The organism is Pseudomonas sp. AAC, assembly GCF_000725445.1.
Classification (GTDB): domain Bacteria; phylum Pseudomonadota; class Gammaproteobacteria; order Pseudomonadales; family Pseudomonadaceae; genus Pseudomonas; species Pseudomonas citronellolis.
In genome coordinates this window covers 55,574-110,867 of sequence record NZ_KL647095.1, presented here as the reverse complement: position 1 = coordinate 110,867, position 55,294 = coordinate 55,574, and the positions used below count along the sequence as shown (strand labels likewise).

Below are 55,294 nucleotides of genomic sequence, written 5' to 3'. Positions count from 1 at the left end.
CTGCGGGCTGTATTGCGTGGTCGAAGGCAGGATGCGCGTCGGCGCGGTGGGCGCCAGCGGCAAGGAGGCGCTGCTGGCCCTGGTGGAGGCGCCCAACTGGTTCGGCGAGATCTGCCTGTTCGACGGCCAGCCGCGCACCCACGACGCCTACGCCGAAGGCCCCACCACCCTGCTGCAGGTGCCGCTGCCGGCGCTGCATGCGCTGCTCGCCGAAAAGCCGCAGTACTGGCGCGACTTCGCCCTGCTGATGAGCCACAAGCTGCGCCTGGCCTTCACCGTGCTGGAGGAACAGGCCCTGCTGCCGGCCGCCCAGCGCCTGGCGCGGCGCCTGCTGATGCTGGCCGCCAGCTACGGCGAGGCGCAGGCCAGCCAGCGCGAGCTGCACCTGCCCCAAGAACAGCTGGCGGCCATGCTCGGGCTGTCGCGGCAGACCACCAACCACCTGCTCAAGGAGCTGGAAGCCCGCGGCGTGCTGCGCCTGAGCTATGCCGGCATCGAGATCCTCGACGCCCACGGCCTGCGTCTGGCCGCGGGCGAGGAAGCATGATGGCGTCGGCGAATCACTCTTTCGATCGGTTGCAACGGCCGGCGCAGGCGCTAGCCTTTGCTGGCCCGGAGCATCGGGCGGGGCGCCAGGGGGAGCGCGCCCCGGTACGGTGACCCCTCGCAGGTAACCGGCCGGCCAGGCAAGGCCGGCGCCGTTCGCGAAACCACCCACGCCCGCCAAGGCGTGGCCAGGCGGCCAACAAGAACAACAGGGAAACTCCCGCCATGAACCGCAAATACCTCCTGCAGTACCTGTTCGTCTGTATTCTCACCCTCCTCGCCCTGCCCGCCCGGGCCAACCTGCCCAGCGACGAGCAACAGCTGCAGGCCATGCAGGTCGACGCCTGCCGGGCCCTGGGCAGCCTGATGCTGTTGCGCGGCGAAGGCTTCCAGGAGAACCACGCCAACCAGCTGAAGGCCGACCTGGCCGCCCTGGACGCGGCGGTGAAAAGCTACGCCAAGGCCGACGAAGGCCTGCGCAAGGCCCACCAGGCGCTGCTCGCGCAGATCCAGGCCGGCACCACCTACGGCCCCAAGGAGGAGGACCTGCCCTGGACCTACCTGCCGGACCTGAGCCGCGCCCTGCGCGACTTCCTCGGCCAGGTCGAGCGCTTCGTGCCGCCGTCCGCGGCCGACGAGCTGCCGCTGTGGCAGGTGCCGGTGCGCATCGAATACCTTTCCGTGCAGTACCTGGCGCGTTCCTACCTGGGCGTGCTGGAGATCGCCCGCGAGGCGCCGCAGAGCTACCTCGGCCAGGACGAGAAGACGCTGCTGCCGCTGATCAGCCGCAGCCTCTCGCGCCTGCCGCCGGGCGCGGCGAGCGGCAAGCTGCAGATGCGCTGGAACTACCTGGAAACCGCCCTGGGCGACATGAACAGCAAGAGCAACGCCCTGGTCAGCGCCTCCGGCCGGCCCTGGGCGCCGATCATCGTCGAACGCCACGCCCGCGAGCTGGCCGGCCAGCTCATGCAGCTCAGCCAGGCGCAGTGAGGCGGGCCCGGCGGCCCTTCAGGCCGCCGGTGCGCTCTCGCTGGCCTCGACCTGGCGCGGCAGCGGCGGCGTGGCATGCGGGCGCGCCAGCTCGTCGCGGTCCAGCTGGTCCGCCCGCCCCACCAGCAGCGGGTCGGGGGCGTGGGCGATGGCCAGGTCCTTGCCGGGGTAGTCCAGCGTGTGCAGGAAGTGGCGCAGGCAGTTCAGCCGCGCGCGCTTCTTGTCGTCGGACTTGACCACCACCCAGGGCGCGTCGGCGGTGTCGGTGTGGAAGAACATCGCCTCCTTGGCCTGGGTGTAGTCGTCCCAGCGGTCCAGCGACTGGATGTCGATGGGCGACAGCTTCCAGTGCTTGAGCGGGTCGTCGCGGCGCGACACGAAGCGCCGCAGCTGCTCCTCGCGGCTGACCGAGAACCAGTACTTGAACAGCTGGATGCCGTTGCGCACCAGCATGCGCTCCAGTTCCGGGGTCTGCTGCATGAACTCCAGGTACTGGCGCGGCGTGCAGAAGCCCATCACCCGTTCGACGCCGGCGCGGTTGTACCAGGAGCGGTCGAAGAAGACCATTTCGCCCGCGGTGGGCAGGTGCTGGACGTAGCGCTGGAAGTACCACTGGCCGCTTTCCGCGTCGCTGGGCTTTTCCAGGGCGACCACCCGCGCGCCACGCGGGTTCAGGTGCTCCATGAAGCGCTTGATGGTGCCGCCCTTGCCGGCGGCGTCGCGGCCCTCGAAGAGCACCACGATGCGCTGCCCGGTCTCCTTCACCCAGCTCTGCACCTTCAGCAGCTCCACCTGCAGCTGCGCCTTGAGCGCCTCGTATTCCTTGCGCTGCAGGCGTTTGCGGTAGGGGTAGGACGAAGGCAGGCCGGCGGAGCCGGAATCCTCGTTGCTGCCGCGCGGCGCCATGGCCACGGTCAGGGCGACCGGGCCGTGGCTCTGGGCACGGATTTCCTCGCCGCCGCGGGTCGGCGTCGGGGCCTCCAGGGCAGCGAGGACGGGCGGGTTCTTGGCATCGGGCTGCGGCATGGTCTCCTCCTGTGAGACATGGGGGCTCGGGCGAGCGATTCCCCCACTCTGCTAGCCGCCGGGTGCGGCGATCTTGATCGATATCAAGGCCGCACGCCCCGGCGGCGCTACAGCCAGCCGCGGAACTTGAACCAGAGGTAGGGGATGATCGCCGAGACCACCATGGCCACCAGCGCCAGCGGGTAGCCGCTGGCCCAGGCCAGCTCCGGCATGTGCTGGAAGTTCATGCCGTACACGGTGCCCACCAGGGTCGGCGGCAGGAACAGCACGGCGGCGATGGAGAACACCTTGATGATGCTGTTCTGCTCGATGTTGATCAGGCCCAGGGTGGCGTCGAGCAGGAAGGTGATCTCCGCGGACATCTTCGACTGGTACTCGCCCAGCGAACGCACGTCGCGCTCCACCGACTTCATGCCCAGGCGCGCTTCCTCGCTGATCCAGGCGTTGCCGTTGCCGCTCTGGCGGAAATAGGCCAGCGGCCGGCTGACGCTGAGCAGGCTCTCGTTGAGCTTGGACAGCAGCGAGTTGGTGCGCCCCAGCTGCTTGACGATCTGCTGCAGGTCGGTCTTGGGCACGCGGGAACGGGGCAGCTCGCCGTGGTCGGTGAAGATGTCCCGCGACAGCGTGTCCAACTGGCCCTGCACCGACTCCAGCACGTCGGCGATGCGGTCCACCACCGCGTCCATCAGGTTGACGAACAGCAGGTCGCTGGCGCCCTTGCAGCCGCTGCGCTGCACCCGCGTCTCGAAGGTGCGGAACGACAGCACGTCGGCGTAGCGCACCGTCACCAGCCACTGCGGGGTGAGCACGCAGGTGACCTCGGCGGTGTTCGGCCGGTGCTCGCGGATGCCGCTGACCACCGAGGTGGTCATGTACAGCGCGCCCTTGCTCTCGTAGAAGCGCGAGGAATCCTCGATCTCGGCCATTTCCTCGCGGGTCGGCACGTCCACTTCGATGAAGGACTCCAGCAGGCGCTCCTCCTCTTCCGTGGGGTGCAGCAGGTCGATCCACAGCGTGCCCGCCGGCATGGCCGCGCCGACTTCGCCGGTGTGGCGCTGCAAGCGGTCGCCGTCGAGGGTGTAATAGGTGATCATGTCGCATCCGCGTCCTTCTGCGGCCATCCAGGTCTGCGCAGGTTGGACAACTTCCCCCGGCTGCACAAGCCCGCACGGAGCCACCCGGCATGAGCGACATCGACGACGGCGAAGAATCCTTCGCGGCAGAAACCCTGATCCAGGCCATCGAGAACCAGATCGAAAGCGGCGAGCCGGCGGCGGCCCGTGCGGTGCTCAACAAGCTGACCCTGGTCGGCTACGAGCGCGAGGAAGCCCTGGAAATGATGGCCATGGTGCTGGCCCACGAGATCCAGGCGATGCTCGCCGAGGACCGCGCCTTCGATGGCGCCTGGTACGAGCAGGCCCTGCGCGATCTGCCGCAGCTGCCCGGCGAGGAATGAGCTTGCCGAGCGCGGGGTGGCTGTGGCTAAACTGGGGCCACATCGCCACCGAGGAGTCGCCATGGCCTTCACCCAAGAGCTGGTAGCGGAACTGGAATTGCTTGCCCTGTTCGATCTCGAGAACACCCAGGCAGGCCTGAAGATCCACCATGACGCGGCCCCGACGGCCGTCGCAGCGGCCGGGCGGTTGCACGCCAAGGGCCTGATCGACCAGCCCGACGGCGGCTACCTGACCAGCCTGGGGCTGGACGCCGCCGAACACGCCCAGGTGCTGCTGAACATCCTCAAGCCCTGAACCCCGCGGCCGCCATCCATCGGCGGCCCGCCCCATTTCCTTAAGGACAGCCCCGCCGCGGTCGATATACAGTGCAGTCCATGCGGTAATGGCACTCAGCCATAACCGCCCGATAGCTGACCGCGGCAGGCCATGACCTTCACCCACGAGATTCGTCCGGACATCGACGACGGCATCGACCGCAAGGTCCTGGCGCGCCTGCGCAAGCGCTTCCTGGCGATCAACCAGGGGCGCCTGGAGCGCGCCACGGCCGCGCTGTCGAGCCGCCAGCAACTGGTGCTGCGCCTGCTGCCGCTGCTGCTGGACGTCAACCACCCGCTGCTGCCCGGCTACGTCTCCGGCGCCACCCCGGCGGGGCTGTGCGGCTTCGTCCCCGACGACGAGCTGCTGGCCGAAGCCCAGCGCCTGACCCGCTCGTTCAGCTACAAGCCGCGCCGCGGCGAGGCCGACCTGCCGATCCACGGGCTGTTCCTGATGGGCAGCCTGGGCACGGTGGCCCAGGAGGAGCGGAGCGACCTCGACCTGTGGGTCTGCCACGCCCCGGGGCTCGCGCCCGGCGCGGTGGCCGAGCTGCAGCGCAAGTGCGAGCTGCTGGAGCGCTGGGCCGCGGGCCAGGGCGCCGAGGTGCACTGCTTCCTCATCGACCCGCGCGGCTTCGTCAGCGGCGCGCGCAACGCCCGGCTGACCTCCGACGACTGCGGCACCAGCCAGCACTACCTGCTGCTCGACGAGTTCTACCGCACCGCCATCTGGCTCGGCGGGCGCACGCCGCTGTGGTGGCTGGTGCCGGAATACGAGGAAGGGCGCTATCGCGACTACGTCGAGCAACTGCTGAGCAAGCGCTTCATCCGCCACGAGGAAGTCCTCGACCTCGGCCACCTGGCGCACATCCCGCCCGGCGAGTTCGTCGGCTCGGGCATGTGGCAGTTGTTCAAGGGCATCACCTCGCCCTACAAGGCGGTGCTCAAGCTGCTGCTCAGCGAGGTCTACGCCAGCGAGCACCCGCAGGTCGCCTGCCTGGCCCTGCGCTTCAAGGCCGAGGTCTACGCCGGGCGCCTGGAACTGGACGAGCTGGACCCGTACATCCTGCTTTACCGGCGCCTGGAGGAATACCTGATCGCGCGCGGCGAGCAGGAGCGCCTGGAGCTGGTGCGCCGCTGCCTGTACCTGAAGGTCGGCAAGAAGCTCAGCCGCCGCCCGCAGCAGGGCCGCAAGAGCTGGCAACGCCTGCTGATGGAGCGCCTGACCGCGGCCTGGGGCTGGGACGGGCGCGTGCTCGGCCTGCTCGACGCGCGCAGCCAGTGGAAGGTGCGCCAGGTCACCCTGGAGCGCCGCGCCCTGGTCAACGAACTGACCTACAGCTACCGCTTCCTCTCGCGCTTCGCCCGCCAGCAGCAGGCCGCCAGCGACATCGACCCGCGCGACCTGGGCGTGCTCGGCCGGCGCCTGTACGCCGCCTTCGAACGCAAGGCCGGCAAGGTCGAGCACATCAACCCGGGCATCGCCCCGGACCTGGGCGAAGACCTCCTCACCCTCGCCCGCCTGCCCGCCGGCAACGCCGCCGAGGGCGGTTCCTGGGCGCTGTTCCCGGGCAACCTGACCGGCGCCGAGCTGGCCGACTACGCGCCGCTCAAGCGCGCCCGCGAGCTGATCGAGCTGCTGGCCTGGAGCCACCGCAACGGCGTGATCGATGGCGGCACCCGCCTGTCGCTGCAGCCCTGCGACAGCGACCTGAGCGAACACGAGCTGGGCAACCTGCTGCTCGGCCTGCAGCAAGCCATGCCCATGCCCCTGGAAGAAGTGGCCGAAAGCGCCCTGCTGCGCCCCAGCGCCCCGGCCAGCGTGCTGATCCTGGTGAACGTCGGCCTCGACCCGCTGCGCCAGCACAGCCAGGCCAACCTGCACATGACCAGCGGGCGCACCGACTCGCTGGGCTACTCCGGCATGCGCGACAACCTGGTGCTGAGCCTCGACCAGGTCACCCTGAACAGCTGGAACGAACTGCTGGTCAGCCGCTACGCCGGCCCCGGCGCGCTGCTCGACTGCCTGCGCGACTATCTCAACGCCCTGCCCGCCGACGCCGCGCCGCCGCGCCTGCTGGTGCGCTGCTTCTGCCGCAACCGCGCGGCGGCCATTGCCCAGCGCGTCGAGGAACTGTTCCAGGACGCCTACGCCCAGCTGGCCAGCGGCAACGGCGGGCGCTACCTGCTGCAGATCCGCCAGCAGTACCACCTGCTGCGCCTGCAGCCGGGCCAGGTCAGCCACCAGAGCCTGGCCGACCTGCCGGCCCTGCTCGAACACCTGGGCGAACGCCAGGGCGCCTACAGCCCGCTGCACCTGGACCGCCACGCCCTGGAAGGCGAGGACCTGGCGCTGCTGCTGCCGCTCGGCCGCCCCGGCTGCCTGCAGGTGTTCTACCGCCTGGACGAAGGCCAGGCCACGCTCTACCTGCTGGACGAACGCAACTCCCTGTGGCACGGCCGCCAGGCCTGCGACGACGAGCAGACGCTGCTGGTGCCGCTGCAGCGCTTCCTCCAGGCCATGCTCTACCGGCGCAGCGCGCAGCTGCCGCTGGGCGAGGCGCAGCCGGTGCAGGAAATCATTTATTACGAATTGCTACCGGCCGGCCGCGGACGGGCTCGCCGGGTGGAACGCCGCCAGGCGCCGCCCAGCGCACAGGAGCGGCCCTACTACAACGTCCAGGCGATCGTCGAGCCGGGGGCGGGGCAGCGTTCGCGCATCACCCTGTACTGCAACCACCGCGAGTTTTCCGAACTGGAGTACGGCGCCGGGCTGTTCCAGGCCGTGGCCCGGCACATCCTCGCCCAGCGCCGCGGGCAGGAGCGCTACCCCTGCTACATCACCGACCTGGACCTGTCGGCGGTGGCCGCCGAGTCGGCGCTGCAGAGCATCCATTACCTGCGCTACAAGCAGCGCCTGGAAAGCGCGCTGAACCAGGCCCTGGCCGAGGCCTAAGGCCCGGCCCGGGCGGTGCGCAGCAGATCGTGACGGACGCTCAGCGGTTGTAGTCGCCGGCGGCCTCTGGTTGATAGGTGATGTCCAGCAGGCTCAGCTTGAGGGTCTTGCCGCCCGGGGCCGGCCAGTCGATGCTCTGGCCGACGGTCAGGCCCAGCAGCGCGGTGCCCACCGGCGCGAGGATGGACACCTTGCCTTCGCCGCCGGCGTCCTCCGGGTAGACCAGGGTCAGCAGGTACTCCTTGCCGCTGCTTTCCTCGCGGCAGCGCACGGTGGAGTTCATGGTCACCACGCCCGGCGGCACCTCGTCGTGGCCGACCACGTTGGCGCGGGACAGCTCGGCTTCCAGCGCTTCGGCGGCGGGGCCGTACTCTTCCAGGCTGTCGAGCAGGCGCTCCAGACGTTGCAGGTCGAGACGGGTAACGGTGATGGACGGTGCGGTGGTCATGATGGCCGGCAGACTCCTTGGCAGTGGATCGAAAAAAGAAAAACCCCGCCCAAGGCGGGGTTTTCAGCGGACACTAACACAGTACCGCGAATAAGCAAGACCACCCGGTCAGGGGCCCGGCCACAGCGGTTTGCGGCGTGCCAGGGCGGCCTCGACTATCTGCCGCCGGCGCATGCCGTCGGCCTCGTTCCATTCGAGAATCTCCGCCAGGCTGCGCCCGCAGCCCAGGCAGACGTCGCCCTCGTCCAGGCAGCAGCGCCGGCAGCAGGGCGAGGGGATCGGCGCCTCAGAGGCCGGGGAACTCGACATCCGCGCCCGCCTGCTCCAGGGCCGCCCGGTTGAGCAGCGCGCCCAGCGGCTCGCGGGTGCTGTCGCTCAGCCACAGGCTGCCGGACTCGTCGTAGTCGAAGTGGAAACCGCCGGAGCGCGCCGCCACCCACAACTGGCGCAGCGCCGGCTGGCGGCTGAGGATCAGTTGGCTGCCGTTCTCGAAGCGCACGGTCAGCACGCCGCCGGAATTCTCCAGGTCCACGTCCAGGTCACTGTCATCGAAGGCGTCTTCCACCGTGGCCTGCACCTCGTCGACGAGGTCGTGGAAACGGGCTTCGCTCATGCTGCTCATGCATTGTCCTCAGGAATCTGCCAAAGGCTGCAGTGTACGCCGGTATTGCCCGAGACTCTGCCCCGTCCAGCGGCGGAAGGCCCGCGCCAGCGAGCCGGTCTCGCTGAAGCCGACCAGGCTGGCGACGTCGGCCAGCTCCAGCGCCGGGTCGCGCAGGTGGTGCAGCACCAGTTGCTGGCGCGTCTCGTCCACCAGGCGGCTGAACGACAGGCCGCTGTCGCGCAGGCGGCGCTGCAGGGTGCGCGGGCTCAGGGCCAGCTCGCGGGCCAGGGCCTCCAGGTCCACGGCCTGCTCCGGCAGGCGCTCGGCCAGGCACTGGCGTGCCCGTTCGAGCACGCCCTCGCCGCGGCGGATGCTCTCCAGCAGGCGCCCGGCGTAGGCGTCGAGGGTGCGCTGGATCTGGCTGTCGGCCTGGCCCAGGGGCAGCGCCAGCAGGCGCCGGGGGAAGACCAGGGCGTTGTCCGCCTGGCCGAACAGCACCGGGCAGCGGAAGATGCGCCGGTGCTCGGTGGTATCGGCCGGCGCCGGGTGGCGGAAGCGCACTTCCACCGGCGCCTGTTCCAAACCGCTGATCCAGTGGCCGAAGCGTAGCCAGCAGGCCAGGGTCTCTTCCGCCAGTTGGCGCTGCTGGCGTGGCAGCAAAGGCTCCCAGCTATGCCGCACCAGCGGCTCGTGGCCGGCGCGCGGCGGCTCGTCGGCCAGCTCGACGCGGCCCAGGCTGCCCACCAGCTCGGCGTAGCGCGCCTGGCGGTGCAGGGCGTCGCCGAGGGTCGCGCAGCTCATCAGCAGGTAGCCGAGCACGCCGAAGTGGCCGGGGCGCACGGCCTCGCCCAGGTGCAGGCCGAGGTCGGCGTCGCCGCTCAGCGCCAGGCCCAGCTCCAGCAGATCGACATAGACGCTGGCGGCGATGCGCGCCTCGCGCTGGTCGAGGATCGACGGCTCGAGCTGGACGCCGGCCAGCAGCCGTTGCGGCGCGACGCCGCGACGCTCGAGGTGGTCCACCAGGCCCTGCACGTAGGAGATGGAAATGGAACCGGCGAGTGGGACGGGGGCTTGCATGGATCCTCCGTTTTTTCTGTCAGATCCTAGGGGCTGGCGGGGGCTGATCGCAAACCGCGTTGCTGCGAGCGGCCCCCGCCAGCCCCTTTGGAAGCCCCGCCGGGCGGGAGTCCGCTTGCATAGGCAAGGCGCCGGGGGGCCGGTATACTCCGGTCCAATTACGCTTTGATCACAAGGATTCCGCCATGAAGCGACTGCTTCTTCCCTTCGTCGCGCTCGCCGTGCTCAGCGCCGCGCTCGCCGGCTGCGGCCAGAAAGGCCCGCTGTACCTGCCGGACGACCAGCAAGCCCAAAGCAAGCACAGCAAGGACCGCTACGGTCTGTAAGGGAGCAGCACATGGAGGCATTCAACGTCCGTGACGGGCAACTGTTCGCGGAAGGCGTGGCGTTGTCGGCGCTGGCCGAGCGCTTCGGCACGCCCACCTACGTCTACTCGCGCGCTCACATCGAGCAGCAGTTCCGTTCCTACACCGACGCCCTGCAGGGCCTGCCGCACCTGGTCTGCTTCGCGGTCAAGGCCAACTCCAACCTGGCCGTGCTGAATGTCCTGGCGCGCCTGGGCTCGGGCTTCGACATCGTCTCGCGCGGCGAGCTGGAACGCGTGCTGGCCGCCGGCGGCGACCCGGCCAAGGTGGTGTTCTCCGGCGTCGGCAAGAGCCGCGACGACATGCGCCGCGCCCTGCAAGTGGGCGTGCACTGCTTCAACGTCGAATCCGCCGTGGAGCTGGAACGCCTGCAGGAAGTGGCCGCGGAACTGGGCGTGAAGGCGCCGGTGTCGCTGCGGGTGAACCCGGACGTGGACGCCCAGACCCACCCCTACATCTCCACCGGGCTGAAAGAGAACAAGTTCGGCATCGACATCGACGAGGCCGAGGCCATCTACGCCCGCGCCGCCGAGCTGCCGAACCTGGAAGTGAAAGGCGTGGACTGCCACATCGGCTCGCAGCTGACCCAGCTGGAGCCCTTCCTCGACGCCCTCGACCGCCTGCTGGCGCTGGTCGATCGCCTGGCCGCGCGCGGCATCCTGATCCGCCACCTGGACCTGGGCGGCGGCCTCGGCGTGCGCTACCGCGACGAAACCCCGCCGCCGGCCAGCGACTACATCCGCGCCATCCGCGAGCGCCTGGGCAGCCGCCAGCTGACCCTGGTGTTCGAGCCGGGCCGCTACATCGTGGCCAACGCCGGCCTGCTGCTGACCCGCGTGGAGTACCTCAAGCACACCGCGCACAAGGACTTCGCCATCATCGACGCGGCGATGAACGACCTGATCCGCCCGGCGCTGTACCAGGCCTGGATGGAGGTCACCCCGGTCGTCGCGCGCGCGGGCCAGAAACGTACCTACGACCTGGTCGGCCCCATCTGCGAGACCGGCGACTTCCTCGCCAAGGGCCGCGAGCTGGCCCTGGAAGAAGGCGACCTGCTGGCGATCCGCTCGGCCGGCGCCTATGGTTTCGTCATGAGTTCCAACTACAACACCCGCGGCCGCGCCGCCGAGGTGCTGGTGGATGGCGAGCGGGCCTTCGAGGTGCGCCGCCGCGAGACCGTCCAGGAGCTTTACGCCGGCGAAAGCCTGCTGCCGGAGTGAGGCCGAAACCATGCTACTGCGCTTCACCAAGATGCACGGGCTGGGCAATGACTTCATGGTCCTCGACCTGGTCAGCCAGCACGCCCACGTGCTGCCCCGCCACGTCAAGAGCTGGGGCGACCGCAACACCGGCGTCGGCTTCGACCAGCTGCTGATCGTCGAGCCGCCGGGCAGCCCCGAGGTCGACTTCCGCTACCGCATCTTCAACGCCGACGGCAGCGAAGTGGAACAGTGCGGCAACGGCGCGCGCTGCTTCGCCCGCTTCGTGCTGGACAAGCGCCTGACCATGAAGAAGACCATCCGCGTCGAGACCAAGGGCGGCATCATCGAGCTCAGCGTCGCCAACGACGGCCAGGTCACCGTGGACATGGGCGCGCCGCGCCTGGCGCCGGAACAGGTGCCCTTCGTCGCCGACTCCGAAGCCACCAGCTACGCCGTGGAAGTCGACGGGCAGAGCGTCGAACTCGCCGCCGTCTCCATGGGCAACCCCCATGGCGTGTTGCGGGTGGACGACGTCGACAGCGCCCCGGTGCGCACCCTCGGCCCGAAACTGGAAGTGCACCCGCGCTTCCCGGCCAAGGCCAACATCGGCTTCCTCCAGGTGCTCGACGCCAACCATGCGCGCCTGCGCGTGTGGGAGCGCGGCGTCGGCGAGACCCTGGCCTGCGGCACCGGCGCCTGCGCCGCCGCGGTGGCCGGCATCCGCCAGGGCTGGCTGCGCTCGCCGGTGCAGATCGACCTGCCGGGCGGCCGCCTGAACATCGAGTGGGCAGGCCCCGGCCAGCCGGTTATGATGACCGGGCCCGCCGTGCGGGTGTACGAAGGCCAGGTCCGCCTGTAACCCGAGACGCCAAGCCGAGACGCCCATGACCGAGAACAGCCCGGAACACCGCCCGCCGCTGGATGCCGAACAGGTCGCCGAGTACCTGCGCGAGCATCCCGAATTCTTCGTCGAGCACGACGAGCTGATCCCGGAGATGCGCATCCCCCACGAGAGCGGCAACGCCGTCTCGCTGGTGGAACGCCAGGTGCGCCTGCTGCGCGAGCGCAACATCGAGATGCGCCACCGCCTGGCGCAGCTGATGGACGTGGCCCGCGACAACGACCGGCTGTTCGACAAGACCCGCCGCCTGGTGCTCGACCTGCTCGACGCCACCAGCCTGGAGGACGTGGTCAGCACCGTGGAAGACAGCCTGCGCCACGAGTTCCAGGTGCCCTACGTCAGCCTGATCCTGTTCAGCGACAACAACCTGCCGGTGGGCCGCTCGGTGAGCAGCGCCGAGGCGCACCAGGCCATCGGCGGGCTGCTTTCCGGCGGCAAGACCGTGTGCGGCGTGCTGCGCCCCCATGAGCTGGCCTTCCTGTTCGGCGAAACCGAACGCGACGGCGTCGGCTCGGCGGCAGTGGTCTCGCTGACCTTCCAGGGCCTGCACGGCGTGCTCGCCATCGGCAGCCCGGACCCGCAGCACTACAAGAGCTCCCTCGGCACCCTGTTCCTCGGCTACGTGGCCGAGGTCCTGGCCCGCGTCCTGCCGCGCTTCTCCACGCCGCTGCGGTCGGTACGCTAGCCAGGCAGCGGCAAGCCTCGAGTTTCAAGCCGCAAGCAAGGCAACGCGGTGGAAGCCGGGCTTTTCACTTGGAGCTTGAAGCTTGAAGCTTGTAGCCGACCTCGATGCCTTCCTCGAACACCTGCGCAGCGAGCGCCAGGTGTCCGCGCATACCCTCGCCGGCTACCGGCGCGACCTGCTCAAGGTCGTTGCGCTGTGCGAGAAGAACGGCATCGCCGACTGGGCCGACCTGCAGGTGCGCGAGCTGCGCGCGCAGGTCGCCCGCCTGCACGCCCAGGGCCTGGCCAGCCGCAGCCTGGCGCGGCTGCTCTCGGCGGTGCGCGGGCTCTACCAGTACCTGATCCGCGAGGGCCGCTGCCGGCACAACCCCGCCGACGGCCTGGCCGCGCCCAAGGCCGCGCGCAAGCTGCCGCGCACCCTCGACGCCGACCGCGCCGGGCAACTGCTCGACGGCGCCCTGGAGGACGACTTCATCGCCCGCCGCGACCAGGCCATGCTGGAGCTGTTCTATTCCTCCGGCCTGCGCCTGTCCGAGCTGGTCGGCCTGGACCTCGACGGCCTGGACCTGTCCGCCGGCCTGGTGCGGGTGCTCGGCAAGGGCAACAAGGTCCGCGAACTGCCGGTGGGGCGCGCCGCGCGCAAGGCCATCGAGGACTGGCTGCCGCTGCGCGAGATGGTCCGCCCGGCCGACCGCGCGCTGTTCGTCGGCCACAGCGGCAAGCGCCTGACGCCGCGCGCCGTGCAGCTGCGGGTGCGTCAGGCCGGCGTGCGCGAACTCGGCCAGCACCTGCACCCGCACATGCTGCGGCATTCCTTCGCCAGCCATATCCTGGAATCCTCCCAGGACCTGCGCGCGGTGCAGGAACTGCTCGGCCACGCCGACATCGCCACCACGCAGATCTACACCCACCTGGACTTCCAGCACCTGGCCAAGGTCTACGACAACGCCCACCCGCGGGCCAGGCGCGTCAAACGCGATACCGATACAGGAGCCGAGGAATGAACATCCGGCTGGTCACCTTCGACCTCGACGACACCCTCTGGGACGTCGCCCCGGTGATGAACAGCGCCGAGGCCACCCTGCGCGAATGGCTGGCGGCGAACGCCGCGCAACTGGGCCCGGTGCCCATCGAGCACCTGTGGGCGATCCGCGCGCGGCTGATGCAGCAGGACCCAATGCTCAGACACCGCCTGAGCGAGCTGCGCCGGCGCATCCTCCTGCACGCCCTGCTCGACGCCGGTTATCCACAGGCGGAAGCGGCGGACCTGGCCGAAGCCGGCTTCCAGGTCTTCCTGCATGCGCGCCATCAGGTCAGCCTGTTCCCCGAGGTGCACCCGACCCTGGAGGCCCTGGCCAACCGCTTCATCCTCGGCGTGCTCACCAATGGCAACGCCGACGTGCGCCGCCTGGGGCTGGCCGACTACTTCCAGTTCGCCCTGTGCGCCGAGGAGCTGGGCATCGGCAAGCCCGACCCGAAGCCCTTCCAGGAAGCGCTCAAGCGCGCCGGCGTTGAGCCGCAGCAGGCGGTGCACATCGGCGACCACCCCAGCGACGACATAGCCGGCGCCCGCCGCGCCGGCCTGCAGGCCATCTGGTTCAACCCGGCGCGCAAGGCCTGGGAGGGCGAGGAAGCGCCCAGCGCGATCATCCACAGCCTCGCGGAACTGCCCGGGGTGCTGGCGCGGCTGTAATCGAAACGCTCCTCGAGGGAGCGCCGATGGTTCATCGTAGGGCGCGCTCCTACAGGGGAGCGGCGCGGCTGGGGCAGCGTAGCGGATCTCATCCGCGATCCGCGCCGATACCTCCGGCTATCGCGGACAAGGTCCGCTCCTACGCCCTCCGGCAAACACAAGACCCGTAGGATGGCGTTGAGCGAAGCGATACCCATCACCCCGACCGCATGGGTTTCGCAAGGCTCAACCCATCCTACGAAGAGCACTGCGCCCACGGGCCACCACAAAGAAAAAGCCCGCCGCTCCCCTTCCGGGGAGGGCGGGCCTTTTCACGACGTCGCCCTTAGATGGGGCGGCTGCCGTATTTGCTGTCCGGCTTCTTCGGCGGATCGGCGACCACGTTGGGCTCGATCTCCTGGACCTTGCCGCCACGGGAGAGGAACTCTTCCATGGCCCTGGCCAGGGCGTCGCGCTCCTTCTGCTTGGCCTCCACCGAGGGCAGTTCCTCTTCCTCTACGGCTGCCTTGGCTTTCTTGCCGCCACCAGAGGAAGCCGGGGCCTCGTCGGCTTCGCCATCGGCGTCGCCATCGTCAGCCGCGGCCAGCTCTTCGCCGTCGTCCTCGTCGGCACCTTCCAGCTCGTCTTGTTCAAGTTCTTCGTCGCTCATCGCTCAACCTCGTGGTGCTGCAAAGCAGGTTAGTTATAGCCCAGCCGCGCGCTTTGACGAACGCTGCCGGAAAAAATTCACAGAGCCTCGCCCTGCAGAGTCGCCAGCACCTTGCGCGGCCCGCCGTGATCGCGGTGTTCGCCCAGGTAGATGCCCTGCCAGGTGCCCAGCGCCAGGCGCCCGGCACTGACCGGCAGGGTCAGCTGGCAGCCCAGCAGGCTGGCCTTGAAGTGCGCGGGCAAGTCGTCCGGCCCTTCGTAATCGTGCTCGTAGCCACCCTCGTCCTGCGGCACCAGGCGATTGAAGAATCGCTCGAAGTCCCGCCGTACCGAGGGGTCGGCATTCTCGTTCAGCGTCAGCGACGCCGAGGTGTGCTGCAACAGCAGGTGCAGCAGGCCGACCCGGCAGCGCGCCAGGTCCGGCAATGCCGCCAGCACCTCGTCGGTGACCAGGTGGAAACCGCGCGACCGCGGGCGCAGGGTGATCAGGGTCTGCTGCCACATGGCGAGGCCTCCGATTGGCTACCGATGCGGGCGCATTCTAGCGAAGCGCAGAAAAAAACAAAGGGCGCCCGTAGGCGCCCTTCGTCGAACTCGCGCGAACCTTACAGGTTGTAGCCGCGCTCGTTGTGCAGGGCCAGGTCCAGGCCCACGGTTTCTTCTTCTTCGGTGACGCGCAGGCCGATGACCAGATCCAGCACCTTGAGGATCACGAAGCTGACGATCCCGGTGTAGACGATGGTGAAGGCCACGCCCTTGAACTGGATGAACAGCTGGGCGCCGATATCGGTGACGGTGCCGAAGCCACCCAGGGCCGGCGCTGCGAACACGCCGGTCAGCAGGGCGCCGACGATGCCGCCGACGGCATGCACGCCGAAGGCGTCCAGGGAGTCGTCGTAGCCGATGGCGCGCTTGAGGGTGGTGGCGGCGAAGAAGCAGATCACGCCGGCGGCCAGGCCGAGGATGATGGCGCCCATCGGGCCGCAGGTGCCGGCGGCCGGGGTGACGGCCACGAGGCCGGCGACCACGCCCGAAGCGATGCCCAGGGCGCTCGGCTTGCCGTGGGTGATCCACTCGGCGAACATCCAGCCCAGGGCGGCGGCGGCGGTGGCGATCTGGGTCACCAGCATGGCCATGCCGGCGGTGCCGTTGGCGGCGGCGGCGGAACCGGCGTTAAAGCCGAACCAGCCGATCCACAGCAGGGCCGCGCCGACCAGGGTGTAGCCCAGGTTGTGCGGGGCCATGGCGGCGGTCGGGTAGCCCTTGCGCTTGCCCATCACCAGGCAGGCCACCAGGCCGGCCACACCGGCGTTGATGTGCACCACGGTGCCGCCGGCGAAGTCCAGCACGCCCCAGTCCCACAGCAGGCCGCCGTCGCCGCTCCAGACCATGTGCGCGATGGGGGCGTAGACCAGGGTGAACCACAGGCCGGTGAAGATCAGCAGCGCGGAGAACTTCATGCGCTCGGCGAAGGCGCCGACGATCAGCGCCGGGGTGATGATCGCGAAGGTCATCTGGAACATCACGAAGACGCTTTCCGGGAACAGCGCCGCGGCGGAGGTCAGGCCGGTGCTGGTCAGGCCGCTGAGGAAGGCCTTGTCGAAGCCGCCGACGAAGGAGGCGAAGTTGATCACGCCCTTCTCCATGCCGACGGTGTCGAAGGCCAGGCTGTAGCCGTAGACGACCCACAGGATGCTGATCAGCGCGGTGATGGCGAAGCACTGCATCATGATCGACAGGACGTTCTTGGCACGCACCATGCCGCCGTAGAACAGGGCCAGGCCGGGGATGGTCATCATCAGCACCAGGGCGCTGGAAATCAGCATCCAGGCGGTGTCGCCACTGTTCAGGACCGGGGCCGCCGCTTCGTCCGCCATGGCCAGGCCAGGCATTGCGAGGGACAAAAGGGCTCCTAGCCCTGCGAACTTGCGCAGAGTCATTGTTGTTTCTCCTGGGGCGGTGGGGTTCGGTTGGCTTAGATGGCGTCGGTACCGGTCTCGCCGGTACGGATGCGGATCGCCTGTTCCAGATTCACGACGAAAATCTTGCCGTCGCCGATCTTGCCGGTGTTGGCGGCCTTGGTGATGGCTTCGATGACGCGGTCCAGCTGGTCGTCGGCGATGGCCACGTCGATCTTCACCTTGGGCAGGAAGTCGACGACGTACTCCGCACCACGGTACAGCTCGGTGTGCCCCTTCTGCCGGCCGAAGCCCTTGACTTCGGTCACAGTGATGCCCTGCACGCCGATCTCGGACAGCGACTCGCGCACGTCGTCGAGCTTGAACGGCTTGATGATGGCTGTGACTAGCTTCATGAAACTCTCTCCCGTGTTTTGGTGGACTCGCCCCAGGAAAACGAACCCGGGGACAAGTCTAAGCGCAGTGTCTGGCTTTGTAACGCGCCGGCCGCCCTACCTCAGCACTCCGACTCCTCCAGCCGCTTCCCGCGAAGCGCTCGTCAGCTCCGCCAGCCGCACCGGACCTGCATCGGTGCACGCTATGCCAGCCCCAAAGCAGGAAGCTTGCCAGCTCGGCGAAAAGCCCGGCGATTCAGCCGCTTAGCGAAAAACACCGGGCGCCGGGCGATGGCCGGGTGCCATGTCGCGCACCAGAAGCGGGCAGTCCTGCCGCCATGCCTGCGCAAAAATTGTGCAGCGCCCTGCTTTTTCCGGCCAACGCGGGGGCCGACCAGGGTCATCCGGGCGGCGCCATAGGGAAGAGGCTCGACCAGCACTGGACCAGGGCCATCTATCCGAAGGGATTTTCCGAAAGCCTGAAGGCAAGTTCCTCAGTATCCGAGCGGGCGTCGCCGCAGGAGTCGAAAGACCTATCTTTCGCCGATTTGCGGAAAACCAGCGATGAGCCTTCTTCCCAGCCGCCGCGCCTGGCCCGGCCAGGCGACCCCCACGCCCGCCAACCACTTCAGGCAGGACATCAACGGCCTGCGCGCCCTGGCGGTGGTCGCGGTCATCCTCTATCACTTCGACGTCGGCGGACTGGCCGGCGGATTCGCCGGCGTGGACGTGTTCTTCGTGCTCTCCGGCTACCTCATGGCGGGAATCATCGGCACCGGCCTGCAGCGTGGCGACTTCTCCATCCTGGCGTTCTACTGGGCCCGGGCCAGGCGTATCCTTCCGGCGTTGCTGGTGGTCTGCGCGGTCGTGCTGGCCATCGGCTGGCTGCTGCTGGCGCCGAACGACTACAAGACCCTCGGCCGGCACGCCCGACAGTCCCTGGCCTTCCTGTCCAATCACCTGTATCTGAAGGAAGCCGGCTACTTCGACAGCGCCAGCCAGGCGAAATGGCTGCTGCACACCTGGTCGCTGTCCGTCGAATGGCAGTTCTACCTGGCGTTGCCACTCATCCTCGCCCTCGCCTGGAAGCTGTTGCCCCGGCGCGGCACGCTCGTGGGCGTGCACCTGGCGCTGTTCTCCTGCTCGCTGGCGCTGTGCATCGCGCTGACCGCCAGCCATCCGCAAAAGGCTTTCTACCTCCTGCCCGCCCGCGCCTGGGAAATGCTCCTGGGCGGGTTGTGCTTCCTGCTCTGCTCGAACCTCGGGCTTCCGGCGACGGCGCGGCGCCTGCTGGAAGCCGGCGGCCTGGCGCTGATAGGCGCGTCGGTGTTCCTGCTCGACGAATCCGCCGCCTGGCCCGGCGCACTGGCGCTGCTGCCGACCCTGGGAACCGCCATGGTGCTGGCGGCCCGGCGGGAAACCTCGCCGTGGTGCACCCATGGCGCCGTCCAGTGGCTGGGCACGCGCTCCTACTCCCTGTACCTGTGGCACTGGCCGCTGGTGGCCTGGCTGTTCCATGCCGGCCACCGGCAAGCGCCCCTGTGGATCGCCGCAGCCCTGTTGCTGACGCTGATACTGGGCGAGCTTTCCTACCGACTGGTGGAACAGCCGACGCGGCGCCGGCTGGGCACGGGCAGGCGGGCGTTCGCCGTGGCCGGACTGGCCGGCCTGATGATCCTCGCCGGCTACCTGGCGCAGGTGGTGGTCAGGGCGAAAGGCTTTCCGCAACGGATGCCCGCGGACATCCTGGCGATGCGCGAACAGGCCCTGCAGGGCACGCCGCGCAACGAGGAGTGCCTGAGCAAGGGCGCGGGCTGCGTGTATGGTGGGCCGGACATCCAGGCCATGCTCATCGGCGACAGCCATGCCGCCTCCGTGGTCACCGCCGCGCAACTCGCGCTGCCCGACGCCGGCCAGGGCATCTACCTGCGGGCCGCGCCAGCCTGCCTGCCGGTTCCCGGGCTGCACATCCGCGAACACCCGCGCGACAACCCGGAGGACACCTGCAACCGCCTGCGCCGGCAGTTGCCGGCCGAACTCGGCGACGCGCCCGGCCGGGTGCCGCTGATCATCGTCACCCGCACTTCCGTCTACCCGCTGGGCTACAACGGCATCGACCAGAACCGCAAGAACCGGCCGCAGGCCTACATCAGCTCGCCCGTGGACGAGCCCAGCAGCGAATGGCTCGAGGCGTTCGCCCGGCTCTACATCGACCACGCCTGCGCCCTGGCGCGGCAGCGCCCGGTCTACCTGGTGCGGCCGATACCGGAAATGCGCGTCGACGTACCGGATGTGATGAGCCGGAAGATGCTCCAGGGGAAGGCGCCGCAAGTCACCCTCAGCCGGGCCGACTACGAGGCGCGCAACGGCTTCGTCTGGAGCGTGCAGGACCGCGCCCGGGAAGCCTGCGGCGTGCAAATTCTCGATCCGCTTCCCTACCTGTGCGACGAAGGGCAATGCTACGGCGGCCGGGAAGGGCAGGCCTACTACGCCGACGACAACCACCTGAACGCGGCGGGCAGCCGGCTCCTGGCGCCCATGTTCGCCGAGGTCTTCGCGGACCTGTCCACGGCCCAGGCCGATCCCCCGCGCTAGCGCGGGGCACTCGCGGCGGCTGCCCGGTCCGCGCCAGCAGCACCGGGCAGCGTGATAGACTCCCCACCCAGTCCCAACCGGAAACCCTCGCCATGCTGCCGCCCAAAGCCTTCCTCGACGCCCTCGGCCAACAGGCCAGCCGCCTCTTCGGCGGTGAATCGCCGCTGCCCCGCGCCGAGCTGGAGGCGCAGTTCAAGGTCCTGCTGCAGAGCGCCTTCGGCAAGCTCGACCTGGTCAGCCGCGACGAGTTCGACAGCCAGATGGTGGTGCTCGCCCGTACCCGCGCCCGCCTGGAGGCGCTGGAGGCCAAGGTCGCCGAACTGGAAGCCAGGCTCACGCCGCCCGCCGGGACCGAATAAGCCGCAGGGGTTGGGAAAGGAGAAAGCGATTCCTCTCCCGCCTTTTTCCCGTTCGTGTTCACCAACCCGGGCCAACAAGAAACTTCCCACAGGACATCGGCAGCATTACAGCGGCCTCCAGCATGGTCCCGGCTTCCCTGACCTCCTAGACTGGCGGTTTGTGAGGGAAGAGGCTGCCCCATCCATGTCCCTGGCCATCGTCCACAGCCGCGCCCAGGTCGGCGTCGAGGCTCCCGGCGTCACCGTCGAGGCGCACCTGGCTAACGGCCTGCCGTCGCTGACCCTGGTCGGCCTGCCGGAAACCGCGGTCAAGGAAAGCAAGGACCGCGTGCGCAGCGCCATCCTCAATTCCGGCTTCGAATTCCCCGCCCGACGCATCACCCTCAACCTCGCCCCGGCCGACCTGCCCAAGGACGGCGGACGCTTCGACCTGGCCATCGCCTTGGGCCTGCTCGCCGCCAACGGCCAGTTGGCCGGCGCCAGCCTGGACGGCCTCGAATGCCTCGGTGAACTGGCCCTGTCCGGCGCCCTGCGCCCGGTGCAGGGCGTGCTACCGGCCGCCCTGGCGGCACGCGCCGCCGGCCGCGCCCTGGTGGTGCCGAAGGAGAATGCCGAGGAAGCAAGCCTGGCCAGCGGCCTGACCGTCTACGCCGTCGGCCACCTGCTGGAACTGGCCGCGCACCTGACCGGCCAGACGCCCCTGGCGCCCTACCAGGCCCGCGGCCTGCTGCGGGAAACCCCGCCCTACCCCGACCTCGCCGAGGTCCAGGGCCAGGCCGCGGCCAAGCGCGCCCTGCTGGTGGCCGCGGCCGGGTCGCACAACCTGCTGCTGAGCGGTCCGCCGGGCACCGGCAAGACGCTGCTGGCCAGCCGCCTGCCGGGGCTGCTGCCGCCGCTGAGCGAAGACGAGGCGCTGCAGGTGGCGGCCATCCACTCCGTGTCCGGGCGCGGGCCGCTGACGCACTGGCCGCAGCGCCCGTTCCGCCAGCCGCACCACAGCGCCTCGGCTGCCGCGCTGGTGGGCGGCGGCAGCCGGCCGCAACCCGGGGAGATCACCCTGGCCCACGAAGGCGTGCTGTTCCTCGACGAGCTGCCGGAGTTCGATCGCAAGGTCCTGGAAGTGCTTCGCGAGCCCCTGGAAGGGGGAGAAATCGTGATCGCCCGGGCCAACGGCCGGGTGCGCTTCCCGGCGCGCTTCCAACTGGTGGCGGCGATGAACCCCTGCCCCTGCGGCTACCTGGGCGACCCCAGCGGCCGCTGCCGTTGCACCCCGGAGCAGATCCAGCGCTACCGCGCCAAGCTCTCCGGCCCGCTGCTGGACCGCATCGACCTGCACCTGACCGTTGGCCGCGAGACCACGCGCCTCGTCCCTCAGAGTGGCAGCCTGGGCAGCGCCGAGGTCGCCGCGCAGGTGGCCAGCGCCCGCGAGCGGCAACTGGCGCGGCAGGGTTGCGCGAACGCCGTTCTCGACCTCAAGTCGATGCACCAAAACTGCGCACTGGACGATCAGGACCAGGCCTGGCTGGAAACCGCCGGCGAGCGCCTGGACCTGTCCCTGCGCGCCCTGCACCGCATCCTCAAGGTCGCCCGCACCCTGGCCGACCTGGAAGGCGCCGAACGCATCGCCCGCTCGCACCTGGCCGAGGCCCTGCAATACCGCGCCGGTCACTGAGCCTCAGCAGCGCCAGAACGGCCGCAGCGCCTCGATGCGCGCCTGCTCGCGGGAAATGCCGATGTCACGCAGCTGCTCGTCGCCGAGCTCCAATAGTTGCCTGCGCGTGCGCACCCGCCGCCAGAACTGGCGCCAGCGGCTTTCCGCCGGGCCGCGCGGAGCCAGGCTGCCGTCGTCGATGCCGAGCAGTTCGCGCTGATACAAGGTCAAGCGCACGTCTGTCATGCCGTTCATGTCGTCACTCCTCCTCCGAGCCTGTGGATAGAGTGACGAAAGGACAGACTGCATTACAGATTCAAAGAAATGGAATTTTTTCCATACAGACAGCGGAAAAAACCAACTGAATGGCGTACTTTTGCCCGATCTGTACTGGTCTTTGCCGCCACGATGCGGCACGGGGCATCTGTCATGAAACGCTACGCACAACTGGCCGCCACCCTCGGCGAGCGCATCGAGCAGGGGCTGTACCGCCCCGGCGACCGCCTGCCCTCGGTGCGCTCACTGAGCGAGGAGCACGGCGTCAGCATCAGCACCGTGCAGCAGGCCTACCGGGTGCTGGAGGATGCCGGGCTGGTCGAGCCGAGGCCCAAGTCCGGCTTCTTCGTCCCCGAACGGCGCCCGCAGCCGGCCATGCCGGCGATGACCCGGCCGGCGCAACGGCCGGTGGACGTATCGCAGTGGGACCAGGTGCTGGAGCAGGTGCGCCACGCCCCCGGCGGCGACTTCGTCCAGCTCGGCCGCGGCACCCCGGACATCGCCAGTCCCTCGCTCAAGCCGCTGCAGCGCGCCATGGCCAACGCCGCGCGGCGCACCGACCTGCAGGCCCTGGGCTACGAAGGCCTGCAGGGCTCGCTGGCGCTGCGCGAACAGATTTCCCGGCTGATGCTGGACTCCGGCTGCCAGGTGCCGCCCAGCGAAACGATCATCACCACCGGCTGCCAGGAGGCCCTGGCCATCACCCTGCGCGCCATCTGCCAGCCGGGCGACATCGTCGCCATCGATTCGCCGAGCTTCCATGGCGCCATGCAGACGCTCAAGGCCCAAGGCCTGAAGGCCCTGGAAATCCCCACCGACCCGACCAACGGGGTGAGCCTGGAGGCCCTGGAACTGGCCATGGAGCAATGGCCGGTGAAGCTGATCCTGCTCACCCCCAACTGCAACAACCCGCTGGGCTACATCATGCCCGACGCGCGCAAGCGCGCCCTGCTCAGCCTGGCCCAGCGCTACGACGTGCCCATCCTGGAAGACGACGTCTACGGCGAGCTGGCCTATGCCTACCCACGGCCGCGCAGCATCAAGTCCTTCGACAGCGACGACCGCGTACTGCTGGCCAGCTCCTTCTCCAAGACCGTAGCGCCGGGCCTGCGCACCGGCTGGGTGGTGCCGGGGCGCTACCTGGACCGCATCCTCCACCTCAAGTACATCGCCAGCGGCACCTGCGCGCCGCAGCCGCAGATGGCCCTGGCCGAATTCGTCGGCGGCGGCCACTACGAACCGCACATCCGCCGCATGCGCGCCCAGTACCAGCGCCACCGCGACCTGATGACCGACTGGATCGCCCGCTACTTCCCCGAAGGCACCCGCGCCACCCGGCCGCAGGGCGGCTTCATGCTCTGGGTGGAGCTGCACCCGCAGTTCGACAGCGTGCGGCTGAACCGCGAACTGCAGGCCGAGCGCGTGCAGGTGGCGGCCGGCAGCATCTTCTCGGCCGCCGGCAAGTACCGCAATTGCCTGCGCATGAACTACTCCAACCGCGACCTGCCACGTATCGAAGAAGCCGTGCGCAAGGTCGGCGCCTGCGCCACACGGCTGGTGGAGGAACTGCACGCCGAGGCCGGGGAGGATGTCGTCCTGGCGTGAAGGGGCATAGCGCCTGGGCGACGGTGTTGGGGAGGCACGGTCGTAGGAGTGGCTGTCTTGCCGGCTGCACCAAGGTGCGTCTCAACGGATGGATTGAGCCTGCGAAACCCATGCTGCCGCGGTGATGGGTATCGCTTCGCTCAACACCATCCTACGGGGTGGTTTGCCGGCGGGGGTAGCGGGCCCTGCCCGCGATTCGCGCGCAGGGCGCGCTCCTACAGGGAAATACCGTGCCGGGCGACAAGGCACAATCGAAACATTTATCCACAGCACTGCTCCCGCCCACCGGCACGGGGCTGCGATACTCGCGGCCTGCCTTCCGGAGACCGTCATGACCAGCCTGATCCTCGGCCCGCTCGCCATTCCCATGCCCCAGGCCCTGCTCTACCTGGGCTTCCTCGCCGCGCTGCTGGGCGGCTGGCTGGCCGGACGCAGGCGCGGCAGCAACCCCGAGGGCGCGCTGTTCGCCATGCTCCTGGCCGGCCTGCTGGTGGCGCGCCTGGCCTTCGTCGCGCGCTACGCCGGGCAATACGCAGCGGCCCCCTGGAGCATGCTGGACATCCGCGACGGCGGTTTCCTCGCCTGGCCAGGCGCCCTCGCCGCGGCCCTGCTCGGCGCCTGGCTGGCCTGGCGCCGCAACAGCCTGCGCCGGCCGCTGGCCATCGCCCTGGCGGCTGGTATCTGCGTCTGGGGTGGCGGCAAGGCGGTGGTCTCCGCCCTGGACCGCGGCCAGCAACTGCCGGCCCTGGCGCTAAGCGACCTGCAGGGCCGCCCGGTGAGCCTCGGCCAACTGGACGGCCGCCCGCTGGTGGTCAACCTCTGGGCCACCTGGTGCCCGCCCTGCCGCCGCGAGATGCCGGTGCTGGAAGCCGCCCAGCAGGCGCGCCCGGACGTGCGCTTCGTACTGGTCAACCAGGGCGAACCGGCCGAAGCCATCGCCAGCTTCCTCGCCAGCCAGAACCTGAAGCCCAGGGAAGTCCTGCTCGACCTCGGCAACCAGCTCGGCCAGGCCACCGGCGCCTACGGCATGCCGACCACCTTCTTCTACGCCGCCGACGGCCGCCTGCGCCACAGCCACATGGGCGAGCTGTCCGCCGCCAGCCTGGAGCACGGCCTGCACCAGTTGGCCGAGCCCCGGCGCTGAGCCGGGGCCGGCCGAGCCCGCGCTACTGGATCTGCTCCGGCGTCACTATCACCCAGTTCTTGTCCGCGGTGACCGGCTGCCCCAGCTTGGCTTGGGCCTCGGCGTTCTTTTTGATCATGCCGTCGAGCTGGTCCATGTACTTGGCCTTGCGGTTTATCCACAGGTGGACGCCGTTCTCGGCGGTGCCGTTGAACAGCATGTAGCCGTCGCTGCTGGGGGTGTCGCCGCCGACCAGGATGGGCCGCTTCCACTGGTCGATGTAGGTGAGGATGGCGGCCTGCTTGCCGGCCATCCAGGTCGCCGGGGTCCACAGATAGGGGGTGATCTCCAGGTCCATATTGGCCTTGGGATCGTATTTGCCCTCGCCGATCTGCTTGCGCGCGGTGGTCAGCGCGCCGGTCTTGCGGTCCTTGAGCAGGGTGGTGACGCCGATGACGTTCTGCGGCTTCACGTTGTAGCCGTACTTCGGATCGCTGGCGACCATGCGCACCAGTTCCTCGTGGGCGGCGGTCATCACGTAGACCTCGATGCCGTTCTCCATCAGCTTGTTGTACAGCTCCTGCTGGCCGGTGAAGACCTTCGGCGGGTTGATCTCGATGGTCTTGACCGCGTCACCCTCGTAGTAGGTGCTGGGGATCGGCTTGCCATAGGCCATCAGCTCGTCGACGTAGCCCTTGAGTTCCTTGAGGGTGAATCCGGAGAACACCTGGGCGACCCAGGGGTAGCAGACCAGGTCGTCGACCTCGCAGAGGCGGTAGTAGTAGCTGTTCAGGCTTTCCTTGCGGCCGCCCACGTCCTTGAAGGGGATCAGCTTCAGCGAAGGGTCCAGCTTCTCGCGGGTCAGCACGCCTTTCATTTCCAGGAAGGGCAGCAGCGACTCTTCCAGGTCGTAGCGGTAGCTGGTGTTGTCCATGTCGAAGACGGCGAAGGCGCCCTTGTTGGCGTTGGCCGCGATCAGGGCGTCCAGCTGCTTGGCGGCCGGTTCCGGCCAGTGCTTGAGTTCGGTGGCGGCGAAGACGCTGCTGGCCAGGCCGCCGAGCAGCAGCGCGGCGAGCAGGGTGCGCATGGGTTTCATCTGGTTTCCCCCGAGGTGATCTTGTGGGTGGAAGGACCCGGCGCGGGCCGCTCCCTGGACTAGTCCAGCATTCACCCTAGCAAAGCCGTGTTGCAGTCCTGCGATGAACGCGACCTCGGGCGTTGCCTGCGCGCCAGGACTTGGCCAGGAGCGACAGGGCATGCCTGGAAGCGGCGGGCAGCGCAGGGGGCGCCGCCCGCCGCCGGCTCAGAGAATCTCCTCGGGCGTGACCACCAGCCAGTTCTTGTCGGCGCGCACCGGCTGCCCCAGCTTGGCCTGGGCCTCGGCGTTCTTCTTGATCATGCCTTCGAGCTGGTCCATGTACTTGGCCTTGCGGTTCACCCACAGGCGCATGCCGTCGTCCGCCGTGCTGTGGAACAGCATGTGGCCGTCATTGCTGGGCGAGTCGCCGCCGACCAGGATGGGCTTCTTCCACGGGTCGATGTAGGTCTGGATGGCCGCCGTCTTGCCGGCCATCCAGGTGCCCGGGGTCCACAGGTAGGGGGTGAATTCGAGGTCCAGGTTGGCCTCGGGATCGTACTTGCCTTCGCTGATCTGCCGGCGCGCGGTGGTCACTGCGCCGGTCTTGCGGTCCTTGAGCAGGGTGCTGACGCCGATGACGTTCTCCGGCTTGACGTTGTAGCCGTACTTCGGGTCGCTGGCGACCATGCGCACCAGTTCCTCGTGGGAGGCGGTGAGGATGTACACCTCGATGCCGTTCTCCATCATCCGCTTGAACAGTTCCTGCTGGCCGGTGAACAGCTGCGGCGGCTGCACCTCGACGGTGCGCAGGGTGTCGCCGTCGTAGTAGTCGCTCTTGACCGGCTTGCCGCTCGCCATCATGGCGTCGAGGTGGCCCTTGAGTTCGCGCAGGGTCAGGCCGGAAAGCGCCTGTGCGGCCCAGGGGTAGCAGACGCGGTGGTCGAATTCGCAGAGCCGCGTGTAGTAGCTGTTGAGGCTCTCCTTCTTGCCCTTGAGGTCCTTGAAGGGGATCAGCTTCAGCGAAGGGTCGAGCTTGTCGCGGGTCAGCACGCCCTTGTTCTCCAGGTACGGCAGCAACGCCTCGGCGACGTCGTAGCGGTAGCTGGTGTTGTCCATGTCGAAGACGGCGTAGGCGCCCTTGTTGGCGTTGGCCGCGATCAGCGCGTCGAGCTGCTTCGCCGCGGACTCCGGCCAGTGCTTGAGCTCGGTGGCGGCCACGGCGTCGTTGGCCAGGCCGCCGAGCAGCAGGATGCCGAACAGTAGTCCATAGGTTTTCATCGAATGTTCCCCCCGGTTGCGAATGGCGGGGAAGGCGCGGCGACACGGGCTTTGGCCCATCGTTGATGGCCGGGCGTTTCCCCTCCGCCACGACCGTAGCAAGGGGGCAAAGGGCCAGACAGACGGTCGGGCGTCGCATGCGCGCTCCAGTCGCAGGGGCCGCGGAAACGCCCTACAACCTACTCCAGAATTTCAACCTGCGGCAGTCGCATTGCGCTGACTTCGGCCAGAAGAAAATCCCTCAGACGACGCAGGCGCTCCTGCTGCCGCCGCGCCTTGGGCCAGACCAGGTAGTAGCTCTCGCCGCTGGCCACCGCACAGGGCCAGGGCAGGGCCAGGCGGCCGGCGGCGGCGTCCTCGGCGACCATCACCAGGTCGCCGATGGACAGGCCGTAGCCGCGGGTGGCCGCGACTATGCCCAGCTCCAGGGTGTCGAACACCTGGCCGCCCTTGAGCGACACCTGCTCCTCCAGGCCCACGCGCTGCAGCCAGCGGCGCCAGTCGCGGCGGTCCGGCGTGGGGTGCAGCAGCTCCGCGGCGGCCAGCCGCTCGACGTCCCAGGGGCCATCGTCGAGCAATTGCGGGGCGCCGACCGGGATCAGCCACTCGGGGAACAGCAGGCAGCTCTCCCATTCCGCCGGGAAGCGCCCGGCGCCGAGCAGCACCGCGCAGTCGAAGGGCTCGCGGGCGAAGTCCACCTCGTCGACGTCCATCCAGGCGCTGGTCAGCTGCACCTCGATATCGCTGTTGGCCATGCGGAAGATGCTCAGGCGCGGCAGCAGCCAGCGCATGGTCAGGGTCGAGGGCGCCTTCAGGCGCAGCACGTCCTCGTCGCTGTGCAGGCTTGCGCAGGCGCGCTCCAGGGCGTCGAAGCCATCGCGCAAGCCCGGCAACAGCAGGCGCGCCGGCTCGGTCAGGCGCAGCTGGCGGCCCTGGCGCTGGAACAACTGGCAGTCGAAGTGCTCCTCCAGGGTGCGCACGTGGCGGCTCACCGCGCTCTGGGTGATGGCCAGTTCCTCGGCGGCGCGGGTGAAGGAGGCGTGCCGGGCGGCCGCCTCGAAGGCGCGCAGGGCATAGAGCGGGGGCAGGCGACGGGGCATGGCGGGCCTTCAGGCATGAGTCTGACTCATGCATTGCATCGCTTTTTTCCTTTTGTGGGAAGGCCGGGCGGCCCACCAGAATGGGCGAATCGATGAACCCGGGAGACGCCAGGCGCCGCCCAAACCAGACTCATGCCATGCCCACCCCCTACCGCACCGAACTGCAGGCCATCCTGCGCCTGGCCGGGCCGCTGATCGCCGCCCAACTGGCCTATGTCGCCATGGTCTTCACCGACACCCTGATGATGGGCAAGCTCGGCCCCGACGCCCTGGCCGCCGGGGGCCTGGGCGCCTCCACCTACGCCTTCGTCTCCACCGTGTGCAGCGGCGTGGTGGCGGCCACCGGCAACCTGGTGGCGATCCGCCATGGCGCGCGCGACCGCGCCGGCACAGCCGCCGTCACCCAGGCGGGGCTGTGGGTCGGCCTGGGCCTGGCGCTGCTCGCCGGCGCCCTGCTGTGGAACCTGGAGCCACTGCTGCTGATCCTCGGCCAGGCGCCGGCGACGGTGCACGGCACCATGAGTTTTCTGCACAGCATTCTCTTCGCCCTGCCCGGCTACCTGGCCTTCATGGTGCTGCGCGGTTTCACCAGCGCCATCGAGCGCCCCGGCCCGGTGATGGCCATCAGCGCGCTCGGCGCGCTGGCCAACCTGGGCCTGAACTATGCCTTCCTCGACGGCTGGTTCGGCCTGCCGCGCCTGGGCCTGGCCGGCATCGGCCTGGTCACCGCCATCGTCATGAACCTGCTGCCGCTGATCCTCGCGCTGTACCTGCGCTGGCACCCGGCCTACGCCGGCTACCCACTGCTGCGCGGCCTGGGCCGGCCACAGCGCCGGGAGATCGCCGAGACGCTGCGCCTGGGCCTGCCGATCGGCGGCACCTACGCGGTGGAGTCGGGCATGTTCGCCGTGGCCACCCTGTGCATGGGCGCCATCGGCACCACGGCGCTGGCCGCGCACCAGATCGCCATCCAGTCGGTGTACCTGGCCTTCATGGTGCCGGTGGGGATTTCCTACGCGGTGACCTTCCGCATCGGCCAGCACTACGGCGCCGGCCGCTTGCACGAGGCGCGCCGCGCCGGGCGGGTGGGCATCGGCTTCGGCGCGCTGTGCATGTTCGCCTTCGCCCTGCTGTTCTGGCTGGCGCCGCGCCAGGTCATCGGCCTGTTCCTGGACCTCGAGCAACCGGCCAACCAGGCGGTGGTGCAACTGGCCGTGAGCCTGCTGGCGATCGCCGCCTGGTTCGAGCTGTTCGACGGCCTGCAGAGCATCGCCATGGGCGCCATCCGCGGCCTCAAGGATGCCCGCACCACCTTCCTGGTGGGCCTGGCCGGCTACTGGCTGGCGGGCGTGCCGCTGGCCTGGCTGCTGGCCTTCCCCTTCGGCTGGGGCCCGCACGGTGTCTGGTGGGGGTTGGCGGCGGGGCTGGCGTGCACCGCGCTGGGCCTGTGCCTGGCCTTCGAGGCGCGCACCGCGCGGCTGCTGCAGCCGATGGCGGAACCGGGCTTCAGTTGCCGACCGGGTCCTGCTGCCTGAGCGCGCGTCCGGCGCCGAACACCAGGAAGCGCGCCAGCTCGGGCAACGGCAGCGGGCGGCTGATCCAGTAGCCCTGCACCTGGTCGCAGCCGAACTGGCGCAGCAGCTGGCGCTGGTCGGCGCTTTCCACGCCCTCGGCGACCACCTCCAGGTTGAGGTTGTGCGCCAGGTTGATCATGGCCCGCACCAATTGGCGGTTCTCGGCGCGCTCGGACATGCCGCCGACGAAGCTCTTGTCGATCTTCAGCAGGGTGATCGGCAGGCTGTTGAGGTGGACGAAGGAGGAGAAGCCGGTGCCGAAGTCGTCCAGGGAGAAGCGCACGCCCAGTTGCCCCAGCGTCTGCATGGTCTGCAGGACCTGCTCGCTGCGGCGCATCACGGCGGTTTCGGTGAGTTCGAATTCCAGCCAGCGCGCATCCACACCGCGCTCGGCGATCAGCCGTTGCAGCGTGGGCAGCAGCTGGCTGTCCTGGAACTGGCGGAACGACAGGTTGATGGCCATGTGCAGCGGCGGCAGGCCGCGCCCGAGCAGCCACTGCATGTCGCGCAGGGCGCGGGCGATCACCCAGTAGCCCAGCGGCACGATCAGCCCGCTCTCCTCGGCCAGGGGCACGAAATCCCCCGGGGTGAGCAGCCCGCGGCTGGGGTGGCGCCAGCGCACCAGGGCCTCGAGGCCGACGATGGTGTCGCTCTCCAGGTCCAGGCGCGGCTGGTAGTGCAGTTCCAGTTCGTCGCGGCGCAGGGCCCGGCGCAGTTCGCTTTCCAGTTCGGCCAGGCTGCGCGCGCCTCGGTTGATGCGCTCGTCGAAGAGATGGAAGGTGCAGCCCTGGCGCATCTTGGCCTGCTGCATGGCGATGTGCGCGTGCCACATCAGGGCGTCGGCGCTGTCGCCGGAACGGGCATGGGCCAGGCCCAGGCTGCAGCCCAGCAGCAGGCTCTCGCCTTCCACCCAGTAGGGCTCGCCCAGCACTTCGACGATGCGCTCGGCCAGGCGCTCGGCGCGCCGTGGGTCGCGGCGGGTGTCCAGCAGCAGGGCGAACTCGTCGCTGCCCAGGCGCGCCAGGCGGTCGCCGTGCTCCAGGTGCGAGCGCAGGCGCGCCACCACCTGCAGGATCAGGCGGTCGCCGGCCTGGTGGCCGAGGGCGTCGTTGACGTGGCGGAAGTTGTCCAGGTCGAGGTGGCCGAGGGCCAGGCCGCGGCCCTGGAACTCGTCCAGCTGCGCGGCCAGCAAGGTCTGGAAGCCCTGGCGGTTGGCGATGCCGGTCAGCGGGTCCTGCTCGGCCAGGCGCTGCAAAGTGGCCTCCAGGCCGCTGCGCTCGCGGGCGTAGCGCAGGGAACGGCGCAGCACCTCGCTGCTCAGTTGCGGCGTCAGCCAGTCGGCCACGCCGGCGGGCGTCTGCGCGGGCTCGCGCTCCAGCAGCAGGATGATCGGCAGCCGGCAGTTGTCCCGCGAGGGCAGCTTGCCGGGGGTGGCCAGCACCAGGCCGACCTCGTCCTCGTCGAACAGGCTGCGGGCGGACTCCCAGGAAGGCGCGGTGATCAGCGAATAAGCGTTGCCCAGCGCGGCGAGATGCTCGCGCAGCAGCTGGGCCCACTGCGGCGTTTCAGCCAGCAGGAGCAGGCGCGTGGACTCGACCGACGCAGCCAAGCGACCCCCATGAAAAGAAAAGGAATGCCCCGGGCGCCATCCCATGCCCCGGCCATCCGGATTGGCGTTCCAGCGCCCGGACGATGCCGTCTGTCGGCGCAGAACCAAGAAACTCTTCAGAGTTTTCTTCAACTAATGCAGCCACAAGCCTAATACAAGTATGAATTTATCCAAAACGGCGAAGCGCGACGGCGTCACAGATCGCCGTTTTTCCGCAGCCCCGGGCGGGGCTGGTAGAATGGCCGCCCGCTTCGCCATCGATACCCTTCCCGAACCATGTCCCGACTCAACCCCCGGCAGCAAGAGGCCGTGAACTACGTCGGCGGCCCCCTGCTGGTGCTGGCCGGCGCCGGCTCCGGCAAGACCAGCGTGATCACCCGCAAGATCGCCTACCTGGTCCAGCAGTGCGGCATCCGCGCCCAGTACATCGTCGCCGTCACCTTCACCAACAAGGCCGCGCGCGAGATGAAGGAACGCGTCAGCACCCTGCTGCGCCCCGGCGAAGGCAAGGGCCTGACCGTCTCCACCTTCCACAACCTGGGCCTGAACATCATCCGCAAGGAATACGCCGCCCTGGGCTACAAGCCCGGCTTCTCGATCTTCGACGAGAGCGACGTGAAGGCACTGATGACGGACATCATGCAGAAGGAGTATTCCGGCGACGACGGCCTGGACGAGATCAAGAACCTGATCGGCGGCTGGAAGAACGACCTGGTCCTGCCCGAGGAGGCCCTGGCCAAGGCGCGCAACCCCAAGGAACAGACCGCCGCGATGGTCTACCTGCACTACCAGCGCACCCTGCGCGCGTACAACGCGGTGGATTTCGACGACCTGATCCTGCAGCCGGTGAAGCTGTTCCAGGACAACCCGGACATCCTCGAGAAGTGGCGCAACCGCGTGCGCTACATGCTGGTGGACGAGTACCAGGACACCAACGCCAGCCAGTACCTGCTGGTGAAGCTGCTGGTGCAGCAGCGCGCGCACTTCACCGTGGTCGGCGACGACGACCAGTCGATCTACGCCTGGCGCGGCGCGCGCCCGGAAAACCTGATGCAGCTCAAGGACGACTTCCCCTCGCTGAAGGTGGTGATGCTGGAGCAGAACTACCGCTCCACCAGCCGCATCCTCAAGTGCGCCAACGTGCTCATCGCCAACAACCCCCACGTGTTCGAAAAGCAGCTGTGGAGCGAGATGGGCGAAGGCGACCCGATCCGGGTGATCCGCTGCCGCAACGAGGAGGCCGAGGCCGAGCGGGTGGCCATGGAAATCCTCACCATCCACCTGAAGACCCAGCGGCCCTACAGCGAATTCGCCATCCTCTACCGCGGCAACTACCAGGCCAAGCTGATCGAGCTGAAGCTGCAGCACCACCAGATTCCCTATCGCCTGTCCGGCGGCACCAGCTTCTTCGCCCGCCAGGAAGTGAAGGACCTGATGTCCTACTTCCGCCTGCTGGTGAACCCGGACGACGACAACGCCTTCCTGCGGGTGATCAACGTGCCACGCCGCGAGATCGGCTCGGCGACCCTGGAGAAGCTCGGCAACTACGCCACCGAGCGCGGCTGCTCGATGTTCGCCGCCAGCGGCGAGCTGGGCCTGGCCGAGCACCTGGACGCACGCTTCGTCGAGCGCCTGCAGCGCTTCAAGCGCTTCATCGACAAGGTCCGCGAGCAGTGCGCGGGCTCAGACCCGATCGGCGCGCTGCGCAGCATGGTGATGGACATCGACTACGAGAACTGGCTGCGGCAGAACGCCTCCAGCGACAAGGTCGCCGACTTCCGCATGGGCAACGTCTGGTTCCTCATTGAGGCGCTGAAGAACACCCTGGAGCGCGACGAGGACGGCGACATGACCATCGAGCAGGCCATCGCCAAGCTGGTGCTGCGCGACATGCTCGAACGCCAGCAGGAGGAAGAGGAAGGCGCCGACGGCGTGCAGATGATGACCCTGCACGCCTCCAAGGGCCTGGAATTCCCCTACGTGTTCATTCTCGGCGTGGAGGAGGAAATCCTCCCCCACCGCTCCAGCATCGAGGCCGACAGCATCGAGGAAGAGCGGCGCCTGGCCTACGTCGGCATCACCCGGGCGAAGAAGAACCTGGCCATGACCTTCGCCGCCAAGCGCAAGCAGTACGGCGAGATCATCGACTGCTCGCCGAGCCGCTTCCTCGACGAGCTGCCGCCGGAAGACCTGGTCTGGGAAGGCCAGGAAGACGCCCCGGTGGAGGTCAAGGCGGCCAAGGGCAACGCGGCCCTGGCGGACATCCGCGCGCTGCTCAAGCGCTGAGCCTGCGCGCCGACGCGCTCTTCGTAGGATGGGTTGAGCTTGCGAAACCCATGCGGTCGTGGCGATGGGTATCGCTTCGCTCAACCTATCCTACGATGCTGGCACGGACGGGAAATGCACCGCCAACCTGTAGGAGCGGGCCCTGCCCGCGATTCGCGCGCAGGGCGCGCTCCTACAATGGAATGCCACGGCGACGGCCAGCGGAAGCTGTCCATCCGATCAGCTTCTTCTTTTGTCGGAAGGTCGCGCAGGCCGGCGCTTACGAGGTAGAATTGCGCGCTTCATCAGCGGCCCCAGCTCCGCCAGGAAGCCCTCAATTGAACACCCTCAAAGACAAAATCCGCAGCGAAGGCGTCGTCCTCTCCGACCAGGTCCTCAAGGTAGACGCCTTCCTCAACCACCAGATCGACCCGCTGCTGATGAAGCAGATCGGCCACGAGTTCGCCGAACGCTTCAAGGGCCAGGGCATCACCAAGATCGTCACCATCGAGGCCTCGGGCATCGCCCCGGCGGTCATGGCCGGCCTGGAGCTGGGCATCCCGGTGATCTTCGCCCGCAAGTTCCAGTCGCTGACGCTGAAGAACGACCTGCTGATCTCCAAGGTGTTCTCCTTCACCAAGCAGACCGAGAGCACCATCGCCATCTCCGCGCGGCACCTGACCGCCGCCGACCACGTGCTGGTGATCGACGACTTCCTCGCCAACGGCCACGCCGCCAAGGCGCTGATCGACCTGATCCAGCAGGCCGGGGCGAGCATCGCCGGCCTGGGCATCGTCATCGAGAAGTCCTTCCAGGACGGCCGCAAGCTGCTGGAAAACGAAGGCTACCGCGTCGAATCCCTGGCCCGGGTGAAGTCCCTGGCCGGCGGCGAGGTCGAGTTCCTCGACTGATCTAGGCTGCGCTGCGAAAAAGGCGGGCGCCTGGCAAGGGTTCCCGCCTTTTTTCGTGCCCTTCGTTCGCGCCTACATAAAGCCGTCCCGGGTGGCGTGCAGGCCGGCCAGGATCAGCCGCTGGTAAAGCTCTTCGCGCAGCCCTTCGGGACGCTCCAGGCCCATGCGTTGCAGGTGCGCCGGGAAGGCCTCCGGTTCCGGCGCGTCCAGGGTGGCCTTGCCCAGTTCGAGGATCTCGCTGAGCCGGAGCTTGCTTTTCAGCCAGGTCAGCGCCCGCAGCAGGTCGCGCTCTTCCGGGGTGAAATCGCAACCCAGCGGGTATTCCGGCAAGGCCTCGCGGTGTTGTGCGCACAGCGTCTGCAAGCGTTCGGGAAGGTTGTCGCGGTGGCGCCGGTCCAGCTCGAAATCCGCCGGCAGCTTGCCCGCCGCCTTGGCCTCGGCGATGAGGCCGTCCTGGAAGCGTGAATCGGCGATGGCCAGCAGCGCTTCGATCACCTCGGCATCGTTCTTCCCGCGCAGGTCGGCGATGCCGTACTCGGTCACCACCATGTCGCGCAGGTGCCGCGGGATGGTGGTGTGGCCATAGCTCCAGACGATGTTCGAGCTGACCTCGCCGCCGCTCTCGCGCCAGCTGCGCAGCAGCAGGATGGAGCGCCCGCCGTGCAGCTCGTGGGCCTGGGCGACGAAGTTGTACTGGCCGCCGACGCCGCTGACCACGCGGCCGTCCTCCAGTTGGTCGGCCACCCCGGCGCCAAGCAGGGTGACGGTGAAGGCGCTATTGATGAAGCGCGCGTCGCGGCGCTGCAGGCGCTTGAGTTCCTCGTCGCGGTAGAGGTTGTTGACGAAGCCGATGCCGGTCATGGCGATGCCGGCCAGGCGCTCGGCCGGCAGTTCGCGCAGGCGCTGGTAGAAGGCCTGCGGGCCGAGGAAGAAGCCAGCGTGCAGCCAGACGCCGTCGGCGTCCGCGCGGTGCTGCTGCGCCTGTGGATAAACCTGCCGCTTGAGCACGCCGGCCTCGGCCAGGTCCAGCAGGCCCGGCACGAACATCTCGCTGCAACCGTAGAGGCCCTGAGTGAAGGCGCCCAAGCCGCCTTCGCGGTCGATCAGCCCGGCATGGCGCTCGGCGATCTCCAGTTCGGCGAGCAGCGCGCGGTATGCGGTGTTGTCACGCTGGCGCAGCAGCAGCGCCGAGGTCACCGCATCGCCCATGGCGCCGATGCCGACCTGCAGGGTGCCGCCGTCGCGCACCAAAGCGCTGGCGTGCAGGCCGATGCAGTGGTCCTGCCAGCCCACCGGCATGTAGGGCATGGAGAACAGCGTGCTGGTGTCCGCCGGCTGTTCCACCAGCAGGTCGAAGATATCTTCGTCGACCTCGGCGTCGCCCGGCATGTACGGCAGGTCGCGGTGCACCACGCCGATGCAGAGGATGCGCTCGCCGGCCGTGCGGCGGCGGCGCAGCATGGGCAGCAGGTCGAGGGTGATGTCCGGGTTGCACGCCAGGCTCAGCCTGCCGGGCCGCGCCGGATCGCGGGCGACCAGCTGGGCCACGGCGTTGATGCCCTTGGCGTCGAGGTCGCGGGCGACGTGGCTGTAGTTGCAGCTGATGTAGTTCTGCTGCGCCGGCGCGCTGTCCAGCAGGCTGCCCGGCTGCAGGTAGAACTCCTCGACGCGCACGTTCGGCGGCAGGCTACCCTGGCGCAGGTCGCGCAGGTAGTCGAGCTCCGGGTAGTCGCCGTACAGGCGTTCGACGAAGGGTTCGAGAAAGCGCCGCTGCAACTCGCTGCCGGCCTGAGGCCGGCCCAGCGACAGCGCCGTGTAGAGCGTCAACTGGCGCGCCGGCTGCTCGCCCAGGCGCCGGTAGAGAAGGTTGACCAGGTGATTGGGCTTGCCCAGGCCCAACGGCAGGCCCAGGCGGATCGGGCCATCGAGTCCGGCCAGCAGGTGGTCGACGGCTTCGTCGAGGGTGCAGTGGTGCGCCAAGGTGCGATCCTCCGTGGTTGCCTGTCCAAGTTTGGACCGGAAACCGGCGGGGAGGCTCCGGCGCCTTTTCATTCAAGTGGCGCGGCGGTTCAGCGGAGGGGGCCGTTCGCGCCACCGGGGCGTCCGGCGTGGCCGGTAAATCCAATCGCGGACAAAGTCCGCTCCGCCCGCGCTTCCTGTAACCGTAGGAGCAACTGCCTGCGTCGAGGTGCTTTTCGTAGGATGGGTTGAGCTTGCGAAACCCATGCGGTTGCGCTGATGGGTATCGCTTCGCTCAACGCCATCCTACGAAAAGCCGTGCTTCCTGGCACCGTAGCGCGCCCTGCCCGCGATTCGCGCGCAGGGCGCGCTCCTACAGGGGAATGGCGTGGGTGGGGTGGCGTAGGAGCGAGCTTGCTCGCGAATGAGCCCCGCAGCGGAGTCTGTTCGCGAGCATGAGGGGGTGGGGATCGACGCGCGGAGCCAAGGCCCCACTCTGCAAGCCAAGCCCCAGCCCCACCCCCTATGAAAAATGCCGTTTCCCCAACCAGAGAAACGGCATTCTTTCTTGAGCGGACAGCATCGGCCCGTAATCGGCTTTTCCTGCCAGCCCGTGGCTCAGAGGCCGGACATGTGCTTGATGGCAGCCTTCAGCTCGTCGTCCGAGCAGTCGGCGCAGGTGCCTTTCGGCGGCATGGCATTGATGCCGGAAATGGCCTTGGCCAGCAGGCCATCGAGGCCGCCCTGCTCTTTGGCGCGCTTGCCCCACTCGCCCTTGTCGCCGACCTTGGGCGCACCCAGCAGGCCGGTGCCGTGGCAGGTGGTGCAGACCTTGCCGACGATCTCTTCGCCCGAACGCGGCGCACCGCCACCTCCGGCGGAAGCGACAGCGCCGACGCCTTCGCACTCCTTGCCCTGGACGCAGACCTTGCCCACCGGTTCCAGGCGCTTGGCGATGTCGTCATTGGTCGTGGCTTGGGCGCCAGCGGCCATCAGGGCCAATACGGCGGCCTGGGCCACCAGGATTTTCTTTATCAGGTTCACCCTTTTACCCTCATCGTGGCTTGTACGCCCGGGCACGGTTTCCATCGCAGTCTAGGTAGCGCGGGCGGCCGCAAGTATAACGGAAGAGCGCGCGTCTGAAACAATTGCAGGGCCCGCGAGGGCCTTGCGTCATACGGTCGCAGGCGGCTCCGCCGCCTCTAAAAATTTGCCGGAGTGGTCGCGCTTATGAGCCTCGCCGGCGCATCGAAGGGGTTGCGGAAGCGATGCGGGCGGGTGCTGTCGAAATAGTAGCTGTCGCCGCTTTCGAGGACGTACACCTCGTCGCCGACGGTCAGCTCCAGGCGGCCTTCGACCAGCACGCCGGTCTCCTCGCCTTCGTGGGAGTACATGTCGTCGCCGGTGTCGGCGCCTGGCGGGTAGGTCTCGTCGAGCAGCGTGATGGCGCGGCTGGGATAGGCCTTGCCGATCAGCTTCATGATGATGTCGCCGTCGCACAGGTCGCTGAGTTCGTCTGCCTTGTAGACCACCTGGGTGTTGCTGTCCTGCTCGATGTCCAGGGAGAAGAACTCCACCAGGGACATGGGGATGCCGCCCAGCACCTTCTTCAGGGAGCTGATCGACGGACTCACGCTGTTCTTCTCGATCATCGAGATGGTGCTGTTGGTGACGCCCGCGCGCTTGGCGAGTTCACGCTGGGACAGCCCTTTGAGTTTACGGATGGCTTGCAGGCGAGCGCCAACGTCCAAGGGTGGGGTCCTCCTTATCTTATTTCTTGTTCTGCCAGGCTCTAACGGGCGGAACCCGCCTGCGCCTTGCGGCGAGCGGGTTCCGAAGTGCCCGTATCATGGCAACACCGTTCAGTATTTACAACAGATCGGCCTCGGATACTGCGCAAACTTTACGCAGTTCGTCGCTCAGTCGCCGCTGTAGACCCGCGGTACGCGCTTGAGGTTGCAGAACAATTGATAGGGGATGCTGCCGCACAGGCTGGCGAGCTGGCTGGCCGGGACGTTCGGCCCCCACAGCTCGACGCGGCTGCCCAGGCCGGCGCCGGGCAGGTCGGTGAGGTCGACGGTGAGCATGTCCATGGACACCCGGCCGATGATGCGGCTGGCCTGGCCGTCGATGAACACCGGAGTGCCGTCCGGCGCATGGCGCGGGTAGCCATCGGCGTAACCCATGGCGACCACGCCGACGCGCACCGGGCGCTCGGCGACGTAGCGCGCGCCGTAGCCCACCGGCTCCCCGGCCGGCAGTTCGCGCACGCCGATGATCTTCGACTCCAGGGTCATCACCGGGCGCAGCTGGTCGGCCAGCGGCTGGGCCTGTTCGAAGGGGGTGGCGCCGTAGAGCATGATGCCCGGGCGCACCCAGTCGCTGGGCACGCTCGGCCAGCCGAGGATGCCGGGGGAGTTGCGCAGGCTGACCTCGTAGGGCTGGCCCAGGCCGGCGCGCACGGCCTCGAAGGCGGCGACCTGCTCTTCGGTGCGTGCGCAGTCCAGCTCGTCGGCGCGGGCGAAGTGGCTCATCAGCACCACCTTGGCCACGTGCGGCAGGGCCTGCAGGCGCGCCAGGGCGGCGGCGTAGTCCTGCGGGAAGAAGCCGACGCGGTGCATGCCCGAGTCCATCTTCAGCCACAGCGTCAGCGGCTTGGCCAGGCGGGCGCGCTCGATGGCCTCCAGTTGCCAGGCCGAGTGCACCACGCACCAGAAGTCATGGCGCTCGATCAGCTCCAGTTCGCTGGCCTCGAAGAAGCCCTCCAGCAGCAGGATGGGCGCGCGGATGCCGGCTTCGCGCAGCTCCAGGGCCTCTTCGATGCAGGCCACGGCGAAGCCGTCGGCTTCCGCCTCCAGGGCCTTGGCGCAGCGCACCGCGCCGTGGCCGTAGGCATCGGCCTTGACCACCGCCAGCGCACGCGCGCCGCTGACTTCGCGGGCCAGGCGGTAGTTGTGGCGCAGGGCCTGGAGGTCGATCAGGGCACGGGCTGGACGCATGGCGGGAACTCTCTGTTATTCGGGTACGGCACAGCCGCGGGCGAACCCGCACCGACGAAGGCCGTGAAGCAAAAAAAGGCCTGGCAATCCGACCAGGCCCCACGCAAAGGGTTTACGGCAGGGCCGCGACCACCGACATCTCCACCAGGATCTCCGGCTCGCAGAGCCTGGCCTCCACGGTGGCCCGGGCCGGGGCGGTGCCTTGCGGCAGCCACTGGTCCCAGACGGCGTTCATGCCGGCGAAGTGCGCGTCGATGTCCTTCAGGTAGATGGTCACCGAGAGGATGCGCGTCTTGTCGGTGCCGGCCTCTTCGAGCAGGCGCTCGATGCTGGCCAGGACTTCGCGGGTCTGCTGCTCGACGCCGGCGGCCATGTCGTCGCCCACCTGGCCCGCCAGGTAGACGGTGCCGTTGTGGACGACGATCTGGCTCATGCGGCCATTAGTGTGCAGGCGCTGGATGGCCATTCTGAGCCTCCGAGGCGTTGCTGTAGCGGGAAATGTCCAGGCCGTCGGTGCTGATCTGCGGGCGCTTCTTCGCCATCAGGTCGGCCAGGTAGCGGCCCGAGCCGCAAGCCATGGTCCAGCCCAGGGTGCCGTGGCCGGTGTTCAGGTACAGGTTGCGGTATCGGGTGCCGCCGACGATCGGGGTGCCGTCCGGGGTGGCCGGGCGCAGGCCGGTCCAGAAGGTCGCCTGGCTGACGTCGCCGCCCTCGGGGTAGAGGTCGGTGGTGATCATTTCCAGGGTCTCGCGGCGGCGCGGGTTCAGCGACAGGTCGAAACCGGCGATCTCGGCCATGCCGCCGACGCGGATGCGCTGGTCGAAGCGGGTGATGGCGACCTTGTAGGTCTCGTCGAGGATGGTCGAGGTCGGCGCCATGTCCGGGTTGGTGATCGGCACGGTCAGCGAGTAGCCCTTGAGCGGGTAGACCGGGGCGTTGATGCCCAGCGGCTTGAGCATCTGCGGCGAGTAGCTGCCCAGGGCCAGCACGTAGTGGTCGGCGGTGACCAGTTGACCATCGATCCACACGCCGTTGATGCGGTCGCCGGCGAAGTCCAGGCGCTGGATGTTCTGGTTGAAGCGGAACTCCACGCCCAGGCCCTGGGCCAGTTCGGCCAGCTTGGTGGTGAACATCTGGCAGTCGCCGGTCTGGTCGTTGGGCAGGCGCAGGGCGCCGACCAGCTTGTCGGCCACCTTGGCCAGGGCCGGCTCGACGCGGGCGATGCCGGCGCGGTCGAGGACTTCATAGGGCACGCCGGAGCTTTCCAGCACGGCGATGTCCTTGGCGGCGGAGTCGAGCTGGGCCTGGGTGCGGAACAGCTGGGTGGTGCCCAGGGTGCGGCCTTCGTAGGCGATGCCGGTTTCGGCGCGCAGTTCGTCGAGGCAGTCGCGGCTGTACTCGGACAGGCGCACCATGCGCTCCTTGTTCACCGCGTAGCTGGCGGCGTTGCAGTTGCGCAGCATCTGCCACATCCAGGCGTACTGGCTGGGGTCGCCGGTGAGCTTGATGGCCAGCGGCGCGTGCTTCTCCAGCAGCCACTTCATGGCCTTCAGCGGGATGCCCGGGGCGGCCCAGGGCGAGGCGTAGCCGGGGGAAACCTGGCCGGCGTTGGCGAAGCTGGTTTCCAGGGCCGGGCCGGGCTGGCGGTCGACCACCACCACTTCGAAGCCGGAACGGGCCAGATAGTAAGCACTGGCGGTGCCGATCACACCGCTGCCGAGAACCAGAACGCGCATCGCTGCCTCCCACGTCGCGTGGGGCACGCGACGTTTCTTATTTTGAACGTCAGTTGCGCGCAGTATAGGAATTCGACCGCAGAAATAATCACTATTTAACAAGCGGTAATTGAAGGAAATTCTTGGTGAAAACGCCTTTCACGGAGGCGCATCCACCAGACAACCAGCAAAAACACCTGAAAAATCCATAGCCATACAAGTATGTCGGATCGCGGTTTTCAGCAACTAATTCGGCGCGCTTCGGCGAACGCGGGATTTACTCCCGCCAGGGCCGGGGCCGGCAGGAATAAGCGCTGCCGCGACGGCGGGTCGCAGGCGCCGCCCGACAGGCGGCGGCGCCAGGGAAATCCCCTTACTTGCGTACCCACTTGCCATTGAGCTGGATGTATTGCCCGGACGGGGTGCGGTCCATGGCCTTCTTGCCGGCCAGGGCTTCCACGTCGCCGAGCTTGGCGCCGCTCTGGCCGGCCACCTTCTGGTACTCGGCGCGGCGCGCGGCGTTGATCTGGGCGGCGATGTCCGCCGCCTGGCCGCTGTTGCTGACCACCCCGAGGTAGCCGTCGGGCTGCTCGCCGACCAGGCCCTGGGCCTTGGCCCCGCCCAGGGCCGACATGGCCTGCTCCAGGCTCATGGCCAGGGCCGGCAGGCTGACGCAAAGGGCCAGCAGGGCGACGCCGAGTTTGCTGCGCAGTGTCATCTAGAAGCTCCTCAGAACAGACCGCTGTTCTCGTTGATGATGCCATCCAGGGCCTTGTCGACCTTGATGTAGATCTCGTGCTCGATCTTCACGTTGAGGTTGATGTTGATCGGCTCCTTGGGCGCCGCCAGCTGTACCGTCGGCGTACAGCCCTGGCTGAGCCCGAGCAGGGTCAGGACGGCGATGAGTGCGCATGGGCGCATGCGGTGTTCTCCTTGCGATCAGGGCGCGGCAGGTGGCTGGTTGCGCAGGCGTTCCTGCACGCGCTTGCGGATGGTGTCGCTGACCCGGTCGCTCAGCTGCAGGCTGGTCAGCAGGTCCGGGATGTTCTCCTCCAGGTTGACGTTGAGGTTCACCGGCCGCCCCTGCTCCAGCGCCGGGTTGCGGCCGCTGATGGCCAGGGCCAGGAGCAGGCGGCCGCCCTCAGCATAATCCACGCGGCTGGCTAGGCGCTCGTAGCGGAAGTCGTCGAGCATGGTCGCCACCAGTTGCATGGCCGGGTTGCTCTGGCCGAGGGCGCGGATCTTCTCCGAGCGGAACTGCAGGGTGCCCGGCTGCCGCGCGGCGACCTGGCCGCCCTGGATGCGCAGCCCGCCCGGGCCGAGCAGCAGCGGCAGCTCACCGTCGAGAATGCCGTTGCCGGCCAGGCCCTCGGCGGGATAGGCCTTGAGGATTTCCTCCAGCAGCACGCCTTGCAGATGCAGGCTCTGCGCGGGGTTTTCGCGGGCCAGTTGCAGCGTGCCGGCGTCCAGCCAGGCGCGGCCGCCGAACAGCTTCAGCTCGGCCTGGCGCCAGTCCAGGCGGCCGGCCAGCGGCTGGCCCAGGCTGGCGCTGTAGCCGCCCTGGAACTGCAGGGGCCCGAGCAGCACGCCGGGATTGAGCTGCTCCACGCGCAGGCCGGGCAACTGCAGCGTCAGTTGCGAGCCGCGCAGTTGCAGCTTCGCCTCGCCGTCCAGGCCGTGGATCTCGCTGCGGTCGTAGACGCCTTCCAGGCCCCGGCCGTTCAGCGTCAGGTCCAGCAGCTGGGCGCCCTGCCCCGGCGGCAGGCGCCACTGCGCGCGGGCCTGCAGGCGGCCGTTGTTCAGGCTGAGCAGCGCCGGCCAGTCGGCCAGGCTGGCCGCCAGCGGGTTGCCGCTGCGCAGGAAGAATTCCGGCAACTGCGCCGTCAGTTCCAGGCTGCCGTCGGCCTGGTGGCGCAACTCGACGTCGGCGGCCAGGCCGCCGCTGTTCTGCAGCCGGCCCTTGAGCTGCTGCTGCGCCAGGCCGGCGCCGAGCTGGCCCCGGTAGCTCCAGGCGAGCGGCTTGAGGTGCGCCTGGCGCAGCTCGCAAACCGACAGTTGCACGGCGCCGTCGAAGCCCAGGCTGAAGGGCTGGCCGGCGGCGTAGCCCAGCGCCAGGCTGGCCTTGTCCGCCGTCGCGCCGAGCTTGGCGGCCTTCAGCCCCTGGGGCCCGGTCAGGCTGCCCAGGCTCAGCTTGGCGCCCTTGCCCAGGCGCAGGCTGGCCGAGGCCTGGCCAATCTCGCCGTCCAGCGGCAGGTCGAGCGCCGCCTTGCCCAGGCGCAGGCCGGGCAGTTGCAGGTCCGGCACCTGGGCCTGCAAGCGGGCCTGGCTCAGGGCCAGCGACAAGGCTTCACCCTCCACCAGCGCCAGCACGCCTTGCAGGCGCAGGTCGCTGGCGCCCTTGCCGCGCAGGTCCAGGCGTACCGCGCCGGGGGCGCTGTCGTCGGGTTGCAGGCCCAGGCGCAGGTTGGCCGGGCGCAGGCCCACCGGTAGCGCCTGCAGCCAGTCGCCGTAGAGGTCGGCCAGGTAGAGGTCGCCGTCCAGCACCCGCGGCCGCCACTGCCCCGGCGCGGTCGCGGCCGCCTGCAGTTGCAGGTCGCCCTGCAAGGTGCCCAGGCCCGGCAGCGGCCAGGGCTGCGGCAGTTGCATGGCCAGTTCCAGTTCGCCCAGGCTGTCGCGCAGTGCGGGCCAGTCCGGCCAGGGGCCGTCGCCGCCCAGGGTGCTGTCCCAGCTCAGGCGCAGGCGTCCGGCCTCGGGTAGGGAGACCGGCAGGGTAGGTGTCGGCAACCAGGGCGCCAGCCAGGCGCGCACGGCGTCCAGTGGCGGTACGCCGGGGCTGGCCAGGCTGCCGCGCCAGTGGCGCTCGGCTGGCGCCCAGCTGGCGTCGAGGTCGGCCAGGCGTTCGCCATCCAGATCGACCTTCAGCTCCAGCCGCCAGGCGTCCTGTTCCGGGCGCAGGGTGCCGTCGAGGGCCAGGCGCTGAGCGCCCTGCTGCAGTTCGGCGGCCAGGGACGCGGCATTGCCGGGCAACTGCTGCCAGTGCAGGCTGCCGACCAGGGTGCAGCGCTGCTGTCCGGCGCAAGGCAGTTCGAACTCGGCGTGCTGCAGGACGGCCCGCTGCGGCAGCAGGCCGAGCCACAGGCCCACCTGGTCGGGCGTCGGCCATTCCCCCGCCTCTTCCGTGGTCGCGGCGGCGGGCCAGGAACCCACGCGCAAGCGCTGTAGCTCCAGGCCACCCAGGCGCCAGCGCCCGTCGATACGCCGCGGCCAGCCCAGGCGCAGCTGATCGGCCTGGATTTCCAGGTGCGAAGCGGACTTTTCCCGCGTTACGGCCAGCCGTTGCAGTGTCAGACCGTCCAATGAAATGCCCGGCCCCTGCCAGTCCAGGCCGGCGATGCCCTGCTCCGCGAGCAGCCGCTGCCAGGCCTGCCCCGCCCAGAGGGCGAACAGCGCGATGAGCAGCGCCAGCAACAGCAGGATTCGGGTACGGGTCGAGCGCATGCCAGGCTCCGGCGGCGAAGTGGAAGGCCCGCGCATCCGGCGCGGACCTGGGAACAGGCTGGCGGCGTGCCCGCAGAAGATCAAGGGGCAGTGATATCCACTGGCTTAACGTCTATATTTGGCGACAATCACCAACCATAAGCACCGCCCCCGAGCAGCCTCCATGAGAACCCAGCACCAAAGCCGCCGCGAACTGGACAAGATCGACCGCAACATCCTGCGCATCCTCCAGGAAGAAGGGCGCATTTCCTTCACCGAGCTGGGCGAGCGCGTCGGCCTCTCCACCACCCCCTGCACCGAGCGGGTGCGACGCCTGGAGCGCGAAGGCATCATCATGGGCTACAACGCCCGGCTGAACCCGCAGTACCTCAAGGCCAGCCTGCTGGTGTTCGTCGAGATCAGCCTGGACTACAAGTCCGGCGACACCTTCGAGGACTTCCGCCGCGCCGTGCTCAAGCTGCCCCACGTGCTGGAATGCCACCTGGTGTCCGGCCACTTCGACTACCTGGTGAAGGCGCGCATCTCGGAGATGGCCTCCTACCGCAAGCTGCTCGGCGACATCCTGCTGAAGCTGCCCCACGTGCGCGAGTCGAAGAGCTACATCGTGATGGAAGAGGTCAAGGAGAGCCTGACCCTGCCGATTCCCGACTGATCGCAACAGCTTGTCGAGTTTTTACGGCTTCCCCCCTTGGCGTGGCGGGAAGCCGGCGTTTATCCTGCGTAAAATTTTAACAACACAATAATCAGGATATCGCACATGAACGCCCGCGTTCGCCTCCCGGTGCACACCGACCAGCACGCCCCTTCCTACTACGCCGCGACCCTCAACCGTCGCATCCAGTGCCCTCCCCTGGCCGGCGAGGAAGTGGCCGACGTGTGCATCATCGGCGGCGGCTTCTCCGGGCTGAACACCGCTATCGAGCTGGCCGAGCGCGGCTTCTCGGTGGTCCTGCTGGAGGCCCGCAAGATCGGCTGGGGCGCCAGCGGGCGCAACGGCGGCCAACTGATCCGCGGCGTCGGCCATGGCGTCGAGCAGTTCGAGCCGGTGATCGGCAAGGACGGCGTGCGCCAGCTCAAGCTGATGGGCCTTGAGGCCGTGCAGATCGTGCGCCAGCGCGTGGAGAAGTACGGCATCGACTGCGACCTGACCTGGGGCTACTGCGACCTGGCCAACAAGGCCTCGGACGTCGAGGGCTTCCGCGAGGACTACGAGGAGCTCAAGAGCCTGGGCTACACCCACGAGCTGCGCCTGGTCCCGCAGGAGGAAATGCGCAGCATCGTCGGCGCCGACTGCTACGTCGGCGGCATGGTGGACATGGGCTCGGGCCACCTGCACCCGCTCAACCTGGCCCTGGGCGAGGCGGCCGCCGCGCAGTCCCTGGGCGTGCGCCTGTTCGAGGATTCGCAGGTCACCCACATCGACTACAGCGCCGAAGTGCGGGTACGCACCGCCAAGGGCAGCGTGCGCGCCAAGACCCTGGTGGTCGGCTGCAACGCCTACCAGAACGGCCTGAACCACTACCTCGACGGCAAGGTGCTGCCGGCCGGCAGCTACGTCATCGCCACCGAGCCGCTGCCGGCGGACCTCGCCCACGAGCTGCTGCCGCAGAACATGGCGGTGTGCGACCAGCGCGTGGCCCTGGACTACTACCGCCTCTCCGCCGACAACCGCCTGCTGTTCGGCGGCGCCTGCCACTACTCCGGGCGCGACCCGGCGGACATCGCCGCCTACATGCGGCCGAAGATGCTCAAGGTGTTCCCGCACCTGGCCGACGTGCGCATCGACTACCAGTGGGGCGGCATGATCGGCATCGGCGCCAACCGCCTGCCGCAGATCGGCCGCCTGCCCGGCCAGCCCAACGTGTACTTCGCCCAGGCCTACTCCGGCCACGGGGTGAACGCCACCCACCTGGCCGGCAAGCTGCTCGCCGAGGCCATCGCCGGGCAGCAGGGCAGCGGTTTCGAGCTGTTCGCCAAGGTCCCGCACATCACCTTCCCCGGCGGCAAGCTGCTGCGCTCGCCGCTGCTGGCGCTGGGCATGGCCTGGTATCGCTTCAAGGAGGCGCTGAGCGGCTAGAATCTCCGCAGTCCCGCCAACCGGGGCGGCCTGGAGACTCCCGCTTGCTACAACGCTTCCTGTTGCTGGCGCTGCTGCTGCTCGGCGGCTGCGCCAGCGTTCCCCTGCCCACGCCCTCGCACGCCCTGTCGCCGGGCGGCACGGCCCTCGGCGACGCCGTGCAACAACGCGCGGCGGCGCACCCCGGCGCCTCCGGCTTCCGCCTGCTGGCCTCCAGCAGCGACGCCTTCCTCGCCCGCGCCGAGCTGATCCGCGCCGCCCAGCGCAGCCTGGACATCCAGTACTACATCGTCCACGACGGCCTCACCACCCGCGCGCTTATCCACGAGCTGCTCAAGGCCGCCGACCGCGGCGTGCGCGTGCGCGTGCTGATCGACGACACCAGCAGCGACGGATGGGATTACGAGATCGGCGTGCTGGCCGCCCACCCGAACATCCAGGTGCGCCTGTTCAACCCGCTGCACCTGGGCCGCAGCACCGGCATCACGCGCAATCTCGGGCGCCTGTTCAACCTCGCCGAGCAGCACCGGCGCATGCACAACAAGCTGTGGCTGACCGACAACAGCGTGGCCATCGTCGGCGGGCGCAACCTGGGCGACGAGTACTTCGGCGCCAAGGCGGAAATGAACTTCAGCGACCTCGACCTGCTCGGCGTCGGCCCGGTGGCCAAGGAGCTGGGACAGAGCTTCGACCAGTACTGGAACAGCGCCATCAGCCGCCCCATCGAGGACTATCTGTGGGGCAAGCCCGAGCGCGCCGACCTCGAACGCGCCCGGCGCGGCCTGGACAGCTACCTGGAAAAGAGCCGGGTGCGCCACTCCGCCTACCTGCAGCGCCTGCACCTGCGCGGCGCCTCGTCGAACCTGGACAGCTGGCTCGACGGCCTGGTCTGGGCCCCGGGCCGCGCCATCTGGGACGACCCGCTGAAGGTCCTGGATCGCGGCCAGAGCCGCCCGCAGCAACAGCTGAGCACCCAGCTCGAACCGCTGTTCCGCCAGGTGTCGAAGGAGCTGATCCTGGTCTCGGCCTACTTCGTGCCCACCGACAGCGGCGTCACCTACCTCACCGGCCGCGCCGACGACGGCGTCAGCGTGCGCCTGCTGACCAACTCCCTGGAAGCCACCGACGTGCCCGCCGTGCACGCCGGCTACGCGCCCTACCGCATGGCCCTGCTGGAGCACGGCGTGCAGCTCCACGAATTGCGCGCCCAGCCGGACCAGCGCCTGGCCGGCGCGCCCTGGACGGTGCGCGGCTCCAGCAGCGCCAGCCTGCACAGCAAGGCGATCGTCTTCGACCGGCGCCAGGTGTTCATCGGCTCCTTCAACTTCGACCCGCGCTCGATCATCTGGAACACCGAGGTCGGCATCATCGTCGACAGCCCGGAACTGGCGGAGCAGACGCGCAAGCTGGCGCTGGCCGGGATGTCGCCCAGCGTCAGCTACCAGGTGCGCATCGACCGCAGCGGCAGCCGCCCGCGGCTGACCTGGGTCGACGAGCGCGACGGCCATCCGCACGTGCTGCACCACGAGCCGGGCAGCCTGTGGCGCCGCTTCAACGCCTGGATCGCCGGCGCCATCGGGCTGGAGAGAATGTTATAGGCGTTATCCGCGATCACCGTGCGTGGGCTCGGCCCATCGCGGACGGAGTCCCGCTACGTGGCAGGAGTCGCCCCGTAGGATGGCGTTGAGCGCAGCGATACCCATCACCGCGGCCGCATGGGTATCGCAAGTTCAACCCATCCTACGAAGAGCAGCGGGCCTCAGCGCCCGCTCGCTTCCGGCAGCTCATCGCCCTGCAGCTCCGCCGGCGGCAGGCCCTTGCGCCACACCAGCACGACGAAACCGAAGGCGCCCAGGGCCATCATCAGCGGCAGCGCATGGCCGCTCACCCACTGGCTGACCGCGCCGGTGGTCAGCGGTCCGATCAGGCAGCCGATGCCCCACAGCTGGGCGATGTGCGCGTTGGCGCGGACCAGCGCGTCGTCGCGGTAGCGCTCGCCGATGAGGATCAGCGACAGGGTGAACAGCCCGCCGGCGCTCGCGCCGAACAGCACCAGCACCGGCCAGATCCCCGGCCCGTGCAGCAGCAGCGGGATGCCCAGGCTGCTCAGCAGCAGGACGATGCCGCAGCCCTTGAACAGCGTCTGCCGCGACACCCGGTCGGCCAGCCAGCCGATGGGCAGCTGCAGCAGCGCGTCGCCCACCACCACCACCGTGACCATGGTCAGCGCCACCGCCTGGGTGAAGCCCTGGCGCACGCCGTAGACCGGCAGCAGGGTGAGGATCATCGCCTCGAAACCGGCGAACAGCACCACTGCCCAGGCGATGGCCGGCAGCTTGGCGCAGAAGGCGAACAGGCCGCGCCCCGAGGCGCTGTGCGGGTCCACCCTGGGCGCGCCGCCGCGACCGACGAGCAGCAGCGAGCCGCACACCAGCAGGCCGACGCCCAGCCAGAAGCCGCGGTCGTCGGCGGTGCCGATGAAGGTCAGCAGCACCGGGCCGGACAGTTGGCTCAGCGCATAGCCGGTGCCGTACAGGGCCACCAGGCGGCCGCGCCATTTCTCCACGGCCAGCTGGTTGATCCAGCTCTCGCCGAGGATGAACACCACGGTCAGTTGCACGCCGATCAGCAGGCGCAGCACCAGCCACACCGGGTAGTTCTGCAGCAGCGCCAGCAGGCCGACGGAAAAGGCCCCGCTGAGCAGGCACCAGCGCATCAGCCGCGGCGTGCCCAGGCGGGCGGCCAGGCGCCCGGAGATGAGCGCGCCGAGCAGCACGCCGGCAGCCGGCGTGGCGGCCATCACGCCGATGGCGAAGCTGCCGTAGCCCCAACTTTCCAGGCGCAAGGACACCAGGGGCATGGTCAGGCCGAGGGCCAGGCCGATGCTGATGACCGACAGGCAGACAGCGAAATAGGCACCCCAACGCATTGTCGTTCTCCCGTTCCATCCGGAGCGCACTCCGGGCCAGATGCCGAGCCCGGCGCGCAATGCAAAGCGGCCGGGCTCCCCAAGGGAAACCCGGCCGCGGGTATGGCTCTTTGTCAGAGCCGGCCCCGGCGAGGGGGCCGACCTTGCAAGCCTTTTGACTCTGGACTTCGCCACGGAGGGCGCGAGCTAGAGCCAGGCAAGGCGTGATCGGATTCGGACGCGCAGTTTACGCCAGTAAATGAGCAGGCCGAATCCGATCACAACGCAGCATGGCCGACGCGCAGCCCCTCCGAACGTTATTACAGCTTGATCCAGGTAGCCTTCAGCTCGGTGTACTTGTCGAAGGCGTGCAGCGACTTGTCGCGGCCGTTGCCCGACTGCTTGAAGCCACCGAAGGGCGCGGTCATGTCGCCGCCGTCGTACTGGTTGATCCACACGCTGCCGGCGCGCAGGGCCCTGCCGATCAGGTGGGCCTTGGACAGGTTGCTGGTCCAGACCGCGGCGGCCAGGCCGTACGGGGTGTCGTTGGCGATGCGCACGGCTTCCTCGGCGTCCTCGAACTCGATCACCGACAGCACCGGCCCGAAGATTTCCTCGCGGGCGATGCGCATGGCGTTGGTCACGCCGTCGAAGATGGTCGGCTCGACGTAGGTGCCACCGGTCTCTTCCAGGGTGCGCTTGCCGCCAGCCACCAGCTTGGCGCCGTCGTCGTGGCCGGCCTGGATGTAGCTCAGCACGTTGTTCATCTGGGTGGTGTCGACCAGCGCGCCGACGTTGGTTTCCGGGTCCAGCGGGTTGCCCGGCTTCCAGGCCTTCAGCGCTTCGACCACCAGCGGCAGGAACTCGGCCTTGATGGATTTCTCCACCAGCAGGCGGGAACCGGCGGTGCACACTTCGCCCTGGTTGAAGGCGATGGCGCTGGCGGCGGATTCGGCGGCGGCCTTCAGGTCAGGCGCGTCGGCGAAGACGATGTTCGGGCTCTTGCCGCCGGCTTCCAGCCATACGCGCTTCATGTTCGACTCGCCGGCGTAGACCATCAGCTGCTTGGCGATCTTGGTCGAACCGGTGAACACCAGGGTGTCGACGTCCATGTGCAGGGCCAGGGCCTTGCCCACGGTGTGGCCGAAGCCCGGCAGGATGTTCAGCACGCCTTTCGGGATGCCGGCCTCGACGGCCAGCTGGGCGACGCGAATGGCGGTCAGCGGCGACTTCTCGGACGGCTTGAGGATCACCGAGTTGCCGGTGGCCAGGGCCGGGCCGAGCTTCCAGCAGGACATCAGCAGGGGGAAGTTCCACGGCACGATGGCGGCGACCACGCCCACGGCTTCGCGGGTGACCAGGCCCAACTGATCATGCGGGGTGGCGGCGACTTCGTCGTAGACCTTGTCGATGGCTTCGGCATTCCAGCGGATGCTGTTGGCGGCGCTGGCGACGTCGATGTTCAGCGCGTCGCTGATCGGCTTGCCCATGTCCAGGGTTTCCAGCAGGGCCAGTTCTTCGGCGTGCTGCATCATCAGCTCGGCGAAGCGGATCATGACCTTCTTGCGCTTGGCCGGCGCCTGGCGCGACCACACGCCGGACTCGAAGGCGACACGGGCAACCTGCACGGCGCGCTCGGCGTCGGCGACGTCGCAGCTGGCGACCTTGGCCAGGAAGCGGCCATCCACCGGGCTGATGCAGTCGAAGGTGGCGCCGTCGGCGGCATCGACGTACTGGCCGTCGACGAAGGCGCGGCCTTCGATCTTCAGGTTCTGGGCGCGAGCTTCCCAGTCGGCGCGAGTGAGGGTACTCATGACAACTTGTCCTCTTATTGAATTACTTATCGAAGTCCCGGCGCCCCGGGGATGGGCGCGCTGTCAGAAATTCTGCAAGGCGGCGCGAGGGCCACGCTGTCCGCCACCCTAAACCGGGATGGGCGAATTTTCAATATTTTTGACACTTTGGCGCCAAAACGCCTTGTCACGTTCGTTTTATTAAACATAGACTCGATCGATTCCGCCTCCGTCCGGGCCCGCCCGCAGTGGCGGAGCACTCGTACAACCCACAATAAAACGAGAGTCAGCATGAACATCGAGCAGATCGTCGACTTCGCCCAGGCCGGCACCGCCGCCGAGCACTACCGCCCGGCGCCGGAGAAGGTCCTCAAGGGCGATCCCGAGCAAAGCGTGCGCAACCACTACGCCAGCCCCTGCGGCCAGTTCAACGTCGGCATCTGGGAAGGCGCGGTCGGCCACTGGACCATCAACTACACCGAGCACGAATACTGCGAGATCCTCCAGGGCGTGTCGGTGATCCGCGATGCCGACGGCGGCGCCAAGACCGTGCGCACCGGCGATCGCTTCGTCATCCCGGCCGGCTTCAAGGGCACCTGGGAGGTGCTGGAGCCTTGCCGCAAGGTCTATGTGATCTTCGAACAGAAGGCTTGATAGCTGTTTGACGAAAAAACGCCGCTTTCTCCAAAGCGGCGTTTTTGTTTTGTTGGGGGCTGCCCTGTCATTGCAGGGCGGATAACGCCAATGGCGTTGCACGGGCGTAGGAGCAACTGTCTGCGCCGACGCGTTTTTCGTAGGATGGGTTGAGCTTGCGAAACCCATGCGGTTGCGCTGATGGGTATCGCTCCGCTCAACGCCATCCTACGAAAAGCCACGCTCGCTCATGCGCTAGGAGCGGGCTTCGTCCGCGATGGGATTCGCCGGTGGCACGAACGGCCCCACCAGCCCCGCCGCGCAGGCATGAAAAAACCCGCCAATTGGCGGGTTTCTTCGCAAGGGCCGGGATCAATTACTTGATCTTGGCTTCCTTGTAGATCACGTGCTTGCGAACGACCGGATCGAACTTCTTGATCTCGATCTTCTCAGGCTTGGTGCGCTTGTTCTTGTCGGTGGTGTAGAAGTGGCCGGTACCGGCGCTGGACACCAGACGGATCAGTTCACGCATGATTGCAGCTCCTTAGAATTTTTCGCCGCGGGCGCGCAGGTCGTTCAGGACGGCCTCGATGCCACGCTTGTCGATGATACGCATGCCCTTGGCGGAAACGCGCAGGCGTACGAAGCGCTTCTCGGACTCAACCCAGAAACGGTGGTGCTGCAGGTTCGGCAGGAAACGGCGGCGGGTTTTGTTGTGTGCGTGGGAAATGTTGTTCCCGGTAACCGGACCCTTACCGGTCACTTGGCAAACTCTCGACATGGCTCAGCCCTCTATAAACCACATGCCAAACCCGGCATGGGTTGGCTGCTTGAACTCGTTGATACTTGGTTTCCACCCGGGTCTTACCTGCCCGACCGCCACTCGATTCCGAGTCGACGGGGCAGGGCCCCAGAAAAGAGCGCAGCTTTATATCAGAAAGCCGCCTAGTGCCGCAAGGGAACAAGCAGCTTATCCACATGCCGGCGCAGCGGGGCCGCGGCCCGGCGCCCTTGCCGTTCGTCGACTTTCACCGTTGTCGCCCGCCGCGGCTTGGTCTAGGGTAGCCGGTTCAAGGCCGACAACGGCCTTGCATGACTGCGCCCAGCCCACGGGACGGGCATTTTCCCACCATTTCCGGAGTCCGTCATGCGTCTGCTTCCACTCGCCCTGCTGCTCGCCCCCGCCCTGGCCGGCGCCAGCACCCTCAGTGTCTGCACCGAGGCCAGCCCCGACGGCTTCGACGTCGTGCAGTTCAATGCCCTGACCACCACCAACGCCTCGGCCGACGTGCTGATGAACCGCCTGGTGGAGTTCGATGCGGCGCAGGGCAAGGTGGTGCCGAGCCTGGCCGAGAGCTGGACGGTCTCCGCCGACGGCCTGACCTACGACTTCAAGCTGCGCAGCGGAGTGAAGTTCCACCACACCGACTACTTCAGCCCCAGCCGCGAGCTGGGCGCCGACGACGTGCTGTTCAGCTTCCGGCGCATGCTCGACCCCGCCACCCCCTGGCACAAGGTGGCGCAGAGCGGCTTCCCCCACGCCCAGTCGCTGCAGCTGCCGGCCCTGATAAAAGCCGTGGAGAAGGTCGACGAGCACCAGGTGCGCTTCACCCTGAGCCACCCCGACGCCACCTTCCTGCCCATGCTCAGCATGGGCTTCGCCTCCATCTATTCCGCCGAGTACGCCGACCAGCTGATGAAGGCCGGCACCCCGGAGAAGCTCAACGCCCAGCCCATCGGCAGCGGTCCCTTCGTCTTCAAGCGCTTCCAGAAGGACGCGCAGATCCGCTACACCGCCAACCCGGACTACTTCGCCGGCAAGCCGGCGGTGGACAACCTGCTGTTCGCCATCACCCCAGACGCCAACGTGCGCCTGCAGCGCCTCAAGCGCGGCGAATGCCAGATCGCCCTGTCGCCCAAGCCGCTGGACGTCGAGGCCGCGGCCAGGGACCCGGCCCTGCGCATCGAGCAGACGCCGGCGTTCATGACCGCCTTCGTCGCCCTGAACAGCCAGCACCCGCCGCTGGACAAGCCCGAGGTGCGCCAGGCGATCAACCTCGCCTTCGACCGCCAGACCTACCTGAAGTCGGTGTTCGAGGGCAGCGCCACTGCCGCCGAGGGCGTCTACCCGCCGAACACCTGGAGCTATGCCAAGGACATCCCCGGCTACCCCCACGACCCGGCCCAGGCCAAGGCGCTGCTGGAAAAGGCCGGCCTGAAGGACGGCTTCAAGACCACCATCTGGACGCGCCCCAGCGGCAGCCTGCTCAACCCCAACCCGAGCCTGGGCGCGCAGCTGCTGCAGGCCGACCTGGCCAAGGTCGGCATCCAGGCCGGGATCCGCGTGATCGAGTGGGGCGAGCTGATCCGCCGCGCCAAGGCCGGCGAGCACGACCTGCTGTTCATGGGCTGGGCCGGCGACAACGGCGACCCGGACAACTTCCTTACCCCGCAGTTTTCCTGCGCCAGCGTGAAGTCCGGGCTGAACTTCGCGCGCTTCTGCGACCCGAAGCTGGACGGCCTGATCAGCCAGGGCAAGGCGCTGAGCGAGCAGGACAAGCGCAGCGCGCTCTACCACGACGCCCAGCAGCTGATCCACGACCAGGCCCTGTGGCTGCCGCTGGCGCACCCCACGGCCTCGGTGCTGCTGCGCAAGGAGGTCAAGGGCTACGCCGTGAACCCGTTCGGCCGCCAGGATTTCTCCAAGGTCAGCCTCTGAGGCGCCGTTCAACGTGGGGCCGGCGCGATACCGGCCCCACGGCGAGCCTCACACCCAGCCCATCTCCGCCATCGACAGCGGCTCGCCGTCGCCGACGATGAAGTGGTCGAGCACGCGCACGTCCACCAACGCCAGGGCGTCCTTCAGGCGCTGCGTCAGCCTGCGGTCGGCCTGGCTCGGCTCGGTGATGCCCGAGGGATGGTTGTGACTGAGGATCAGCGCCGCGGCGTTGTGCGCCAGGGCGCGCTTGACCACCTGGCGCGGGTAGACGCTGGCGCTGTCGATGGAGCCGTGGAACAGCACCTCGAAGGCCAGGACGCGGTGGCGGCCGTCGAGGAACAGGCAGGCGAACACCTCGTGGGCCT

At 68.5% G+C, this 55,294-nt stretch carries 52 protein-coding genes and 1 pseudogene (2 of these 53 cut by a window edge); 24 read left to right on the top strand and 29 right to left on the bottom strand.

From position 1 onward, the window contains the following. Together FG99_RS06190 and FG99_RS06185 are read left to right on the top strand one after the other, a co-directional pair. On the top strand, positions 1-547 hold the 3' portion of the coding sequence (locus tag FG99_RS06190; RefSeq protein WP_043268186.1) for a Crp/Fnr family transcriptional regulator. 149 nt of this gene lie to the left of the window's left edge; only the last 547 of its 696 coding nucleotides appear in the window; its start codon lies beyond the left edge, outside the window; it ends in the stop codon at positions 545-547. Between the two features lie 224 nt (positions 548-771). After that, the gene (locus FG99_RS06185; RefSeq protein WP_043268184.1) at positions 772-1,536 is read left to right on the top strand and encodes a hypothetical protein; all 765 of its coding nucleotides are present in this window, start codon (positions 772-774) and stop codon (positions 1,534-1,536) included. Between the two features lie 18 nt (positions 1,537-1,554). Here the strand turns inward: FG99_RS06185 and ppk2 are convergent, their stop codons facing one another. Together ppk2 and FG99_RS06175 are read right to left on the bottom strand one after the other, a co-directional pair. Further along, positions 1,555-2,442: a polyphosphate kinase 2 gene (gene ppk2, locus FG99_RS06180; protein WP_232244603.1), complete on the bottom strand. Its 888-nt coding sequence runs from the start codon at positions 2,440-2,442 to the stop codon at positions 1,555-1,557. A 227-nt stretch (positions 2,443-2,669) separates the two neighbouring features. Continuing rightward, positions 2,670-3,656, bottom strand: coding sequence for a magnesium transporter CorA family protein (locus FG99_RS06175; RefSeq protein ID WP_009614036.1), 987 nt, complete (start codon positions 3,654-3,656; stop codon positions 2,670-2,672). 89 nt (positions 3,657-3,745) lie between these two features. Between FG99_RS06175 and FG99_RS06170 the strand changes: the two genes are divergently transcribed. From FG99_RS06170 to FG99_RS06160, 3 genes are all read left to right on the top strand, one after another. Then, positions 3,746-4,018: a hypothetical protein gene (locus FG99_RS06170; RefSeq protein WP_043268182.1), complete on the top strand. Its 273-nt coding sequence runs from the start codon at positions 3,746-3,748 to the stop codon at positions 4,016-4,018. A 61-nt stretch (positions 4,019-4,079) separates the two neighbouring features. Further along, positions 4,080-4,313 carry a TIGR02647 family protein gene (locus FG99_RS06165; protein WP_043268180.1) on the top strand — a complete coding sequence of 78 codons (234 nt, stop codon included), beginning with the start codon at positions 4,080-4,082 and terminating at the stop codon, positions 4,311-4,313. A gap of 132 nt (positions 4,314-4,445) precedes the next feature. After that, positions 4,446-7,289 carry a class I adenylate cyclase gene (locus tag FG99_RS06160; RefSeq protein WP_043268178.1) on the top strand — a complete coding sequence of 948 codons (2,844 nt, stop codon included), beginning with the start codon at positions 4,446-4,448 and terminating at the stop codon, positions 7,287-7,289. Positions 7,290-7,329: 40 nt separating this feature from the next. On the opposite strand, the gene rnk is transcribed toward FG99_RS06160, so the two are convergent. The 4 genes from rnk to FG99_RS06140 all read right to left on the bottom strand — a co-directional run bounded on the left by rnk (position 7,330) and on the right by FG99_RS06140 (position 9,418). Then, positions 7,330-7,737 carry a nucleoside diphosphate kinase regulator gene (gene rnk, locus FG99_RS06155; RefSeq protein ID WP_009614044.1) on the bottom strand — a complete coding sequence of 136 codons (408 nt, stop codon included), beginning with the start codon at positions 7,735-7,737 and terminating at the stop codon, positions 7,330-7,332. 108 nt (positions 7,738-7,845) lie between these two features. Then, a complete protein-coding gene (locus tag FG99_RS06150; protein ID WP_043268176.1) occupies positions 7,846-8,046 on the bottom strand; it encodes a DUF1289 domain-containing protein in 201 nt (66 codons plus the stop codon). Next, the gene (gene cyaY, locus FG99_RS06145) at positions 8,024-8,359 is read right to left on the bottom strand and encodes an iron donor protein CyaY (protein ID WP_043268174.1); all 336 of its coding nucleotides are present in this window, start codon (positions 8,357-8,359) and stop codon (positions 8,024-8,026) included. The genes FG99_RS06150 and cyaY overlap by 23 nt, the downstream gene beginning before the upstream one ends. Before the next feature lie 9 nt (positions 8,360-8,368). Continuing rightward, positions 8,369-9,418 carry an AraC family transcriptional regulator gene (locus FG99_RS06140; protein ID WP_043268172.1) on the bottom strand — a complete coding sequence of 350 codons (1,050 nt, stop codon included), beginning with the start codon at positions 9,416-9,418 and terminating at the stop codon, positions 8,369-8,371. Between the two features lie 185 nt (positions 9,419-9,603). Between FG99_RS06140 and FG99_RS06135 the strand changes: the two genes are divergently transcribed. The 6 genes from FG99_RS06135 (at position 9,604) to FG99_RS06110 (ending at position 14,263) form a co-directional block, all read left to right on the top strand. Further along, positions 9,604-9,744 carry an LPS translocon maturation chaperone LptM gene (locus tag FG99_RS06135; RefSeq protein ID WP_009614052.1) on the top strand — a complete coding sequence of 47 codons (141 nt, stop codon included), beginning with the start codon at positions 9,604-9,606 and terminating at the stop codon, positions 9,742-9,744. Between the two features lie 11 nt (positions 9,745-9,755). Beyond that, on the top strand, positions 9,756-11,003 hold the full coding sequence (lysA, locus tag FG99_RS06130) for a diaminopimelate decarboxylase (protein ID WP_043268170.1): 1,248 nt from the start codon (positions 9,756-9,758) through the stop codon (positions 11,001-11,003). Between the two features lie 10 nt (positions 11,004-11,013). Then, positions 11,014-11,844 carry a diaminopimelate epimerase gene (gene dapF, locus FG99_RS06125; RefSeq protein WP_043268168.1) on the top strand — a complete coding sequence of 277 codons (831 nt, stop codon included), beginning with the start codon at positions 11,014-11,016 and terminating at the stop codon, positions 11,842-11,844. 25 nt (positions 11,845-11,869) lie between these two features. Then, on the top strand, positions 11,870-12,571 hold the full coding sequence (locus FG99_RS06120; RefSeq protein WP_009614058.1) for a DUF484 family protein: 702 nt from the start codon (positions 11,870-11,872) through the stop codon (positions 12,569-12,571). Between the two features lie 82 nt (positions 12,572-12,653). Beyond that, positions 12,654-13,574, top strand: coding sequence for a tyrosine recombinase XerC (gene xerC, locus FG99_RS06115; RefSeq protein WP_009614060.1), 921 nt, complete (start codon positions 12,654-12,656; stop codon positions 13,572-13,574). Then, the gene (locus FG99_RS06110; protein ID WP_043268166.1) at positions 13,571-14,263 is read left to right on the top strand and encodes an HAD family hydrolase; all 693 of its coding nucleotides are present in this window, start codon (positions 13,571-13,573) and stop codon (positions 14,261-14,263) included. Before xerC ends, FG99_RS06110 begins: the two co-directional genes overlap by 4 nt. Before the next feature lie 325 nt (positions 14,264-14,588). Here FG99_RS06110 and sutA read toward each other — a convergent pair whose 3' ends face one another. From sutA to glnK, 4 genes are all read right to left on the bottom strand, one after another. Further along, a complete protein-coding gene (sutA, locus tag FG99_RS06105; protein ID WP_009614062.1) occupies positions 14,589-14,912 on the bottom strand; it encodes a transcriptional regulator SutA in 324 nt (107 codons plus the stop codon). 77 nt (positions 14,913-14,989) lie between these two features. After that, a complete protein-coding gene (locus tag FG99_RS06100) occupies positions 14,990-15,415 on the bottom strand; it encodes a secondary thiamine-phosphate synthase enzyme YjbQ (protein WP_043268164.1) in 426 nt (141 codons plus the stop codon). 101 nt (positions 15,416-15,516) lie between these two features. Continuing rightward, positions 15,517-16,851 (bottom strand): ammonium transporter, encoded by a 1,335-nt coding sequence (locus FG99_RS06095; protein ID WP_009614064.1) that lies wholly within the window; start codon positions 16,849-16,851, stop codon positions 15,517-15,519. Positions 16,852-16,886: 35 nt separating this feature from the next. Continuing rightward, positions 16,887-17,225, bottom strand: coding sequence for a P-II family nitrogen regulator (gene glnK, locus FG99_RS06090; RefSeq protein WP_003457590.1), 339 nt, complete (start codon positions 17,223-17,225; stop codon positions 16,887-16,889). A gap of 543 nt (positions 17,226-17,768) precedes the next feature. On the opposite strand from glnK, the gene FG99_RS06085 reads away from it, so the two are divergent. From FG99_RS06085 to FG99_RS06075, 3 genes are all read left to right on the top strand, one after another. Further along, positions 17,769-19,799 carry an acyltransferase family protein gene (locus tag FG99_RS06085; RefSeq protein WP_051878549.1) on the top strand — a complete coding sequence of 677 codons (2,031 nt, stop codon included), beginning with the start codon at positions 17,769-17,771 and terminating at the stop codon, positions 19,797-19,799. A gap of 92 nt (positions 19,800-19,891) precedes the next feature. Beyond that, the gene (locus FG99_RS06080) at positions 19,892-20,158 is read left to right on the top strand and encodes an accessory factor UbiK family protein (RefSeq protein WP_043268162.1); all 267 of its coding nucleotides are present in this window, start codon (positions 19,892-19,894) and stop codon (positions 20,156-20,158) included. A gap of 184 nt (positions 20,159-20,342) precedes the next feature. Further along, positions 20,343-21,830, top strand: a complete 1,488-nt coding sequence (locus FG99_RS06075; RefSeq protein ID WP_043268160.1) for a YifB family Mg chelatase-like AAA ATPase — start codon at positions 20,343-20,345, stop codon at positions 21,828-21,830. A gap of 3 nt (positions 21,831-21,833) precedes the next feature. Here the strand turns inward: FG99_RS06075 and FG99_RS06070 are convergent, their stop codons facing one another. Beyond that, a complete protein-coding gene (locus tag FG99_RS06070; RefSeq protein WP_009614075.1) occupies positions 21,834-22,064 on the bottom strand; it encodes a DUF1127 domain-containing protein in 231 nt (76 codons plus the stop codon). 174 nt (positions 22,065-22,238) lie between these two features. On the opposite strand from FG99_RS06070, the gene FG99_RS06065 reads away from it, so the two are divergent. Next, complete coding sequence (locus FG99_RS06065) at positions 22,239-23,690, top strand: aminotransferase-like domain-containing protein (RefSeq protein ID WP_043268158.1); 1,452 nt, start codon at positions 22,239-22,241, stop codon at positions 23,688-23,690. Between the two features lie 331 nt (positions 23,691-24,021). After that, on the top strand, positions 24,022-24,834 hold the full coding sequence (locus FG99_RS06060; protein WP_043268156.1) for a TlpA disulfide reductase family protein: 813 nt from the start codon (positions 24,022-24,024) through the stop codon (positions 24,832-24,834). Positions 24,835-24,856: 22 nt separating this feature from the next. On the opposite strand, the gene FG99_RS06055 is transcribed toward FG99_RS06060, so the two are convergent. From FG99_RS06055 to FG99_RS06045, 3 genes are all read right to left on the bottom strand, one after another. Then, on the bottom strand, positions 24,857-25,909 hold the full coding sequence (locus tag FG99_RS06055) for a hypothetical protein (RefSeq protein ID WP_043268154.1): 1,053 nt from the start codon (positions 25,907-25,909) through the stop codon (positions 24,857-24,859). Between the two features lie 207 nt (positions 25,910-26,116). Beyond that, positions 26,117-27,169 carry an HAD family hydrolase gene (locus FG99_RS06050; protein WP_043268152.1) on the bottom strand — a complete coding sequence of 351 codons (1,053 nt, stop codon included), beginning with the start codon at positions 27,167-27,169 and terminating at the stop codon, positions 26,117-26,119. A 179-nt stretch (positions 27,170-27,348) separates the two neighbouring features. Further along, positions 27,349-28,269, bottom strand: coding sequence for a LysR substrate-binding domain-containing protein (locus FG99_RS06045; RefSeq protein ID WP_009614080.1), 921 nt, complete (start codon positions 28,267-28,269; stop codon positions 27,349-27,351). A 137-nt stretch (positions 28,270-28,406) separates the two neighbouring features. Between FG99_RS06045 and FG99_RS06040 the strand changes: the two are divergent. Further along, positions 28,407-29,875, top strand: a pseudogene (locus FG99_RS06040) (NorM family multidrug efflux MATE transporter). Here FG99_RS06040 and FG99_RS06035 read toward each other — a convergent pair. Further along, complete coding sequence (locus tag FG99_RS06035; protein ID WP_009614084.1) at positions 29,776-31,497, bottom strand: putative bifunctional diguanylate cyclase/phosphodiesterase; 1,722 nt, start codon at positions 31,495-31,497, stop codon at positions 29,776-29,778. The pseudogene FG99_RS06040 and the gene FG99_RS06035 overlap by 100 nt on opposite strands. Positions 31,498-31,728: 231 nt before the next feature. On the opposite strand from FG99_RS06035, the gene rep reads away from it, so the two are divergent. Further along, the gene (rep, locus tag FG99_RS06030) at positions 31,729-33,738 is read left to right on the top strand and encodes a DNA helicase Rep (RefSeq protein ID WP_043268147.1); all 2,010 of its coding nucleotides are present in this window, start codon (positions 31,729-31,731) and stop codon (positions 33,736-33,738) included. 317 nt (positions 33,739-34,055) lie between these two features. Continuing rightward, complete coding sequence (locus FG99_RS06025) at positions 34,056-34,628, top strand: xanthine phosphoribosyltransferase (RefSeq protein WP_043268145.1); 573 nt, start codon at positions 34,056-34,058, stop codon at positions 34,626-34,628. Between the two features lie 72 nt (positions 34,629-34,700). Here FG99_RS06025 and FG99_RS06020 read toward each other — a convergent pair whose 3' ends face one another. The 9 genes from FG99_RS06020 to FG99_RS05980 all read right to left on the bottom strand — a co-directional run bounded on the left by FG99_RS06020 (position 34,701) and on the right by FG99_RS05980 (position 44,799). Continuing rightward, a complete protein-coding gene (locus tag FG99_RS06020) occupies positions 34,701-36,539 on the bottom strand; it encodes an acetyl-CoA hydrolase/transferase C-terminal domain-containing protein (protein WP_156060060.1) in 1,839 nt (612 codons plus the stop codon). A 666-nt stretch (positions 36,540-37,205) separates the two neighbouring features. Beyond that, positions 37,206-37,631, bottom strand: a complete 426-nt coding sequence (locus FG99_RS06015) for a c-type cytochrome (protein WP_009614092.1) — start codon at positions 37,629-37,631, stop codon at positions 37,206-37,208. A gap of 158 nt (positions 37,632-37,789) precedes the next feature. Next, on the bottom strand, positions 37,790-38,338 hold the full coding sequence (locus FG99_RS06010; RefSeq protein ID WP_043268141.1) for a cupin domain-containing protein: 549 nt from the start codon (positions 38,336-38,338) through the stop codon (positions 37,790-37,792). A 168-nt stretch (positions 38,339-38,506) separates the two neighbouring features. Then, on the bottom strand, positions 38,507-39,586 hold the full coding sequence (gene alr / locus FG99_RS06005) for an alanine racemase (protein ID WP_043268139.1): 1,080 nt from the start codon (positions 39,584-39,586) through the stop codon (positions 38,507-38,509). Between the two features lie 112 nt (positions 39,587-39,698). Next, a complete protein-coding gene (locus tag FG99_RS06000) occupies positions 39,699-40,052 on the bottom strand; it encodes a RidA family protein (RefSeq protein WP_043268137.1) in 354 nt (117 codons plus the stop codon). Then, complete coding sequence (gene dadA / locus FG99_RS05995) at positions 40,027-41,322, bottom strand: D-amino acid dehydrogenase (protein ID WP_043268135.1); 1,296 nt, start codon at positions 41,320-41,322, stop codon at positions 40,027-40,029. Before dadA ends, FG99_RS06000 begins: the two co-directional genes overlap by 26 nt. A gap of 352 nt (positions 41,323-41,674) precedes the next feature. Next, complete coding sequence (locus tag FG99_RS05990; protein ID WP_009614101.1) at positions 41,675-42,019, bottom strand: YdbL family probable chaperone protein; 345 nt, start codon at positions 42,017-42,019, stop codon at positions 41,675-41,677. 11 nt (positions 42,020-42,030) lie between these two features. Then, entirely contained in the window at positions 42,031-42,222 is a 192-nt protein-coding gene (locus tag FG99_RS05985) for a YnbE family lipoprotein (protein ID WP_043268133.1), read from the bottom strand. 18 nt (positions 42,223-42,240) lie between these two features. Then, complete coding sequence (locus FG99_RS05980; protein WP_043268130.1) at positions 42,241-44,799, bottom strand: intermembrane phospholipid transport YdbH family protein; 2,559 nt, start codon at positions 44,797-44,799, stop codon at positions 42,241-42,243. Between the two features lie 163 nt (positions 44,800-44,962). On the opposite strand from FG99_RS05980, the gene dadR reads away from it, so the two are divergent. The 3 genes from dadR (at position 44,963) to FG99_RS05965 (ending at position 48,474) form a co-directional block, all read left to right on the top strand. Next, on the top strand, positions 44,963-45,451 hold the full coding sequence (gene dadR, locus FG99_RS05975) for a transcriptional regulator DadR (protein ID WP_009614106.1): 489 nt from the start codon (positions 44,963-44,965) through the stop codon (positions 45,449-45,451). 105 nt (positions 45,452-45,556) lie between these two features. Then, entirely contained in the window at positions 45,557-46,876 is a 1,320-nt protein-coding gene (locus FG99_RS05970; protein WP_043268128.1) for an NAD(P)/FAD-dependent oxidoreductase, read from the top strand. A gap of 44 nt (positions 46,877-46,920) precedes the next feature. Next, the gene (locus FG99_RS05965) at positions 46,921-48,474 is read left to right on the top strand and encodes a phospholipase D family protein (protein ID WP_043268126.1); all 1,554 of its coding nucleotides are present in this window, start codon (positions 46,921-46,923) and stop codon (positions 48,472-48,474) included. 161 nt (positions 48,475-48,635) lie between these two features. Here the strand turns inward: FG99_RS05965 and FG99_RS05960 are convergent, their stop codons facing one another. Continuing rightward, positions 48,636-49,805, bottom strand: coding sequence for an MFS transporter (locus tag FG99_RS05960; protein WP_043268124.1), 1,170 nt, complete (start codon positions 49,803-49,805; stop codon positions 48,636-48,638). Positions 49,806-50,104: 299 nt separating this feature from the next. Then, positions 50,105-51,598, bottom strand: a complete 1,494-nt coding sequence (locus FG99_RS05955) for an aldehyde dehydrogenase (RefSeq protein WP_043268122.1) — start codon at positions 51,596-51,598, stop codon at positions 50,105-50,107. 270 nt (positions 51,599-51,868) lie between these two features. On the opposite strand from FG99_RS05955, the gene FG99_RS05950 reads away from it, so the two are divergent. Beyond that, positions 51,869-52,231, top strand: a complete 363-nt coding sequence (locus FG99_RS05950; RefSeq protein WP_009614116.1) for a cupin domain-containing protein — start codon at positions 51,869-51,871, stop codon at positions 52,229-52,231. A gap of 355 nt (positions 52,232-52,586) precedes the next feature. Here the strand turns inward: FG99_RS05950 and rpmG are convergent, their stop codons facing one another. Further along, the gene (gene rpmG / locus FG99_RS05945) at positions 52,587-52,742 is read right to left on the bottom strand and encodes a 50S ribosomal protein L33 (protein ID WP_009614117.1); all 156 of its coding nucleotides are present in this window, start codon (positions 52,740-52,742) and stop codon (positions 52,587-52,589) included. 12 nt (positions 52,743-52,754) lie between these two features. Further along, positions 52,755-52,991, bottom strand: coding sequence for a 50S ribosomal protein L28 (gene rpmB, locus FG99_RS05940; protein ID WP_009614118.1), 237 nt, complete (start codon positions 52,989-52,991; stop codon positions 52,755-52,757). A gap of 366 nt (positions 52,992-53,357) precedes the next feature. On the opposite strand from rpmB, the gene FG99_RS05935 reads away from it, so the two are divergent. After that, the gene (locus tag FG99_RS05935) at positions 53,358-54,929 is read left to right on the top strand and encodes an ABC transporter substrate-binding protein (protein WP_043268120.1); all 1,572 of its coding nucleotides are present in this window, start codon (positions 53,358-53,360) and stop codon (positions 54,927-54,929) included. A 48-nt stretch (positions 54,930-54,977) separates the two neighbouring features. Here the strand turns inward: FG99_RS05935 and radC are convergent, their stop codons facing one another. Next, positions 54,978-55,294, bottom strand: the final stretch of a protein-coding gene (gene radC, locus FG99_RS05930; protein ID WP_009614120.1) for a RadC family protein. It continues 358 nt past the right edge of the window; only the last 317 of its 675 coding nucleotides appear in the window; the start codon falls outside the window, past its right edge; the stop codon is at positions 54,978-54,980.

Coding starts and splice junctions, on each gene's coding strand:
- FG99_RS06185 (WP_043268184.1), top strand. CDS start 772: ATGAACCGCAAATACCTCCTGCAGTACCTGTTCGTCTGTATTCTCACC.
- ppk2 (WP_232244603.1), bottom strand. CDS start 2,442: ATGGCGCCGCGCGGCAGCAACGAGGATTCCGGCTCCGCCGGCCTGCCT.
- FG99_RS06175 (WP_009614036.1), bottom strand. CDS start 3,656: ATGATCACCTATTACACCCTCGACGGCGACCGCTTGCAGCGCCACACC.
- FG99_RS06170 (WP_043268182.1), top strand. CDS start 3,746: ATGAGCGACATCGACGACGGCGAAGAATCCTTCGCGGCAGAAACCCTG.
- FG99_RS06165 (WP_043268180.1), top strand. CDS start 4,080: ATGGCCTTCACCCAAGAGCTGGTAGCGGAACTGGAATTGCTTGCCCTG.
- FG99_RS06160 (WP_043268178.1), top strand. CDS start 4,446: ATGACCTTCACCCACGAGATTCGTCCGGACATCGACGACGGCATCGAC.
- rnk (WP_009614044.1), bottom strand. CDS start 7,737: ATGACCACCGCACCGTCCATCACCGTTACCCGTCTCGACCTGCAACGT.
- FG99_RS06150 (WP_043268176.1), bottom strand. CDS start 8,046: ATGTCGAGTTCCCCGGCCTCTGAGGCGCCGATCCCCTCGCCCTGCTGC.
- cyaY (WP_043268174.1), bottom strand. CDS start 8,359: ATGAGCAGCATGAGCGAAGCCCGTTTCCACGACCTCGTCGACGAGGTG.
- FG99_RS06140 (WP_043268172.1), bottom strand. CDS start 9,418: ATGCAAGCCCCCGTCCCACTCGCCGGTTCCATTTCCATCTCCTACGTG.
- FG99_RS06135 (WP_009614052.1), top strand. CDS start 9,604: ATGAAGCGACTGCTTCTTCCCTTCGTCGCGCTCGCCGTGCTCAGCGCC.
- lysA (WP_043268170.1), top strand. CDS start 9,756: ATGGAGGCATTCAACGTCCGTGACGGGCAACTGTTCGCGGAAGGCGTG.
- dapF (WP_043268168.1), top strand. CDS start 11,014: ATGCTACTGCGCTTCACCAAGATGCACGGGCTGGGCAATGACTTCATG.
- FG99_RS06120 (WP_009614058.1), top strand. CDS start 11,870: ATGACCGAGAACAGCCCGGAACACCGCCCGCCGCTGGATGCCGAACAG.
- FG99_RS06110 (WP_043268166.1), top strand. CDS start 13,571: ATGAACATCCGGCTGGTCACCTTCGACCTCGACGACACCCTCTGGGAC.
- sutA (WP_009614062.1), bottom strand. CDS start 14,912: ATGAGCGACGAAGAACTTGAACAAGACGAGCTGGAAGGTGCCGACGAG.
- FG99_RS06100 (WP_043268164.1), bottom strand. CDS start 15,415: ATGTGGCAGCAGACCCTGATCACCCTGCGCCCGCGGTCGCGCGGTTTC.
- FG99_RS06095 (WP_009614064.1), bottom strand. CDS start 16,851: ATGACTCTGCGCAAGTTCGCAGGGCTAGGAGCCCTTTTGTCCCTCGCA.
- glnK (WP_003457590.1), bottom strand. CDS start 17,225: ATGAAGCTAGTCACAGCCATCATCAAGCCGTTCAAGCTCGACGACGTG.
- FG99_RS06085 (WP_051878549.1), top strand. CDS start 17,769: ATGAGCCTTCTTCCCAGCCGCCGCGCCTGGCCCGGCCAGGCGACCCCC.
- FG99_RS06080 (WP_043268162.1), top strand. CDS start 19,892: ATGCTGCCGCCCAAAGCCTTCCTCGACGCCCTCGGCCAACAGGCCAGC.
- FG99_RS06075 (WP_043268160.1), top strand. CDS start 20,343: ATGTCCCTGGCCATCGTCCACAGCCGCGCCCAGGTCGGCGTCGAGGCT.
- FG99_RS06070 (WP_009614075.1), bottom strand. CDS start 22,064: ATGAACGGCATGACAGACGTGCGCTTGACCTTGTATCAGCGCGAACTG.
- FG99_RS06065 (WP_043268158.1), top strand. CDS start 22,239: ATGAAACGCTACGCACAACTGGCCGCCACCCTCGGCGAGCGCATCGAG.
- FG99_RS06060 (WP_043268156.1), top strand. CDS start 24,022: ATGACCAGCCTGATCCTCGGCCCGCTCGCCATTCCCATGCCCCAGGCC.
- FG99_RS06055 (WP_043268154.1), bottom strand. CDS start 25,909: ATGAAACCCATGCGCACCCTGCTCGCCGCGCTGCTGCTCGGCGGCCTG.
- FG99_RS06050 (WP_043268152.1), bottom strand. CDS start 27,169: ATGAAAACCTATGGACTACTGTTCGGCATCCTGCTGCTCGGCGGCCTG.
- FG99_RS06045 (WP_009614080.1), bottom strand. CDS start 28,269: ATGCCCCGTCGCCTGCCCCCGCTCTATGCCCTGCGCGCCTTCGAGGCG.
- FG99_RS06035 (WP_009614084.1), bottom strand. CDS start 31,497: ATGGGATGGCGCCCGGGGCATTCCTTTTCTTTTCATGGGGGTCGCTTG.
- rep (WP_043268147.1), top strand. CDS start 31,729: ATGTCCCGACTCAACCCCCGGCAGCAAGAGGCCGTGAACTACGTCGGC.
- alr (WP_043268139.1), bottom strand. CDS start 39,586: ATGCGTCCAGCCCGTGCCCTGATCGACCTCCAGGCCCTGCGCCACAAC.
- FG99_RS06000 (WP_043268137.1), bottom strand. CDS start 40,052: ATGGCCATCCAGCGCCTGCACACTAATGGCCGCATGAGCCAGATCGTC.
- dadA (WP_043268135.1), bottom strand. CDS start 41,322: ATGCGCGTTCTGGTTCTCGGCAGCGGTGTGATCGGCACCGCCAGTGCT.
- FG99_RS05990 (WP_009614101.1), bottom strand. CDS start 42,019: ATGACACTGCGCAGCAAACTCGGCGTCGCCCTGCTGGCCCTTTGCGTC.
- FG99_RS05985 (WP_043268133.1), bottom strand. CDS start 42,222: ATGCGCCCATGCGCACTCATCGCCGTCCTGACCCTGCTCGGGCTCAGC.
- FG99_RS05980 (WP_043268130.1), bottom strand. CDS start 44,799: ATGCGCTCGACCCGTACCCGAATCCTGCTGTTGCTGGCGCTGCTCATC.
- dadR (WP_009614106.1), top strand. CDS start 44,963: ATGAGAACCCAGCACCAAAGCCGCCGCGAACTGGACAAGATCGACCGC.
- FG99_RS05970 (WP_043268128.1), top strand. CDS start 45,557: ATGAACGCCCGCGTTCGCCTCCCGGTGCACACCGACCAGCACGCCCCT.
- FG99_RS05960 (WP_043268124.1), bottom strand. CDS start 49,805: ATGCGTTGGGGTGCCTATTTCGCTGTCTGCCTGTCGGTCATCAGCATC.
- FG99_RS05955 (WP_043268122.1), bottom strand. CDS start 51,598: ATGAGTACCCTCACTCGCGCCGACTGGGAAGCTCGCGCCCAGAACCTG.
- FG99_RS05950 (WP_009614116.1), top strand. CDS start 51,869: ATGAACATCGAGCAGATCGTCGACTTCGCCCAGGCCGGCACCGCCGCC.
- rpmG (WP_009614117.1), bottom strand. CDS start 52,742: ATGCGTGAACTGATCCGTCTGGTGTCCAGCGCCGGTACCGGCCACTTC.
- rpmB (WP_009614118.1), bottom strand. CDS start 52,991: ATGTCGAGAGTTTGCCAAGTGACCGGTAAGGGTCCGGTTACCGGGAAC.
- FG99_RS05935 (WP_043268120.1), top strand. CDS start 53,358: ATGCGTCTGCTTCCACTCGCCCTGCTGCTCGCCCCCGCCCTGGCCGGC.